The organism is Aeromonas sp. ASNIH7 (genome assembly GCF_002903485.1).
GTDB lineage: Bacteria > Pseudomonadota > Gammaproteobacteria > Enterobacterales > Aeromonadaceae > Aeromonas > Aeromonas caviae.
This window is the reverse complement of record NZ_CP026226.1, coordinates 1770001-1823820: the sequence shown is the minus strand read 5'-3', so window position 1 is coordinate 1823820 and position 53820 is coordinate 1770001. Positions and strand designations below refer to the sequence as shown.

Genomic DNA, 53820 nt, shown 5'->3' with positions numbered 1-53820 from the left:
TTCCCCCTTCCTTGCCGGTGATCATGGGGTAGAAGAGGGTGTCGCGAATGGCGTCGGGAATGCCGGGGCCGTTGTCGATGATCTTGATTTCGGCCGCCAGGCGATAGCGCTGGCCATGGATGGTGATCTGGAAGGCGGTGCGCGTCTTGATGCGGATGAGGCCGTCCTGATCCCCAAGGGCTTCGGCGGCGTTGCGCACTATGTTCAGGAACGCCTGTTGCAGCTGGTCCGATTCCATCTCGAATTCGGGGATGCTGGGGTCGTAGTCCCGCTCGATGCGGATCTGCGGCGGCAGCTCCAGGTCCACCAGACGGCGCACCTGCTCCAGCACGGAGTGAACGTTGTGCATCTGGTGACGGCCGGGACGCTGGGGACCGAGCAACCTGTCGACCAGCACCCGTAGGCGATCGGCCTGCTCGATGATGATGCCGGTGTATTCACGCAAGGCCGGGTCGGGCAACTCCTTTTGCAGCAGTTGGGCCGCGCCGCGCAATCCCCCCAGGGGGTTCTTGATCTCGTGCGCCAGGCCGCGCACCAGCTCCTTGGCGGCCTGCTGCTGGGCGTGTTGCTGCAGCTCCTGGCTGATCTTCTTCTGCTGATCGATCTTGCGCAGTTCTACCACCATCAGTCGCTGTTCATGATCGGCCATGGGGCTGACGCTGATCTCTACCAGCCTGGGCTCCCCCTCCACCACCAGGGTGACTTCGCTGTCGGTGAAGCCCTGCCCCGAAATGAGGCACTGTTTGAAACGCTGCAGATCGAGAGAGATGTGCTCCAGCAGGTGGGGCAGTTCGATGCCGATCAGTCGTCGTTCGCTGAGGGAAAGCAGCTGCTCTGCCGCCGGGTTGACGAATTGAATGCAGAGACGTTCATCCATGAGAATGACGGCGGTCAGCAGATTGTCCAAGAGTGTCTTGGCGTTGTCCGAGCGGGTTGGCACAGGTTTCTCCCTAAAACGGTGCTGTACACCTGGAATGCACCAATATAGTGCATCAAGTTTACCCGCATCGGTGCGTCACATCACCCCTAATTGGCCTTGGGGGCGGCTCTGGGAGCCTGATTCACCGACGCCCTGTGCAGGTAAAAGGTGGTTGGCTTAGATTTAGCAAGGATCGTACCGTCTTTGGCGAGCAACTCGAGCCGTGCCTCGTAAGCGCCCCTATCGAGGTTTTCCACCCGTATGGCCAGGCTGTTGTGAACCAGGGGCACCGCCTTGCCGTTCAGGATCAGGCGCACATCGTATTGCACCGGGACCTGGGGAGAGATCTCGCCCTGGAAGACGATGTTGCCGGTATTGTCGCGCAATGTGCTGCCCGGTTCCGGAGAGATGAGGTCGATCTCCAGGGGAGCCGCTTCCAGGGCTTTCCTGGCATCGACACCGGTCAGGCTGTTGAAGTTGTCCACCTGGACCGAGTGGGGGGCGGTGCCGATGAGCGGCGAGACCCGCAGGTCCACCTCTTTTGCGCTCTTGCCGGGAGGAGGGGCATCGGTGTAGTGGGTCACCCCCTGGGGATCGACCCAGGAGTAGACGCGGGCGGCCTGTGCGGAACAGGAGGCCATCAGCAGGAGGCTCAGCAGCCAGGGTACAGTGTTCATCCATCTCTCCTTGACGGGGTTCACCTTAATCCTATCAGAGAAAAACCACGGGGTCGGGGTGTGAACAGCCGAGGGTGGTACGGCTCCGTGAACGGGATCATCTTTCTGCACGATCGTGCCCGTTTGGCGGTATTTCCGTTGCCAGAATGAAAAAAAACCCGCCAGATGGCGGGTTTGTCATGGGAAAGCGGATTAGACGGAGTAGTACAGCTCGAACTCCAGCGGGTGCGGAGTCATGCGCACGCGGTCAACATCCTGCTGTTTCAGTTCCAGGTAGGAGTTGATGAAGTCATCGCTGAACACGCCACCACGGGTCAGGAACTCACGGTCTGCATCCAGTGCGGACAGCGCTTCGTCCAGGGAACCGGCAACGGTCGGCACTTCAGCGGCTTCTTCCGGCGGCAGATCGTACAGGTTCTTGTCCATGGCATCGCCCGGATGGATCTTGTTGATGATGCCGTCCAGACCGGCCATCAGCTGGGCAGCGAAGGCCAGGTACGGGTTGGCAGCCGGATCCGGGAAGCGTACTTCGATGCGGCGGGCTTTCGGGCTCGGCACGACCGGGATACGGATGGAGGCAGAACGGTTGCGGGCGGAGTAGGCCAGCATGACCGGTGCTTCATAGCCCGGCACCAGACGCTTGTAGGAGTTGGTGGTTGGGTTGGCGAAGGCGTTGATGGCCTTGGCGTGCTTGATGATGCCGCCGATGTAGTGCAGTGCCATCTCGGACAGACCGCCGTACAGGTCGCCTGCGAACAGGTTGACGCCGTCTTTGGCCAGGGACTGGTGGCAGTGCATGCCGGAGCCGTTGTCACCGAACATGGGTTTCGGCATGAAGGTGACGGTCTTGTTGTAGGCGTGGGCCACGTTGTGGATCACGTACTTCAGGACCTGTACTTCGTCAGCCTTCAGGGTGAGGGTGTTGAAGCGGGTTGCGATCTCGTTCTGACCGGCGGTCGCCACTTCGTGGTGGTGAGCTTCGACGACCTGGCCCATCTCTTCCAGCACCAGGCACATGGCGGCACGGATGTCCTGGGAGGAGTCAACCGGGGCAACCGGGAAGTAACCACCCTTGACGAATGGACGGTGACCCTTGTTGCCGTGCTCGTAGTCGGTACCGGAGTTCCAGGCAGCTTCTTCGGATTCGATCTTCACGAAGCTGTGGCCCATGGTGTTGGAGAAGGTGATGTTGTCGAACATGAAGAATTCCGGCTCCGGCCCGAACAGCACGGTGTCAGCGATGCCGCTGGACTTCAGGAAATCTTCGGCACGCTTGGCGATGGAGCGCGGATCGCGGTCATAGCCTTGCATGGTGGCGGGTTCAAGCACGTCACAGACGATGTTCAGAGTGGTCTCTTCGGTGAACGGGTCCAGTTTGGCGGAAGCCGGGTCCGGCATCAGCACCATGTCAGACTCGTTGATGCCCTTCCAGCCGCCGATGGAGGAACCATCGAACATCTTGCCGTCTTCGAAGAAGTCTTCGTCAACCTGGTGGGAAGGGATGGATACGTGCTGCTCTTTACCCTTGGTGTCGGTAAAACGCAGATCAACAAACTTGACTTCGTGTTCCTGGATCAGGGCCAAAACGTTCTGGGCTGACATGCTAAGTAACCTCCGGTGTTAAAACTCTTTGGGTGAATGCGTCGTCACATTCACATAAGCCAGTATCGTGCCAAGTTTGTGACAGCTTGATTTCAGGGCACTTGCACCGTTTCAGGCTGTCGAGAAACCCGTTCTCATGCCGGTTGCTGCATTAAAGTGGTGCAACCTTGGATCGTTTTGGTGCACCGAGATGGTGCGCCAGCGTATCCAGGCCATCTAAGCAGCCTTTTGCTGCGGGGTCCATGATCCTGATCCTTTGTTGTGCGTGAATGTGTTGCAATTCTGCTAGGCAGATCACAAAGGCGAGAGTACAATTAGCGCCCAATTTTACCCGGTGATTTGAGGCGAGAATGTTAGAGAATTTACGCAATATTGCGATTATTGCGCACGTTGACCACGGCAAAACGACTCTGGTTGATAAGCTGCTGCAGCAATCCGGCACTCTGGATCGCACCAGCGAAGGTCAGGAACGGATCATGGACTCCAATGATCTGGAACGGGAACGTGGCATCACCATTCTCGCCAAGAACACTGCGATCCGCTGGAACGACTACCGCATCAACATCGTGGATACTCCGGGTCACGCCGACTTCGGTGGTGAAGTTGAGCGCGTACTCTCCATGGTTGACTCCGTGCTGCTGCTGGTCGACGCCGTTGACGGCCCGATGCCGCAGACCCGTTTCGTGACCCAGAAGGCGTTCGCCCAGGGTCTGAAGCCCATCGTGGTCATCAACAAGATCGACCGTCCGGGTGCTCGTCCTGACTGGGTAATGGATCAGGTCTTCGATCTGTTCGACAACCTGGGTGCCACCGATGAGCAACTGGACTTCAAGGTTGTTTACGCCTCTGCACTGAACGGTTGGGCCACCCTGGATCAGGACGTCCCGTCCGAGAACATGGAACCCCTGTTCCAGGCCATCGTCGACAACGTGGAAGCCCCGAAGGGCGACGTTGACGGTGCCTTCCAGATGCAGATCTCCCAGCTGGACTACAACTCCTACGTGGGCGTCATCGGTATCGGCCGCATCACTCGTGGTCGCGTCAAGACCAACCAGCAGGTCACCATCGTCGGTGCCAACGGCAAACCGCGTACCGGCAAGGTAGGTCAGGTGCTGGGCTACCTGGGCCTGTCCCGTACCGAAGTGACCGACGCGCAAGCGGGCGACATCATCGCCATCACCGGTCTGGGCGAGCTGAAGATCTCCGACACCATCTGTGACAACAGTGCCGTCGAAGCCCTGCCGCCGCTCTCCGTTGACGAGCCGACCGTGAACATGACCTTCCAGGTCAACACCTCGCCGTTCGCCGGTAAAGAAGGCAAGTTCGTCACCTCCCGCAACATTCTGGAGCGTCTGAACCAGGAGCTGGTCCACAACGTGGCCCTGCGCGTGGAAGAGACCGAAGATCCGGACAAGTTCCGCGTCTCCGGCCGTGGTGAACTGCACCTCTCCATCCTGATCGAAAACATGCGTCGCGAAGGTTACGAACTGGCGGTATCCCGCCCGGAAGTAATCCTGCGTACCGTGAATGGCGAACTGCAAGAACCGTTCGAAACCGTCACTGTGGACGTGGAAGAAGCGCATCAGGGTTCCGTGATGGAGCAGCTCGGCCTGCGTAAAGGCGAGATGACCAACATGACCCCGGATGGCAAGGGTCGCGTCCGTCTGGACTTCATCATCCCGAGCCGTGGTCTGATCGGCTTCCAGACCGAGTTCCTGACCATGACCTCTGGTACCGGTCTGCTGTACCACACCTTCGACCACTACGGTCCGCACAAGGGTGGCAGCATCGGTGAGCGTCAGAACGGCGTGCTGATCTCCAACGCCACCGGCAAGGCCCTGACCTTCGCCCTGTTCGGTCTGCAAGATCGTGGTCGTCTGTTCATCGGTCACGCGACCGAAGTGTACGAAGGCCAGGTGATCGGGATCCACTCCCGCTCCAACGACCTGACCGTCAACTGCCTGAAAGGCAAGCAGCTGACCAACATGCGTGCCTCCGGTACCGACGAAGCCCAGGTGCTGACTCCGCCGATCCGCATGACCCTGGAGCAGGCTCTCGAGTTCATCGACAACGACGAGCTGGTGGAGATCACCCCCAAGGCCATCCGTATCCGTAAAAAGCTGCTGACCGAACTGGATCGCAAGCGCGCCGGTCGTGCTTGATCGATAGCTGTTCATCGACAGACCAAAGAGAGGCCTTAAGGCCTCTTTTTTTATGGGCTCGACATGAGGGCGCATGGGGTTTGAGCTCGATGGCGGCGCATCCGGCCGGTCTGCGGGTGGCCAAATGACCACCCTATCTGACACAATGTCTGCATGATCACGCTTACGAGAAACAAGATGCAGCAGCAGATCCGCGGCCGTCTGGCCCATGCACTCTCCTTCTTGCGCCACGATGGTGCCCACTTCGCCCAGTTTGTCTGGGGCCGCTTCCAGCAGGACAGATTGACGGTGACCGCCGGTTACCTGGCCTATGTCACCCTGCTCTCCCTGGTGCCCATGATAGCCGTGGTGTTCGGCATGATGTCGGCCTTTCCGGTGTTCCAGAGCCTGAAGCAGGCGATGGAGCAGTTCGTCTATCACAACTTCGTCCCCACCGCCGGCGAGATGCTCAAGGAGTACATCGACGGCTTCGTGGCCAACGCCACCAACACCACGGCCGTCGGTATCGGTGCCCTGATCGTGGTGGCCCTGATGCTCATCTCGGCCATCGACAAGAATCTCAACTACATCTGGCGGTCCACCCGAAGCCGGCCCTTGGCCCAGGCATTCGCCATGTATTGGATGATCCTGACCCTGGGCCCCGTGCTCATCGGTGCCAGCATCGCCATCTCCTCCTACATTCTCTCGCTCAGGTTGTTCGCGGCTGACAGCCTGTTCGGTATCGGCTATCTGCTGCTGCGCAGCCTGCCGTTCCTCTTCTCCGTGCTCACCTTCCTGCTGATCTATACCGTGGTGCCCAACTGCCGCGTGCGGCTGACCCACGCCTTCATCGGAGCCCTGGTGGCGGCCACCCTGTTCGAGCTGGCCAAGCGTGGCTTTGCCATCTACATCACCAACTTCCCCTCCTACCAGGCCATCTATGGCGCCCTGGCGACCATTCCCATCCTGTTCGTCTGGGTGTATCTGAGCTGGCTGGTGGTGTTGCTGGGGGCCGAGACCACCGCCTGCCTCGGGGAGTACGAGAAGCCCGGTGCAGAGGAGCTGGCCTGACGCCGGCCGGCCATCACACCGGATCCCGACACAAAGGCGTTGGCCCGGGCAGGGCATTTATTGGTAGCATCGACGACCGCTCATCCCGCAGGATGGGCGGTCGTGCTGTTTTGAGAGGAGAGGGATGTGATTGCACTGATTCAGCGGGTCAGCGAGGCCAGCGTAACGGTAGAGGGAGAGGTGACCGGGGCCATCGGCCAGGGGTTGCTGGTGCTGCTCGGGGTGGAGCAGGGGGATGACGAGGCCAAGGCCGACAAGCTGCTGCACAAGGTGAGCGGCTATCGCATCTTCTCTGACGAGAACGGCAAGATGAACCTCAACGTGAGTCAGGTGGGTGGCAGCCTGCTGGTGGTCTCCCAGTTCACCCTGGCGGCGGATACCGGCAAGGGGATGAGACCCAGCTTCTCCGGTGGCGCCCATCCCGCAGATGCCGAGCGACTCTATGAGTACTTCGTGGCCCGCGCCAGGGAGAGCGGCGTGCCGACCGAAACCGGCCGTTTTGCCGCCGACATGAAGGTCAGGCTGCTCAACGACGGCCCCGTCACCTTCTGGCTGCAGGTATAAGGGTGGCAGGCAGGGCAGGCCTCACCGGAGGGGCAGGACGCGATGCCTGCATACTTCGCAGGTTCTTCACCCTGCCGGTGCTCGCCCGCCCTGGCCATGCTGACGGGTCGCGTGCAGGATGACGTTGCGGTAGCCGGGCACGTCGTGGACGTGGGTCGGGCCTATCCACTCCTCTGCCAGTCGCAGAGCCTGTGCCTGTTCGAGCCGGGTGCGGGGCAGCAGATTGATGATTAGGGTTCCGCTCAGGCGGCTGGCCAGTGCCTGATAGAGCGGAGCCTGGAACAGCAGAAGGGGGTTGCCGTCCTGGCTGAACAAATCCAGCAGCACCAGATCGTAGATCTCCTGGCTCTGGTGCAGGAAGTGCAGCGCATCGGCGTGATGCAGCCGAGGCGAGCCCCCTGACGAGGGGAGGAAGAACTGCTGGAACAGGGTGAGGATCTCGGCATCCAGATCCACGCAGTCGTGGTGGGCATCGGGCCAGCGTGCCGCCAGGTGACGGGTGAGATCCCCTCCGCCCAACCCCAGCTCCAGGATCCGGTTTGCCTGCTTTGGCAACTGCTCCGCGATGCTCCGTTGATGAGGCAGACAGAGGCGTGCCGGCTGGTGGAGGCTCATGGCGGATTGCACCACGCCGTCCATTTCCAGCCAGCGATGACGGGCATTTTCAAGCACCGAAACGCGGCGTTCGGGTTTGGCACTGAGGTGCAATAAGTGATCGGCTTGGTACGCTTGCAGATTGAAGTCCATGAATTTGCACGGCAAGATGGCTTTCGACCAGTGTAACTCAAGGATGTTGTTATGTACCGGGTGGTCACCCCCCAAACGGCAGCCGAGCTGGATACCTACTACAGGCTGCGCCGGGAGAAATGGTTGCGTCAGTCCTTCCATCTGCCAGTCGGCGCACACTCAAGGATCGCTTTATGTACCGGGTAGTCACCCCAGAAACACCAGCGGAGCTGGATGCTTACTATCAGTTGCGCTGGGAACTACTGCGCAAACCCTTCAATCTGCCCCTTGGCTCCGAGCGTGACGAGTACGATACCGTTGCCATTCACCGGCTGATGCTCTCACCCGACGGAACGCCCATCGCCGTGGGTCGCCTCTTTGTGGGCGGCGATGAAGCCCAGATCCGCTTTATGGCGCTGCGACCCGAATTTCGCGGCCAGGGGCTGGGCGCCCGCATGGTGGAAGATCTCGAGCAGCTTGCCCGCGACGAGAAGGTGAAACGGCTGGTGATGAACGCCCGCCAGGAGGCGGTGGAGTTCTATCGCCGCTGCGGCTTCCTCGAGGTAGGGGAAGGCCCCGTCTCCTTCGGCCGCATCCCTCACCGCCAGATGATCAAGTCCCTGAGTCCCATGCAGACCATCCAGTACCGTCCGGAGTGGTGCCAGGATCTCACCACCCGCTGGTCGCGGGGTATTCCAATCAGCGAGAAGATGGGGGTGCACATCACCCACTACGATGGCCAGACCTTCCACCTCAAGGCCAACCTGGCGGCCAATCTCAACGTCCACGACACCATGTTCGCCGGCAGCATTTACAGCCAGTGCGTGCTGGCGGGCTGGGGTCTCATCTGGTTGCAGCTCAAGGAGGCAGGGCTGGGAGGGGATACCGTGCTGGCCGAGGGCAACATCAAGTATTACCGGCCGGTGAGCGAAGAGCCGGAGGCGCGGGTGGCCCGGGAGGGCATGCCCGCCGTGCTCGAGCCGCTGAGGGGCGGAGAGTCCGCCAAATTCAGCCTGCGGGTGCAGTTGTTCAGCGGCCGCAAGCTGGCGGTGGAGTTTGTCGGTCAGTATGTGGTGCTGCCCATCAAGCGCGGCGCACGCTGATCCCTGATGTTCACAGCAACAAGGCCTCTTCGCGAGGCCTTGTTCGTTATTGGGCGGCCGGTGGCCGTGGGCGCCAGAGCGGGCCGCTTCGTCCCTGGGCGGGGTAGTGCACACCCGCCTCCCAGCCACAGGCGTCCTGTCCCGTGGGGAAACTCCAGCCCAGGTCGGGCGCATTGAGGGGGCCGCGCCAGCGGGCGAGCAGCTCGGCGCAGCGTCCCTTGTTCAGGACCCCGAGGTCGAGCTGCCACTGATCTGCGGCCAGGTCGACACCCCCTTGCAGTGCCAGCAGGTGGGTGATGGTGGAGGCACCGCCTTGCTCGATCCGCACCTTGCCCTGCTCCGCCCTGGCATCCAGCCTGATCTGATAGAAGGGGGTGTCTCCGCGTTGCATCGCCTGCCACAGCGTCTGCGGTGTCAGATCGGGGGGGGTCTGCTCCCTGAACCAGTCATCCAGCAGGGGGTCGATGCCGACCTTGTCCCAGAAGGGATCCTTGCTCTCCAGGCTCAGGCTGCCCTGAAGGGTCCGGCGCCAGTTGGCCGTCTGCTCGCCGGGTTGCCCGTTGAGGTCGGCCTGCAGATCTGCCGCCAGATCCACCTTGCCCGCGAAGGAGACGGGGGAGTGCAGCAACTTGCCCCACTGCTCCAGATCCAGCTGCTTGCCCTGCAACTGCATACGGCTCTCCTGCCCGGGCGTTCTGCCCCACTGGCCGCTCAGGTTGAGGGAGCCCTCGTCGGGCAGGGAGGTGGCGAGGGTATTGAGCTGCCAGGAGCTGGGGGTCAGCTCGCCATCCAGGGTGCCGTTGCGGGCACTGAGACCGTCCCACACCAGCTCGAACCACTTGCTCTCGATGCGGGCTCGCCCCAGCAGGGGGCCTGGCTGGTTGCCCCGCAGGGCGAGATCGTTCAGGTAGAGTTGCCAGCCGGTCAGGGAGAGGGGCAGGGTGTCGTCGAAAGAGAGCACCTTGAGCTTGTCGAAGGCCAGTTTGCGGATGTCGATCTGTTGCGGGCGCCAGCCCTGCCAATCCTGCCACCACCCCTGGGGCAAACTGATGTCCATGCCGCTCAGGGCCAGATCCTTCAGGGTGAGCTTCTGCTGCTGGGTGTCGAGAGCCAGCTCGACGTTGAACTCCCCTTCGTATGCCTTGCCTCGCAGCTCGGCATCCAGCTGCCGGGGGGAGAAGGCGAGCTTGCCCTCGACGGCCTCAAGCTGGAACAAGCCGCGGCCCATGTCGCCCAGGGTGCCCGCCAGATAGCCGCTGGGCTGGCTGCCCGCCTGCCAGTCGAAGGCGGTGAGCTGGCCGTTGAAGTTGTTGAGGGAGAGCTCCTGATCGATGGCATTGATGCTCACCTGGGCAAGCTGACCCCTGTCCAGGGTGATGCGGCGCAGGGGGAACTCGCCAGTGGGGATGTCACCAAGCTCGAGGCGCATGGCGCGGGCCTTGAGATCGTGCAGTTGCAGGCTGCGCTCTGGCCAGTTCAGCACCATGCCGGTCTCGAGCAGGCCGTCGAACAGGTTGGTGGCCAGTCTGTCGGTGCTGAGCACCTGCCCCTCCAGCCGCCCCTTGAGGCTGAGACGGGCCAGGGTGAACATGGGGGTCTCCAGCTGGTTGATGCCCAGGGTGAGGTTGGCCTGGGGCTGGCGTCTTGGGTCGATCAGTTCCCAGTCACTCAGGGACGCACTGAGGCCGCGCAGGGTCAGGGCCTCGCTCTGCAGGCTCAGGTTGTCGATGGTGCTGTCGCTGATGGTGAGGGAGTGAACCGGCAGGCTTGGCAACTGGTTGGGCAGCGGCAGCTTGATGGCCGGGCGGATGAGGTCGAGATGGGCGATGCGCACGTCCCGGTTCAGCCAGTCGATGCTCTCTATCTCGAGATAGATCTTGTCGAGGGTCACGGCGTTGCCGTAACTCACCTGCTCCGCCAGCAGGGTGTAGGGGTGGAGCGGGTTGAACACCAGCCGGCCTATGGTGACAGGCACGCCGGTCTGCTGGCTGAGCCAGCCGGCGATGGGCCCCTTGGCCCGCTCGGCATCGAACAGGCCGAGCCCGACCCAGACAAAGAGTAACAGGAAGGCAAGGGTGTAGAGCAGGCCGCGCAGCCAGGAATTCATCAGTGCTTTCCTCCTGTTTCTGTTGCTTGGTCAGGCATTGGAGTAGTGATCCCGCAGACCGAGCCAGCGCCGTATCAAGGGTTCGACATGGTTTGGGTGCCTATCCATCAGGCAATGTGACCATCTTCTGCATCTGCCTTGGTCAAGCATTCGAGTAGTGATCCCGCAGGCCGAGCCAGCGCCGTATCAAGGGTTCGACATGGTTTGGGTGGCGGTCCATCAAGAAGCGCGCCATCTTCTGCACCTGCGGGATGAGCGGCTGATCCCGCACCAGATCGGCGATCTTGAGATCGGCCAGGCCGGTCTGGCGGGTGCCGAGCAGCTCGCCCGGGCCGCGCAGCTCCAGATCCCGCTGGGCGATGAGGAAGCCGTCGTTGGTCTCCCGCAGCACCCCGAGCCGGCTCTGGGCCGTCTTGGACAAGGGGGCATGATAGAGCAGCACGCAGTGGGAGGCCACCGACCCCCGCCCGACCCGGCCGCGCAGCTGGTGCAACTGGGCCAGCCCCAGTCGCTCCGGGTTTTCGATGATCATCAGGCTGGCATTGGGCACATCCACCCCCACCTCGATGACGGTGGTGGCGACCAGCAGTTGCAGTATGCCCGCCTTGAACTCCTCCATCACCCGTTGTTTCTCGACGGGGCGCATCCGGCCGTGTACCAGGCCGATGTGCAGGCCGGGCAGCAGGGTTTGCAGCTCGGCGGCAGTGTCTTCGGCGGCCTGGCACTCCAGCACCTCCGACTCCTCGATCAGGGTGCAGACCCAGTAGGCCTGCTTGCCCTCCTCGCAGGCGAGCCTCACCCGCTCGATCACGTCCTGGCGGCGACTGTCCGGCAGGGCGACCGTGGTAATGGGAGTGCGGCCCGGCGGCAGCTCGTCGATGATGGAGGTGTCGAGGTCGGCATAGGCGGTCATCGCCAGGGTGCGGGGGATGGGGGTGGCGGTCATGATGAGCTGGTGGGGATGCACCCCTTCCCGCTCTCCTTTTTCTCGCAGGGCGAGGCGCTGATGCACGCCGAATCTGTGCTGTTCGTCGATGATGACCAGGGCTAGGCGCTGGAACACCACCTGCTCCTGGAAGATGGCGTGGGTGCCCACCACCATCTTGACGCTGCCGTCCGCGATGGCGGCCAGCGCCTCTTCCCGCGCCTTGCCCTTCTGCTTGCCCGCCAGCCAGCCCACCTTGATGCCGAGCGGCTCCAGCCACCTGGCGAAGTTGATGGCGTGCTGTTCGGCCAGCAGCTCGGTCGGGGCCATCAGCCCCACCTGGCAGCCGTTGCCGATGGCCTGCAGGGCGGCCAGCGCCGCGACCAGCGTTTTACCTGAGCCCACGTCCCCCTGGACCAGCCGCATCATGGGGTGGCTCTGCTGCAGATCCCGGCCGATCTCCGCCACCACCCGGCTCTGGGCGCCGGTGGGGGTGAACGGCAGGGCGCCGAGCAGCTGCCGGACCAGCTCGGGAGCTGGTTTGAGGGCACGGGCCAGCTGGGTCTGTGCCTGGGCGCGCACCTCCAAGACCGAGAGGTTGTGGGCCAGCAGCTCTTCCAGTACCAGCCGCTGCTGTGCCGGGTGCTGGCCGCTCTCGAGCAGGGCCAGCGCCACCGAGGGGGGCGGGCGGTGCAGCAGCTTCAGGGCGGCGGCAAGATCGATCTGCTGGGGATAGAGGCCGGCAGGCAGCAGCTCCTCGACCCCGTAGAGGTCGAGCTGGGCCAGGGCCTGATCGGTGAGGCTGCGCAGGGTGAGCTGGCGCAGCCCCTCTGTGGTGGGGTAGACGGGGGTGAGGGCCTCTTCGGTCTGGCCGGCCTGCTCCTCGCCGAGCAGCTTGTACTCGGGGTGGGCCATCTCCAGGCCGTACTTGCCGGGACGGGTCTCGCCGAAGCAGCGGATAAGGCGGCCCTGGGCCAGGCTGTTTTTCTGGGCAGCGGTGAAATTGAAGAAGCGCAGGGTCAGGCTGCCGGTGCCGTCGCTGATACGGCACACCAGCATGCGGCGGCGCCCCATCACCAGCTGGGTGTCCTGGATCTCGCCCTCGACGGCACCGTGCAGGCCGGGCGGCAGATCGCCGATGGGCCACACCTGGGTGCGGTCCTCGTAGCGCAGGGGGAGGTGGAACAGCAGGTCCTGTACCGTGGCCAGCCCCAGCCGCTCGAGTTTCTCCAGCATCTTGCTGCCGACACCCTTGAGGCTGTCGAGGGAGATTTTATCCAATTTCATCAATTAGATGCCCGAAAACACTGTAAATATGTCCAGATGATAGGGGTTGTTGCGGCCTCGATGCAAGCCGCGTTGTGCCGTTCCGGGCTGGTGGGCAAGGGAGCGGGGGGAGGGTCATCCATGAAAAAGGCCTGCCGGAAACGGCAGGCCTTTTCACTGACGGGGCGCCCTGGCGGTCAGAGGATGCGCTTGAGCAGGAGGTGAGCCTTGACCCTGTGGATCCGGGCCAGCAGCTTGCGCACCTGATCCGGGTAATCCTTGATCTGCTCTATCTGGTCGAAGTGACTGATGCGGCGGGTGTGGGCCAGGATGTTCTCCCGCTCCGCACTGAACTGCTCGCGCAGGTGATGGTGCTGGTCGTGTACCAGCAGGCCGTTCTCCAGATCCAGCGCCCAGGCTCGGGGATTGAGGTTGTTGCCGGTGAGCAGGGCCCACTCCTCATCCACGAAGATCCCCTTGAGGTGATAGGAGTTCTTCTCGCAGCACCAGAGCATGAGGTTGAGCCGGCCGTTGTCGATGTGGTGCTGGTTGCGCTCGGCAAACTTGCGCAGGTTGGTCTCGTAGAGATAGGGCAGACCGCCGATGGTGGAGAACTTCTCCTCCGGGGGGATGAAGAAGTCGTTGGCGGTCTTGTCGCCCACGACGATGGTCACCTTGCAGCCGCGTTTGAGCAGCGCCTCCACGTCCTTGTTCAACTCCTTGGGGGGGTTGAAGTAGGGGGTGCAGATGAAGATCTCCCGCTCGGTGGCCCGCACCAGGTTGCGGATCATCCGGTTGAGCTGGTTGCCCCGCTTGCCCAGGCCCACCATGGGGGTCACGGCGATCTCCCGATCGTTGGGCTGGATGCTCTCGAAGCGGTACTGGCAGAGGCGCAGGCGCTGCTTGAAGCGGCGGATCGGTCCCTTGAGCTGCTTGGCGCCGGGGATGCCGGTGCGATCCAGTCGCTGGACGGCCTCGCTGCCGAGGAAGACGTCATCCACGTAGTTGACCATGCTGCGGGTCAGTGCCGGGCTGTGGATCTGGTGATAGCGATCGAAGCGGTAGCGCTCCTGCTGGTGCAGGTAGATGTCGTTGAGGCTGGCGCCGGAGTAAAGCAGGGTGTCGTCGAAGATGAAGCCCTTGAGGTGCAGCACCCCGAGCAGCTCGCGGCCCTTGACCGGCACGCCGTAGATCTCGATCTGGTGTTGGTGGCTGGCGGCCATGGCCTGGTACATCAGGTGGTTGCCCCCCTGCTTGCCCTTGCCGATCAGGCCGCGCTGGGCGCGGTGGAAGTCGACGAACACCTTGATGTCGAGAGAGGGATTGCGCTGCTTGGCGGCATAGAGGGCGGAGAGGATCTCCCGTCCCGCCTCGTCATCCTGCAGATAGAGCGCGATCAGATAGATGCGCTGGGTCGCATGGGCGATGAGCGACAGGATCCGGCTCTTGAAGTCCTTGGCGCTGTTGAGCACTTCAAACTGGTCTGCGGCGACGGCGATCTGGGGTAAGCGGGTCAGCAACTGTCGATAATGTGCCGATGAATGCATAGAGAAGCCTGAAATCACGGGATGAAGCGTTCCACTCGGGGCGAAGAATAGGCAATTCTAGCAATCTGTGGCGATGGGCCCAAGCAAGAATCCGTAAAAAGTCGGTGCAATATCACATCGGGGCCGACGGATGCGGCCCCGATGTGTTTCCGTCAGAGGATGGCGCTGGCCGTGGCCACGATGAGGAAGGCGATGGTGCCGAGCAGGGTCTCCATCACGGTCCAGGTCTTGAGGGTGGTCTTCTCGTCCATGTTGAGGAAGCGGCTGACCAGCCAGAAGCCGGAGTCATTGAAGTGGGAGAGCACGGTGGCGCCCCCGGCGATGGCGATGACGATGAAGGTCAGGTCCAGCTCGCTCAGGCCGGTGGTGGCGGCCACGGTCGGCGCCATCAGGGCGGCGGTGGTGGTCAGGGCCACGGTGGCGGAACCCTGGGCAACCCGCAGCGCGGCGGATACCAGGAAGGCCGCGAGGATCACCGGCATGCCGGTATCGGAGAGCACGTCGGCCAGCGCGGTGCCGATGCCGCTCGCCCGCAATACGCCGCCGAACATGCCGCCAGCACCGGTGACCAGGATGACGGCGCAGACCGGGGCCAGGGCGTCGTTGCAGAACTTCTCGAGCTGCACCTTGCCCTGGCTCTGGCGGAACATCCAGAGGGCGTACAGCACAGTGATGAGCAGGGCGACCGGGGTCTTGCCGACCATGCGCAGCACGTTGACCCAGTCCGCACCCTTGTCGATGACGCCCATGACGCCCAGGGTATTGAGGCCGGTATCCATGAAGATGAGCACCAGCGGCAGCAGCAGGATGGAGATCACCTGGCCGAAGCTCGGCGCCTTGTCGGAGAGCTGCTCGGCGCTGGCAGTGAAGCTCGGGGGCAGGGGCAGCTCAAACTTCTTGCCGGACCAGAGCCCGAACAGGTAGGCACCCAGATACCAGGTGGGCAGCGCGACCAGCAGGCCCACGATGGTGAGCAGACCGATGTTGGCACCCAGCAGCTCGCTGGCGGCCACCGGGCCCGGGTGGGGCGGCAGGAAGGCGTGCATCACCGCAAAGGCGCCGGCGGAGGGCAGGGCATACTTGAGGACGGAGCCGCCGAACTGCTTCGCCACGCTGAAGATGATGGGCAGCATGACGATGAGGCCGGCGTCGAAGAAGATCGGGAAGCCGAACAGCAGGGAGGCCACACCCAGTGCGAAGGGGGCGCGGTGGGAGCCGAAGCGGTTGATCAGGGTATCGGCCAGTACCTTGGCGCCCCCCGTCATCTCCAGGATCCGGCCTATCATGGCACCGAGGCCGACCAGCAGCGCGACCGAGGCCAGGGTGCCGCCGAAACCGGTCAGCATGGTGGGGATCACCTGGTCATAGGTGACCCCGGTGGCCAGGGCCGTCAGCATGCTGACCAGGGTCAATGCCACGAAGGCATGTACCTTGAATCGCATGATCAGCACCAGCAACATGACAATGGCTCCGCCCGCTACCGAGAGCAGATAGGCGACATCGGGTGTGTTCATTGCTCCGTCCATAAAATTGTCCTCAAATGGTTCTAGTTGTTGTTCTGCACATTTCTGTGCTGCACTTCACATTGCGAAACGTTACCGGTAACATGTTACCGGTAACGTGGTAGCTTAGAACCCATCAGGCGAACGTTTTTTGAAAAGTGAGAGAGAGGTCAAATAATGGCGGGCAAGTGCATTATCGTGATGGGTGTGTGTGGCAGCGGCAAGTCCAGCATCGGCCTCAAGGTGGCCAATGCCCTGGGGGCCAAGTTCATCGACGGCGATGATCTGCATCCTCGCGCGAACATCCAGAAGATGGCGGCGGGCAACCCGCTCAACGACGAAGACAGGGCCCCCTGGCTGGAGCGGATCCGCGATGCGGCCTACAGCCTGGAGCGCAAGAACGAGCTCGGCGTCATCGTCTGCTCGGCCCTCAAGAAGCAGTACCGCGACCAGATCCGCGAGGGCAACGACTCGGTGAGTTTCCTGTTTCTGGATGGCAGCCAGTCCCTCATTCTCGAACGGATGCGGGCACGGCAGGGCCACTTCATGCGCGAAGCCATGGTACAAAGCCAGTTTGATACCCTGGAGCGACCGGATGGCGAGCCCGGCGTGTTTCGCATCGATATCGACGGGACCTTCGAACAGGTGGTCGACCGTGCCGTCACCGCGCTGACGCAGGCGCAATGAGCCATGTCGCGCGCCCGGCTGCGGCCGACCGCGCCCGTATATAGAGTTGGAGAGAAAGCTATGACCCATCCCGTGATCACCCAGGTGACCAACCGAATCCGCGAGCGCAGCACCGCCCGCCGTGCCCGCTTCCTGGCCCGCATCCAGCGCCAGGCCGATCAGGGCAAGACCCGCGCCTCCCTCTCCTGCGGCAACCTGGCCCACGCCGTGGCCGCCTCGAGCTGTGACGAGAAGGGGCGGATCCTCGACATGACCCGCGCCAACGTGGCCATCGTCACCGCCTACAACGACATGCTGAGTGCCCATCAGCCCTATCAGGGCTATCCGGACATCATCAAAGGCGCCTTGGCCGAGCTCGGCCACAGCGCCCAGGTCGCCGGCGGCGTGCCCGCCATGTGCGACGGCGTGACCCAGGGTCAGCCGGGGATGGACATGTCCCTCTTCTCCCGGGACCTCATCGCCCAGGCCACCGCGGTCTCCCTCTCCCATAACACCTTCGACGCCACCCTGCTGCTCGGCATCTGCGACAAGATTGCCCCGGGCCAGATCATGGGGGCGCTTTCCCACGCCCACCTGCCCACCGCCTTCGTGCCTGCCGGCCCGATGGCGAGCGGCATCAGCAACGACGAGAAGGTGAAGGTGCGCCAGCAGTACGCTGCCGGTGAAGTGGGCCGCGACGCCCTGCTCAAGATGGAGTGCGGCGCCTACCACGCGGCGGGCACCTGCACCTTCTACGGCACCGCCAACACCAACCAGCTGGTGTTCGAGGCCATGGGCCTGATGCTGCCGGGCTCCGCCTTCGTGCATCCGCACAGCGAGCTGCGCCACGCCCTCACCGAGGAAGCGGCCCGCCGCATCAGCGCCATGATCCCGGGCTCCCCGGCCTATCGCCCCCTGAGTGCGGTGATCGACGAGCGCGCCCTGGTCAACGGCCTGGTGGCCCTGCTCGCCTCCGGCGGCAGCACCAACCACAGCATCCACATGGTGGCGCTGGCCCGCGCCACCGGGCTGGAGCTGACCTGGGACGACTTGAGCGATCTCTCCGACGTGGTGCCGCTCCTGGTGCGCATGTACCCGAACGGCCCGGCGGACGTCAACGCCTTCGAGCAGGCGGGGGGCGTGCCCGGCCTGATGCGTCGTCTGGCCGAAGAAGGGCTGATCCACATGGATGCCACCCCGGTCTTCGGCGAGATGCAGGACTACCTCAGCCGTCCGGCACTGGTGGATGGCAAGCTGGTGTGGCAACCGGTGGGCGAGAGCGGGGATCCGAGCGTGCTCTCCCCCTCTGGCAGCGAGTTCCAGGCCACCGGCGGCACCAAGCTGCTGGCGGGCAACCTGGGCCGCGCCGTGGTCAAGGTTTCCGCCGTCGCGCCCGAGTATCGGGTCATCGAGGCCCCGGCCCGGGTCTTCTCCTCCCAGCATGCGGTGGAGGCGGCCTACAAGGCTGGTGAGTTGAACCAGGACGCCGTCATCGTGGTGCGCCACAACGGCCCGGCCGCCAACGGCATGCCGGAGCTGCACAAGCTGATGCCGGTGCTTGGCAACCTGCAGAAGGCGGGTCACAAGGTGGCCCTGGTCACCGACGGCCGCCTCTCCGGCGCCTCCGGCAAGATCCCGGCCGCCATCCACGTCACCCCGGAAGCCCTGCACGGCGGGGCCATCGGCCTGCTCGCCGATGGCGACCTGCTGCGGGTGGATGCCGAGTCCGGCCGCCTCGACTGCCTGACCGATTTGAGTGGCCGTACCCAGGCCGAGATCGACCTCACCCTGGAACAAGAGGGGTGGGGCCGTGAACTGTTCAGCGTGATGCGTCGCGCGGTATCGAGCGCCGAGTGCGGCGCCACCATCTTTGACTAAGGAAGAGCTATGCAGAACTGGAAAGTGACCCCTGCCGAGGTGTTTGCCGCCTCCCCCCTGGTACCCGTAATGGTCATCAACGACCTGGAGCAGGCCCTGCCGATGGCCAAGGCCCTGCTGGATGGCGGCATCTCGGTGTTCGAGATCACCCTGCGCACCCCGGTGGCGCTGGACGCCATCGCCCTCATCGCCAAGGCGATGCCGGATGCCATGGTCGGTGCCGGTACCGTGCTCAACTGCGCGCAGTTTGATGCCGCCGTCGCTGCCGGTGCCCGCTTCGTCATCTCCCCGGGCATGACCCCGGCCCTGCTGGCCCACGCGGCCAAGAGCACGGCGCCGCTGATCCCGGGGGTGGCCACCCCGTCCGAGGTGATGCAGGCGCTGGAAGCAGGCTACGACCACCTCAAATTCTTCCCGGCCGAGGCGAACGGCGGCACCAAGGCACTCTCCGCCATCGCGGCGCCCCTGCCCCAGGTGAAATTCTGCCCCACCGGCGGCATCGGCCCGAAAAACGTGGCCGACTACCTGGCGCTGAAATGTGTGGCCACCGTCGGCGGCTCCTGGATGCTGCCGGCAGACGCCGTCAAGAGCGGCAACTGGGAGGAGGTGACCCGCCTCTCCCGGGAAGCGGTTGAATTGGTTAAACGCTAAGCAAATATCGTTTAGAAAAATTAAACAGGCCACCCCCGGGTGGCCTGCTGTTTTTCCGCCCCCGGAGGGGGTGGGCCGTTTGCTTCCGGCCTCGCCCTGGCTTAAGGTCGGGGGCCGCCCCTCTCCCCTGGAGCCTTCATGTCCTGTCTGCATCCATCCTACCCGCAAGGGCACTTCACCGCGCTGCACTGCCACCCCCATGCCCAATACTGCTATCTGCACGACGGGGGCGGCATCATCACGGGGCGAGGGGAGGGAGAACTGCTGGTGGCGGGCCAGATCTGCTTTATTCCGGCGGGGTGGGAGCACGAGTTTCGCGTGCTGCGCCGCTCCCGGCTCTCCCTCCTCTATGTGCCGACGTCGGCCCGTACCGCCTTCGGCCCCTTGCAGGCCAGCCCACTGCTGGCGGGCCTCTTCGCCCGCCTGTCCGAGCTGGCCGAGGAGGAGGTGAAAGGGGCCTATCTGACGGTGCTTGGCCAGGAGCTGGAGCGCGCCGACCCGCTCGCGGCGCGCATTCCCCTCGCCGGGGCGCTGGACCCGCGCCTGCTGCGGGTGCTGGACAGGGTGTGCCAGGCACCCGCCATCCATCTGACGCTGACGGCGCTGGCGGCAGATTGCGGCGCCTCGGTGCGTACCCTCAACCGGCTCTTCCTCCAGCAGCTGGGGTGCAGCTTTCGCCAGTGGCGGGAGCTGGTGGTGCTGGGACGGGCGCGCCAGTTGCAGCACCGGGGGCTCACGCTGGCCCAGATCGCCGATCGGCTCGGCTACGAGGATCCCGGCGCCTTGTCCCGCGCCCTCCAGCGCCTTGCCCGGCGCGAACCGGCGGCCTGAGGGCGCATTGTCTGCCTTCCTACCTGCCATGGCGGTGTCTGCGGGTTGCCGGCAGTCAGCGTCGCGAGCCGATATCTGCATCCTCCTTGCTGCCTGCCAGCAGGCAGGTCACCTCGTCGGTGTGGCAGATCCGATCGCCGCGAAAGGTGAAGAGGCCGCTCACCTTGCAGACCAGGGTGCCACCGTCCTGGCGGGTGGCCCGTACCACATGGGTCGAGTGCACCCGCTCCCCCTGCGCCAGGGTGGTGACAAACTCGATGCTCGCCCCGGCCAGATGGCGGCGCAGTGTGGCGATGTGCTGGTGAAACGCCGGGTAGTCGAGCCGCTCGCCGTTCACCTCCTGGCAGTAGTCGGGGGTGAACCAGGCGTCGAGCTCCGCCAGGGGGAAGGCGGGATCGCAGATGACGCGCTGCAGGCAGGCTTTCAATCGTTCGGTGTGGTGCATGGTCTGCTCCTGACAGGGTGGATGGAGGAGCCAGCATAGGCCAGAGGGCGGCGAGGGGAGAGGGGAGAAGGCGCCATCATGGAGGTCGAACGCGCCATGATGGACGGGGATCAGCCGAGGCTTTCCCCCTCATAGAGGGAGAAACCGATGTCCTTGCACCTGGTCGCCAGCGGCTGGCCGCCGAGGCGGGCCAGCAGCATGATGGCGGCTTCGCGACCTATGGTCTCGCGGGGGGTGACGATGCTGGCGAGCTTGGGGGTCATGGCGTGGCCGATGTCGAGGGCGTTGCTGCCGGCAATGGCCACCTGCTGGGGTACCGGGATCCACCTGGCCTGGCATTGCAGCAGGGCCCCCACTGCGAGGTCGTCGTTGGTGCAGAACAGGCCGTCGAGATCGGGGAAGCGCGCCATGGCCTGGGCCAGCAGCTCTCCCCCCAGGGTGAAGCTGGAAGATTGCTCCGTCAGCAGGTGCTGGCCGGTCAGACCGAAATCGGCCATCGCCTGGTAGTAGCCTTCCATTCGCAGCTGGGTGCGCACGTCGAGCCGGGCGCCGAGGTAGATCACCTTGCGCCGTCCCCGGCGCAGCATCTCTGTTACCATGGCCCGGGCGGCGGCCCGGTGATCCATGCCCACCACCATGTCGATGGGGGAGAGGGGCAGATCCATGGTCTCCACCACCGGGATGCCGGCGGTGGCGATCATCTTGCGGGTGCGCTCGGTGTGCTGGGTGTCCGAGAGGATGAGCCCGTCCACGTTGTAGGAGAGGAGCGAGGCGACCTGCTCCTCCTCCCGCTCCGGGCTGTAGCCGTAGTGGGCGAGCAGGGTCTGGTAGCCGGCGGGCCGGGTCACCGCCTCGATGCCGTGGATCACCGCCGAGAAGACCTGGTTGGAGAGGGAGGGGATCAGGATGCCTATCGCCTTGCTGGTGGCGTTCGACAGCATGTCCGGCGCCCGGTTCGGGATGTAGCCGAGCTCCTCCACCGCGGCGGCGATGCGCTCGCGGGTCCCTTCGGCCACGGCGGACGGGTCGCGCAGGTAGCGGCTGACGGTCATCTTGGTGACACCGGTCAGGTCGGCAATGTCCTGCAGGGTAGGGCGGCGCTTGCGGGTGTCGTTCATCTGGGGATCCGGCAAAAAATGTTACACGTAACATTACCGTTTTTGCACGGCAATGTCAGCATATGACGCCATCAACAGGGGGCAGGGGATGATCAAGGGCAGGTGTTTCGAGGGGATCCACTTCGAGCAGCAGGAGGTGGAGGGGGAGCAGTTCCAGGGGTGCCGCTTCATCGGCTGTCACTTCTCCTGGCTCGATCTCGGGGAGTGCCGCTTCGTCGACTGCAGCTTCTATGACAGGGAACGGGAATTGGGATGCCTGTTTCAGGGCTGCGATCTGCGGGAGGCGAGCTTCCTGCGCTGCGATCTCACCCTGGCGGACTTCGGCCGCAGCCAGTGTCTTGGGCTGGAGATGCGCGACTGCCAGGCCATGGGGATCAACTTCGCCCACGCCAGCTTCGCCAACCGGATCACCGCCAAAAGCTACTTCTGCGAGGCCCACCTCACCGGCAACAACTTCAGCTACGCCAACTTCGAAAGCTGCCTGCTGGAGCGGTGCGAGCTTGCCGGCAACCGCTGGCAGGGGGCCAACCTGCTTGGCGCCTCCCTGGCGGGCTCGGATCTCAGCGGCTCCGAGTTCGGGCAAATCGACTGGACCAGCTTCAACCTGCAAGGCTGCGATCTGCGCCAGTGCGATCTGCCCGGTCTGGATCTGCGCCGGGTCAACCTCGCCGGGGTGCAGATCACTGAAGATCAGCAGCAGGGGCTGCTGGAGCAGATCGGGCTGGTGGTCTTCCCCTGAGCGGGGTGGAAAAGAGGTAAGTTTTCATCATCGGGGCGGGCGGTGTGGTGCCCCCCCTGGCAAGCAAAAAGCCTGCGCGATGCAGACTTTTTGTCGGGTGAAGTGGTAAACGACGCGGTGTTGCTGTCTTTTGCTCCCTGCTCCCCTCGCGGGAGAAGGGCTGGGGATGAGGTAGCGGACTCCGATCGGGCACCGCCAAGGCGGGCTTAGCGTCTGGCCAGCCACTTGGTCGGGTTGATGGCCTCGCCCTGATAGCGGATCTCGAAGTAGAGGCCGGAGCGCTCCTGTCCGCCGCTGTCGCCGACCAGAGCCACGGGCTCACCCTGCTCCACCTTTTGTCCCACCTGGCGCAGCAGCGACTGGTTGTGGCCGTAGAGGCTCATGTAGCCCTTGCCGTGGTCGATGACCAGCAGCATGCCGAAGCCGTCGAGCCAGTCGGCGTAGACCACCTGGCCCGGTGCCACCGCCTTGACCTGGGTCCCTTCGCTGGCGCCGATTAGGGTGCCCTTCCACTTCAGCTCGGCGGTACGCGGCGAGCCGTAGGAGATGAGGATGGGGCCCTGCACCGGCCAGCGCAGGTTGCCACCCGTGCTCAGACCGCCGTAGCCGTTGCTGCTTGCCTTGGCGCTGTTGCGGGCAGCAGCTTGCTGCTGCGCCACCTTGGCCTGCTGTTCGGCGACGCGCTGCTGCTGGGCCGCTAGCCGCTGCTGTTCGCCGACCTGGCGCTGCTGGGCCGCGATCCGCTGCTGCTCCTCGATGCGCTTCTGCTCGGCTGCCAGGCGCTGGGCCTCCAGACGGCGCTGGCGCTCCTGCTCGGCCTTGATCTTGGCGAGGCGCTCCCGCTCGGCCCGTTCGCGGCGTTCCTTTTCTTCCTGCTGACGACGCAGCTCTTCCAGCCGCGCCTTGAGCGCCTTCTCCGCCTTGACCAGCTTGTCGAGCTTCTGCTCGTCGGCCTGCACCGACTGCTGCAACTGGTTGCGCACCTTGGCACGGCTCTGCTGGCTGGCCAGCAGGCTCTGGTGATGCTCCTGCTGCTCGCCGAGCAGGGTCTGGAGGCGGTTCTCAGTCTCCCTGGTGGCCTGCTGGTTCTTGGCCAGCTTGTCACGGGTGGCGCGCAGGGCTTCAATGGCCTCGATACGGGCCTTGTTGAGGTAGTCGAAATAGTCGAGGGCGCGGCTCAGTTTGGCCGGATCCTGCTGGTTGAGCAGCAGTTTGAGGTAATCGTGGTTGCCCGCCTGGAAGGCGCTTTCCGCCTGCTTGGCCAGCAACTGCTTCTGGTGTTTGGCTTGCTGCTCCAGTGCCAGCTTGTCCTGCTGCAGGGACGCCAGCTTCTGCTGGTTCTGCCGGAGTTGCTGTCTGGTCTGCTCGAGTTTGGCGGCGGCAGCCGAAATGGCCTGCTCGTCAGCCTTGAGCTGGGTGTTGAGCTTGGCAAGCTCCTGCTTGCTGAGCTTGAGGGTCTGTTGCTGTTCCTTGATCTGGGACTGCATGGCCCCCAGCTGCTGGTTCGCAGCCTGGGCTGTGCCGGTACCGCCGATCAGGCAAAAAAACAGCGCGCCGGCCAACAGGCCGACGCGACTGGTTTTCTGTGAAATAATTTCGCATCCCCGCATGGGGCAGGATTATTTCAGAATCATCAGGGGCTTGCCAGTCATTTCCGGCGGCACCGGCAGACCCATCAGGGTCAGCATGGTGGGGGCCAGATCGGACAGTTTGCCACCTTCGGCGACCTCGGCTTTACGACCGAAGTAGATGAGGGGAACCGGCAGATTGGTGTGGGCGGTGTGGGCCTGACCAGTCTCTTCGTCCATCATCTTCTCGGCGTTGCCATGGTCGGCGGTGATGAGGCACTCGCCGCCCACTTCCGCCAGGGCGTCGGTGACGCGACCGATGCAGTGGTCGACCGCTTCACAGGCTTTGACGGCCGCATCGAACACGCCGGTGTGGCCGACCATGTCGCCGTTCGGGTAGTTGCAGATGATGACGTCGTACTTGCCGCTCTTGATGGCCGCAACCAGCTTGTCGGTCAGCTCTTCGGAGCTCATCTCCGGCTGCAGGTCATAGGTAGCCACTTTCGGGCTCGCTACGATTTCGCGATCTTCGCCGCTGAAGCAGGCCTCTTCGCCACCGTTGAAGAAGAAGGTGACGTGGGCGTACTTCTCGGTCTCGGAGATGCGCAGCTGGGTCTTGCCCTGCTTGGCCAGCCACTCACCCAGGGTATTGACCAGGGCGGTGGGCGGATAGGCGCAGGCGGTTTTGATGTCGGCCGCGTATTCGGTCAGCATCACGAAGTGCAGGGCCGGGGTGGCGGTGCGGGCGAAGCCGGTGAAGTCGGTATCGACGAAGGCGCGGGTGATTTCGCGGGCGCGGTCGGCACGGAAGTTCATGAAGATCAGCGCATCGCCGTCGATCATCGGTACAGCGTCGCCGATGCGGGTGGCTTTGACGAACTCGTCGTTCTCGTCGCGGGCATAGGCAGCGGCCAGCGCGTCGGTGGCGTTGTCGGCGGTGAATTCGCCCTTGCCCTGGGTCATCAGGTCATAGGCCTGCTGCACGCGATCCCAGCGGTTGTCGCGGTCCATGGCGTAGTAACGACCGATCATGGAGGCGAAACGACCCTTGCCCAGTCGGGCAAACAGGGCGTCGAACAGCTCGATGGAGGACTGGGCACTGCGCGGCGGGACGTCGCGGCCATCCAGGAAGGCGTGGAAGTAGATCTGCTCGGCGCCACGCTTGGCGGCCATCTCGATCATGCCCATGATGTGCTCTTCGTGGCTGTGTACGCCACCCGGGGACATCAGCCCCATGATGTGCACGGCCTTGCCCTTGGTCACGGCAGCGTCGACAGCCTTGGCCAGCTCGACGTTCTGGAAGAAGTCGCCGTCCTGGATGTCCTTGGAGATGCGGGTCAGCTCCTGATAGACGACGCGACCGGCACCGATGTTGGTGTGGCCCACTTCGGAGTTGCCCATCTGGCCGTCAGGCAGACCCACGTCCAGGCCGGAGCCGGAGATCAGGGTGCTGGTGTAGTCACGGGCCAGGCGATCCAGATTGGGGGTCTTGGCAGCAGCAACGGCGTTGTACTCTTGCTTGGTGCTGTAGCCCCAACCGTCCATGATGACCAGAACCAGCGGTTTCTTAGCTGTTGACATAAGGCTATGTCCTCTCGGATAGGAATGAATTGCGGGAAGTGAAACTAGCGTAATATTACTACATCTGCCGAAATAGTCACCTGATAGCCAAGTCCCTCTCCAGCCTCGCTTTTTAACTGTTATCCCGCTGTTTTAGGCATGTTGCCGGCTTGTCTGCCTCGGCGGGTTTTCCTCTGTTTCCCCCCTCTTTTCGGCATGGCGCATCCTCTCGTTCGGCCCGGTTGGAGGAGGAAGAATCGGCAGCCATCCCTGATGGGAGCTTGCTCTCGCTTTGCCGCCAAGATGGCTGATCTTATGCAGGGCCCCATGTATACTCGGGCCCTTGTCTTGGTCCCTGGATAGTAGAAGATGCAAGAGTATTTGGATTTCGCGGCCCGCAATCCGCTGCTGACCGCAGCCTGGTTGGGCCTGGCAGGCACCCTGGTGTACACCACTGTGCGTGCTCGTTTTTCTCCGGTGAAGGCGGTCAACAACCACGCCGCTACCCTGCTTATCAACCGTGAAAATGCCACCGTCGTGGACATTCGCAGTCAGGATGAATTTGCCAAGGGTCATCTGGCCGGGGCCCATCACCTGCCGCTCGCCCAGATCCAGGCGAATAATCTGGGCCCGGTTGAAAAGCACAAGGATGCCCCCATCATAGTGGTGTGCGAGTCGGGGATGACCGCTGGTGGCGCGGGTCGCCAACTGAGCAAGGCCGGTTTCAAGCAGGTGTATGTGCTCAGCGGTGGCATGGCCCAATGGCGTGCAGACAATCTGCCGGTGACCAAAAAACGCTGATTTAAGGGCCTGCGCCCACTCATTATCTTAAAAAGGAATCAAACGAAATGGCTGACGAAATCAACAACCAGGAAGTGCAACCGGAATTCCACATCCAGCGTGTCTACACCAAGGATGTCTCCTTCGAAGCCCCGAATACCCCGCACATCTTCCAGAAAGAGTGGCAGCCGGACGTCAAGCTGGACATGGACACCAAGACCAATGTCCTGGCCGACAGCGTCTATGAAGTGGTGCTGACCCTGACTGTCACCTGCAAGCTGGAAACCGAGACCGCCTTCCTGTGCGAAGTGCAGCAAGCCGGCATCTTCACCATCGGCAACCTGCCGGAGCCGCAACTGGCCCACTGCCTGGCGGCCTTCTGCCCGAACATCCTGTTCCCGTATGCCCGCGAAGCGGTGTCCAACCTGGTGAGCAAGGGTTCCTTCCCGCAACTGAACCTGGCTCCGGTCAACTTCGACGCCCTGTTCGCCCAGCACATGGCGCAGGTACAGGCCCAGCAGGCGACTGCGGAAGCCTGATAATGGCCGACCAGATCACAATCTCGGTCCTGGGGGCGGGGTCTTATGGCTCCGCCCTTGCCATTTCTCTGGCGCGCAATGGTCATCCGACCCTGCTGTGGGGTCACGACCCTGCCCATGTCGCCGAGCTGGAACAGGATCGCTGCAACAAGGCATTCTTGCCGGATGTCCCCTTCCCGGCCGATCTGCAACTGACGTCGGATCTACAGGCGGCGGTGCAAGCCGCTCCCGTGCTGCTGCTGGTGGTGCCGAGCCATGTGTTCGGCCAGGTACTGGCCCGGGTCAAACCCTTCCTGCGCCCGGATACCCGGATCGCCTGGGCCACCAAGGGGCTGGAGCCGGACAGCGGCCGTCTGCTGCAAGAGGTGGCGCGGGAGGTGCTGGGGGATGCCATTCCACTGGCGGTCATCTCGGGCCCGACCTTCGCCCGCGAGCTGGCTGCCGGTCTGCCGACCGCCATCTCGGTGGCCTCGACCCACGACGACTTTGCCGACGATCTCTCCCACCTGCTGCACTGCGGCCGCTCGTTCCGGGTCTATACCAATCCGGACTTCATCGGTCTGCAGCTGGGCGGGGCGGTGAAGAACGTCATCGCCATCGGTGCCGGTCTCTCTGACGGACTCGGCTTTGGCGCCAACGCCAGAACCGCGCTCATCACTCGGGGTCTGGTGGAGATGCAGCGCCTCGGCGCCGCCCTCGGGGCCGATGCCAAGACCTTCATGGGGATGGCGGGGCTCGGGGATCTGGTGTTGACCTGTACCGACAACCAGTCGCGCAACCGCCGTTTCGGTCTGGCGCTGGGAGCGGGCAAGTCGGTTGACACCGCCATGGCCGAGATAGGCCAGGTGGTGGAAGGCTATCGCAACACCAAGGAAGTACATCTGCTGGCGGCCCGCTGTGGCGTCGAGATGCCCATCTGCGAACAGATCTTCAAGGTGCTCTACGAGGGCAAGAATCCGAAAGAGGCGGCCATCGCCCTGCTGTCGCGAGACAAGAAGGACGAGTGATCTGCCAGCCGCAGAATGCAAAAGGCCCCGCCAGCTGGCGGGGCCTTTTCTTTGCCGCAAGGGGGCAAATCAGTAGTAGGAGTGGTCGCCGCGCTGGTGCTCGGTGGCATCCTTGACGCCGTTGAGCTCGCCCGGGAATTTCTCCAGCAACTGCTTCTCGATCCCCTCTTTCAGGGTGTAGTCGACCATGGAGCAACCGTTGCAACCGCCGCCAAACTGCAGGATGGCCAGTTTGTCGTCGGTCAGCTCGACCAGGGTGACCTTGCCGCCGTGACCGGCCAGCATGGGGTTCACCTCGGACATCAACACGTACTCGATACGGTCGATCAGCGGGGCGTCATCGGCCACTTTGCGCATCTTGGCGTTCGGGGCTTTCAGGGTGAGCTGGGAGCCCATCTGATCGGTGACGAAATCGATGGTGGCATCCACCAGGAAGGGGGCGCTCAGGGGATCGACCAGGCAGTCGAAGCCGCTGAACGGCAGGTGCTGATCTTCCGGATCGACCGCGTCGGGTGGGCAATAGGATACGCCGCACTCGGCATTCTGGGTTCCCGGATTGACCACAAACACCCGGATGTTGGTGCCATCAGGCTGCTTCTCCAGCAACTTGCGGAAGTGGGCCTGGGCGGTGTCGGAAATGCTGATCATCACTATCCTCATAAACCTGAGTGTACGACTAGGGTATTCATGATAACTCGCTTGGCGGGGCTTGGGTAGCGTGCCGATGGCGAGCCTGTGAGCCCGGGCGTATCGGAATCATGCCGCCAGCGGACTCCCGGGCCGGATCCCTGCCCGGTTATTTCAGGTGTCGGAGGGTACGGCAGATGGCCCACACCTCTACCGTGGTGACGCCGTGCTCATGAAGCAACCGGGTGAGCTGACCTGCGGTGGCGCCCGTGGTGACCACATCATCAAGCAGTGCCACATGCCGGTAGTGGTGAGGTTCTATTTCGAAGGCGCCACGCAGATTGCGTCGCCGCTGGCCGGCACTGAGCCGGGTCTGTTGCGGGGTCGACCTTGTCCGGCGCAGTACGCGGGTGTCGCAAGGAATGCCGGTGAGTGCGCTCAGGGCATGGCCGATTTCTTCTGCCTGATTGAAGCCGCGCCACCACTGGCGCCACCAGTGCAGGGGAACCGGGATGATGACCTGCGGTGGGTTGGCGAGGTCCAGATGGTCTGCCAGCAGGCGGGCAAGCAGCGGCGCTAGCAGGATCTGACCGGAATACTTCAGCCGGGGGATGAGTTGGGCATAAGGAGCCTGATAATCGCCGATCACCTGCAAACGCTCCCAGGGGGCGGGTCTGCGCTGGCATCGTCCGCACAGCAGTTCGCTCTCGCGATGTTGCTCCGGCAGCGGTGCTGCACACATCAGGCATCGTCTGTCGTGCTGGCGCTGGGCGTGGCGGCACCAGGAGCACAACAAGGGCGTCTCGTCACAGGGTTGGCGACAGAGCAGGCACAGACCGAGCCAGTCGGACTGGGTGCCAAGGATCGGACTTGCTTTGGCGAGCAGCCGCTTTAACATGCAGGCTCCAAGCAGATAAACAGGGATCTTGAGTCTAGATGAGCGTATCGGTTGAGCGGTTTGGCCAGGGCCCGGACCTGGTGTTGTTGCATGGCTGGGGCATGAACGGGGCCGTCTGGCACGGTATTGCCCAAGAACTGGCTGCCCACTATCGGCTGCATCTGGTGGACCTACCCGGCTTTGGCAACAGCCCCCTGCAAGCAGGGACAGACTACACCCTGCCCTGGCTGGCAGAGCAGGTGGCGGCCATATTGCCTGAAAAATGCCATCTGCTCGGCTGGTCCCTCGGTGGTCTGGTGGCGAGTCAGTTGGCGCTGACCATGCCTGAACGCCTTCACTCTCTCATTACCGTAGCCAGTTCTCCCTGCTTCATGGGCCGCGACGAGTGGCCCGGGATTGCCCCCAAGGTGCTGGCGGGGTTCAACCAGATGCTGGCCGGCGACTTCATGCAGACCATAGAGCGCTTCCTCGCGATCCAGGCCATGGGCAGCGAGCACGCCAGAAACGACATTCGCCAGTTGCGTCACTGGCTGGCGGAGCGACCCGCTCCCCGGCTTGCGGCCCTGGAGGCGGGTCTGGGCCTGCTGGCCGAGGTCGATCTGCGGGATGAACTGATCGGCCTGGATCTGCCCTGGCTGCGTCTTTACGGCAGGCTAGATACCCTGGTGCCGAAGGCCGCCATTCCCTTGCTGGATGCGCGTTATCCTGCCAGCCACAGTCTGGTGCTGGAGAAGGCATCCCATGCTCCCTTCATCTCCCATCCAGAGCAGTTCATCACCCTCCTGCGGCGGTTCATTGACTGAGATTTGAGCGGCAGGCTTCAATAACTCGTCAGGTTGGTGGATAATTAGCCAACCCTACAGAGGAGTGTGCCAATGCGTATCGAATCAGCCATGACGGCGGGCGTGCAGGGGTTCCAACGGGCCGAGCAGTTGGCCGGACAGGCGTCCAGCCAGATCGCCCGTCTCAATACGCCAGCGGGTGATCAGGTGCAGTTGCCGGATGAACTGGTGAATCTCAAGGTGGCCGAGCTGCATGCCGGGGCATCCGCCAAGGTGATCCAGACGGCCAGCGACATGCTGGGCACCCTGATCGATATCCGGGTGTGACATGAACATCAACGTCAGTCTGCCGACCATCATTCCGAATCAACTGCAGCCGCAGACGGAATCGGCACAGACTGACAACCGCCGTGCAGAACTGGTGCCCCCCAGCCGCCAGAGCGAAGCGTCCAACGCCGAGTCCGGCGTCGGTTCCCAGAAAGAGAGATCCCGGGCCGCCCAGGCCAATCCCGCCACCCCATCCTCGTCCACGAAAGAGAACGGCCAGACCGGCCCCGTGATGGTGGCGCACCGTTTTGTCGAGGCAACGGGGGAGGAGGGGGAGCGTCGACAACGTCAGGAGGGTGAACAGCAGGAGCAGCAAAAGCAGCAGCGTCAGGTGGCTGCGCTGGTCGAACGGGATCTCGAAGTTCGCAAGCACGAGCAGGCTCACCAGGCAGCCGGCGGCGAGCATGCGGGGAGCCCTACCTACCAGTTTTCCCGTGGGCCGGATGGCAAGCGTTATGCCACCGGGGGGGAGGTGGTCATCGACATGGGGACCATTCCCGGGGATCCCGCCGCGACCATCGCCAAGATGCAGCAGGTGCGTGCCGCTGCACTCGCGCCCGATGAACCATCGTCACAAGACATGAGTGTGGCCCGTGCCGCCTCTGGCAAGGAGGCACAGGCCCGCAAGGATCTGATGACTCTCAGGCAGGAAACCACAGGCCCGCTCGGTGCTTATATGGACAATCGAAACCAGGTGATTGCCAGGCACTATCAGCAAGCGGTGAGGCCAGCCTCCCCGCATAGCCTGAGTCAGGACGTTTGATCCCGCTCCGTGCAGGCATGAAAAAGCCCCTTTCGGGGCTTTTTTGCATTCTGGTGGCTTATTTCTTCAGTTTCGACAGGGCGGCCGCGAAGGCGTTGCCCATGGCTCCCTCGGTCGGAGCGCTCTGACGGGGCGCCTGTTTCGGTCGGGCGTTGCCGGTGTGACGCGGCTCGGTCGGTTTGCGTGCAGGTTGGCCGGCTTTTTCATCCAGACGCATGGTCAGACTGATGCGTTTGCGCGGTACGTCGACTTCCAGCACCTTGACCCGGACGATGTCACCGGCCTTGACCACCTCGCGGGGATCCTTGACGAAGCGATCGGTGAGGGAAGAAATGTGCACCAGCCCGTCCTGATGGACGCCGATGTCGACGAAGGCGCCGAAGTTGGTGACGTTGGTGACCACACCCTCCAGCACCATCTCGGGCACCAGATCGCTGATTTTCTCCACCCCTTCCTTGAAGGCGGCGGTCTTGAACTCGGGACGAGGGTCGCGGCCTGGCTTGTCCAGCTCGCCGATGATGTCGGTGACGGTAGGCACCCCGAACTGCTCGTCGGTGTAGTCGGTGGGCTTGAGGGTGCGCAGCAGGCTGCTGTTGCCGAGCAGGCTGCCCACGGTCTGCTCCAGCTTGGCGAGGATCCGCTCCACCACAGGGTAGGATTCCGGGTGCACCGCCGAGCCGTCCAGCGGGTTGCTGCCGCCCCGAATGCGCAGGAAGCCGGCGCATTGCTCGAATGCCTTGGGCCCGAGTCGGCTTACTTTCAGCAGCTGCTGACGATGCTGGAAGGCGCCGTTCTCATCCCGGTAGGCGACGATGTTCTGGGCCAGGGTCTGGGAGAGGCCGGAAACCCGGTTGAGCAGGGCGACCGAGGCGGTATTCACATCCACCCCCACCGCGTTCACGCAATCCTCGACCACCGCGTCGAGGCGGCGGGCCAGCTGGCTCTGGCCGACGTCGTGCTGGTACTGGCCCACACCTATGCTCTTGGGGTCGATCTTGACCAGCTCGGCCAGGGGATCCTGCAACCGGCGGGCGATGGAGACGGCGCCGCGAATGGAGACGTCGAGATCCGGGAATTCCTGGGAGGCGAGCTCGGAGGCGGAGTAGACCGATGCCCCCGCTTCACTGACCACGATTTTCTGCGCCTTGGCGGCCGGGTAGCGCTCGAACAGATCGCTCACCAGGCGGTCGGTTTCCCGGGATGCGGTGCCGTTGCCGATGCTGATGAGCTCGACCTTGTGCTTCTGGCACAGCTCGCTCAGAGTCTTGAGACTCTGGTCAACCTGGCGCTTGGGTTCGAACGGATAGATGGTCGCGTGATCGACCAGCTTGCCGGTGGCATCCACCACCGCCACCTTGACCCCGGTGCGGATGCCGGGATCCAGCCCCATGGTGCAGCGCATGCCGGCCGGTGCCGCCATCAGCAGATCCTTGAGATTCATGGCGAACACCTTGATCGCCTCCTCCTCTGCTGACTCGCGGATGCGGCCGATCAGCTCGGTTTCCATCTGCAGGGAGAGCTTGATCTTCCAGGTCCAGCTCACCACCCCTTGCAGCCACTTGTCGGCCGGGCGATTTTGCAGGTTGAGCTTGAGGTGATGGGCAATAATCCCCTCGCAAGGGCTGGTACCCTCATCCTCGCCGGTGACCAGCGCCAGGTTGAGGATCCCCTCGTTGCGGCCGCGCAACATGGCCAGCACCCGGTGGGAGGGGGCCTTGTGCAGGGGTTCGTTATGTTCGAAGTAGTCCTTGAACTTGGCCCCTTCCTGCTCCTTGCCGGCCACCACGCGGGCACACAGGGTGGCGTTCTGCCACAGGTAGTCCCGCAACTTCTCAAGGAGATCGGCCTGCTCGGCGAAACGCTCCATCAGGATGTAACGGGCACCGTCGAGGGCGGCCTTGCCGTCGGTGATCCCCTGCTCGGCATTGAGGAAGCGAACCGCCTCCTGTTCGGGATCCTTCATGGGGTCACCCAGCAGCAAATCCGCCAGTGGCTCCAGCCCCGCCTCGATGGCCATCTGTCCCTTGGTGCGGCGCTTGGGCTTGTAGGGGAGGTAGAGGTCTTCCAGACGGGTCTTGCTGTCGGCCTCGTTCAGCTCGCGGGCCAGCTCGGGGGTCAGTTTGCCCTGCTCTTCGATGGAGCGCAGGATCACCTGGCGGCGATCCGCCAGTTCACGCAGGTAGCCGAGGCGGCTCTCCAGGGTACGCAGCTGGCTGTCGTCCAGACCGCCGGTCACCTCTTTGCGGTAACGGGCGATGAAGGGAACGGTCGCGCCTTCGTCCAGCAGGCGAACGGCTGCCTGCACCTGTTCCGGGCGGGCATTCAGCTCACCGGCGATCTGATGTTCTATTACGTGGCTTTGCATCGAGGGTCTCTTGGTCGGGTCCTGTCTAACTGGCCAGCGTGGGGCTATGTCGCCGAACAGGGGGTCTGTCCTGGCGATACTTTAGATACCTGCCAGGCCACTGCCGCGCGGGCCGGTTGGCGCCGCAAGGCGCCGGGTGTGAGCACTATATGGGGTCGGGCAGCGGGATGCCACCCTGGCAGAAATGACGTTTCTCATACCCAGTGGGCGGACATGCTCGGTCTCTCCTGGCCTTGTCAGCCGATTTGGCAGTGAGGGTCGGCCTGGCTTATTTGGGATAGCTGATCTCATTGATGTACCAGCAGGCGTCACCCACTGGCGTTCGCACCATGGCTTCATCGCCCACCTCTTTCTTGAGCAGGGCGCGGGCCATGGGGGAGTCGATGGAGATGTAATCCTTGCGGCCGAAGATCTCGTCATAGCCGACGATGCGAAAGCGCTTGGTCTCACCCTCGTCGTTTTCCACCTCGACCCAGGCACCGAAGAAGACCTTGCCCTCCTGGGAGGGGAGTAGTCGACTATGGTCAGCTCTTCCAGGCACTTGCGCAGGTAGCGCACGCGGCGGTCGATCTCCCGCAGGCGTTTCTTGTTGTACTGGTAATCGGCATTCTCGCTGCGATCACCCAGGCTCGCCGCCCAGGCCACTTTTTTGGTGACATCGGGCCTCTCCTCCCGCCAGAGCATGTCGTGCTCCTGCCGGAGCCTGGTGTAGCCTTCACGGGTAATGAGTTTGGTTTTCATGGGGTTATCACTCCCTCGCCAATTGCATCCGGTAGCCCGGGATCTTAGTCATTGTCGCCGCCCTGTCGAGCAAAAAGCAGAGCTGGCCATCCATCCTTCCCGGCTCTGGGGCCGAATGAGGGCAATAACCGGTAACATATTTATGCTTTGTGGTTGCAGGGGGCGGCTCTAGTATGAGGGGAGACAGAGAAGAGAGGTGGCAATGAGTCAGCAATACAAGGTCCTGGTGGTGGACGACGATCTGAAACTGCGTTCCTTGCTGGAGCGCTACCTCACCGAGCAGGGGTTTGTAGTGCGGGGTGTTGCCAACGGGGAGCAGGCCGATCGCCTGCTGACGCGTGAAAACTTCAGCCTGATGGTGCTTGATCTGATGCTGCCGGGGGAAGATGGCCTCTCCATCTGCCGCCGCCTGCGCGAGGCCGGCAACCAGATCCCCGTCTTGATGCTCACCGCCAAGGGAGACGAGGTGGATCGCATCGTCGGTCTGGAGATGGGGGCCGACGATTATCTGCCCAAGCCGTTCAACCCCCGTGAGCTGCTGGCCCGGATCCGCGCCGTGCTGCGCCGCCATACCGTGGAGCTGCCCGGCGCCCCTTCCGCGGCGGAGAAGATGGTGAGTTTCGGGGCCTACCAGCTCAATCTGGCGACCCGTGAACTGAGCCGTGATGGCGAACCGGTTGCCCTGACCAGCGGGGAGTTCGCCGTGCTCAAGGTGCTGGTGAGTCATCCTCGCGAACCGCTCTCCCGTGACAAGCTGATGAACCTGGCCCGTGGTCGCGAGTACACGGCCACCGAGCGTAGCATCGATGTGCAGGTCTCCCGCCTGCGCCGCCTGCTGGAACAGGACCCGGCCCAGCCCCGCTATCTGCAGACCGTCTGGGGTCTGGGGTATGTGTTCGTACCGGACGGTGAGAACGCATGAAGAAAGTGGGCAGCATGTTCTCCCGCATGCTCTGGTTTCTGGCTGCCGTGCTGGTGGTCTATCAAGTCGTCTCCTACGTTACCTTCTACAACTACCTGCTGGCGCCGACCGTCAAGCAGATCAGCCACCTGCTGGCAAACCAGGTCAAACTCATCTTCCCGGTGGACAACAACCAGCTGGCGCTCAGTGAAGATGCCGAGGCGCTGGTCTATGTGACCACTGGCAGCGACATCTATACCCAGAGCGAGGCGGAGCAGCACGGGCTGAATGATTCCAAGCCCTACCCCTATCTGGAGCAGAGCATCAGCCGCGAATTGAAAGGGGATACCAGGGTCAGGGTTGAAATCCAGGATCACTACATCATCTGGATCCAGCCTCCCCAGGCCAGCCAGATGTGGGTGCGCATTCCCCTGACGGAAATTGAAGATGACGACATCGAACCGCTCATCCTCTATATGAGCGTCTTGCTGGTGGTGACCCTGTTTGCAGCCTGGCGTTTTGCCCGTCAGCTGGTGCGGCCGCTGGAGGATCTGGAAGCGGGAGCCGTGGCGGTGGCGCGCGGCAACTTTCCCGATGCCCTGGGGGAGCAGGGCTCGCGGGAGGTGCGCCGTCTGACCCGCACCTTCAACCACATGTCGAGCTCCATCAAGGGGCTGATCGAGGAGCGCAACCTGATGATGGCCGGGGTATCCCACGATTTGCGCACCCCTCTCACCCGCATTCGTCTCGCAACCGAGATGATGTCCTCGGGGGATGAGTACCTCAAGGAGAGCATCAATGCGGACATCGATGAGTCGAACGGTATCATCGATCAGTTCATCGATTACATTCGCCCGAACGAGGGGCTCGATGCCCGGCCCGTCGACCTGACCCAGCTCATTCACGATGCGTTGCTGATGCAGACCGATCAGGGACTGGAAGTGGAGCTGCTCCTGCCGGAGGAGGCGGTGCGTGTGGCCTGCCATCCCATCAGCATTCGCCGTATCCTCAACAATCTGTCGGGCAACTCCCTGCGCTATGGTGCGACTCGGTTGCAGGCCGAGCTCAGGGATGATGGTCACTGGGTGCGGCTGCGACTCTCCGACAATGGCCCGGGGATTGCAGAAGAGGACTACTCCCGGGTGCTCAAGCCCTTCACCCAGGGCAATGTGGCGCGCACCGGTGGCGGGAGTGGGCTGGGGCTGGCCATCGTTGCCAAGATAGTCTCCCAGCATCACGGCACCATCAGGCTGGGGCGCTCCGAACTGGGGGGCTTGCAGGTGGAGATCCGGCTACCCAAGAACCAGCCGCTGGAGTGGATGGATTGAAAGCAGGGCGTATCGAGGGATACGCCCTTTGTCTGTCAGGGGTGGGGGTCGCTCACCTTGCGGTAGCGCTTGCCATATTTGAGTTGCTGGATAAGCAGGGCGGCGACGATGAGAACCAGCCCGATGGGGGTTGCCGGGTGAATGGTTTCGCCGATCAACAGGTTGAGCAGCACCAGAGAGGCAAACGGCGAGATGAAGATAAGGTTGCTGATGGGGGCCGTGTTGGTGGCGTGGCGCAGGGCCATCAGCCAGAGCACGAAACCGAAACCCATCTCGAACAGCCCCACATAGATGGCGCCAGCCCATCCCTGCCAGGCAGTCATGGCAAAGTCCGAGAGCAACCAGGTCGCCACGATGATGAAGGGCAGGCTGATGAGGAAGCCGAGCAGCAGGCTGACGACGGGATCCCCCTGATTGCGGGTGTTGAGGATCCAGTAACCGGCCCAGATCAGGGTCGACACCAGCGCCAGCGTGACGCCGAGGGGGCTGTCGAACTGCAGACCGAACACGTCCCCCCTGGTGGCGATCACCAGGGCGCCGAAATAGCCGAGCACGATGGCGACGCCATCGCGGCGGCGCAGCTTTTGACCGAGGAAGGGAACGGCCAGCAGGCTGAGGGTGATGGCCCAGGTGTAGTTGAGAGTCTGCGCCTGCTGGGCGGGCAGCAGATCATATGCCTTGAACAGCAGCAGGTAATAGAGAAAGGGGTTCAGGACCCCGAGAGCGAGGTAGTAGAGGGGGCGACTCTTGATGTAGTCGAGCAGTAGTGGCAGTTTGCCCTGACAGGCCACGATGCACCCCAGGGTCAGGGTCGAGGTGCAGGCCGCGACCAGCAGCAGCTGTACCGGTTCAAAGTAGGCGAGGGAGATCTTGAAGGCGCTGGCCACCGTGGACCAGAGGGCGACGGCACAGAGCCCGTACTGGTAGGCTTTCTTCTGATTCTTGAGCATGGGATGGGTTCCGCAGACAGGGGCGAGGGCGCAGTCTATCAGCCTGTTTGCAACATTGTCGTTACCCCTGCCAGGCAAGGGCTTGCCCAGCCGTTGGCGAGATCCATCTGTCACATAAAATTGCGCACAATCTGTCCGCCTTCACTTGCGTGAGTGGAAAAAATCCGTATAATCCCCTCCGCTTGCCCATGAGGCAGCCAGACGATATGTCTGCTTGCTGAGCTTCCCGTTTACGAGTTGCCAGCCATACAGTCCTCCCGATATGGGAGGAAACGTGAAAAATCACACCTCTGGCGGGAGTAGTCCCGGTCGGGCGGTGTTGGTTTATGTTCTTTTATCTATTGGAGCTCTGTCAATGCAGAACCAAAGAATCCGTATCCGCCTGAAGGCTTTTGATCATCGCCTGATCGATCAATCCACTGCGGAAATCGTTGAAACTGCTAAGCGCACTGGCGCGCAGGTTCGCGGTCCTATCCCGCTGCCGACTCGCAAAGAGCGTTTCACCGTTCTGATCTCCCCGCACGTCAACAAAGACGCGCGTGATCAGTACGAGATCCGCACTCACAAGCGTCTGGTAGACATCGTTGAGCCGACTGACAAGACCGTAGACGCTCTGATGCGTCTGGATCTGGCAGCTGGTGTAGACGTCCAGATCAGCCTGGGTTAATTACGGAAAGAGGTTGATAACAATGACAATCGGTCTTGTAGGTCGCAAAGTGGGTATGACTCGCATCTTCACTGAAGATGGCGTTTCTATCCCGGTGACTGTTATCGAAGTTGAAGCTAACCGTGTAACTCAGGTCAAATCTGTAGAAACCGACGGCTACAACGCTATTCAGGTTACCACTGGCGCCAAGAAAGCCAGCCGCGTAACCAAGCCGGAAGCTGGCCACTTCGCCAAAGCTGGTGTAGAAGCCGGTCGCGGTCTGTGGGAATTCCGCCTGAACAACGGTGAAACTTTCACTGTTGGTAGCGAGCTGAAAGTAGATCTTCTCGCTGACGTTAAGCTGGTAGACGTTACCGGCACATCCAAGGGTAAAGGTTTTGCCGGTACTGTTAAGCGCTGGAACTTCCGTACCCAGGATATGACCCACGGTAACTCCCTGTCCCACCGTGTACCTGGCTCCATCGGTCAAAACCAGACCCCGGGCCGTGTATTCAAGGGCAAGAAGATGGCTGGTCACATGGGTGCTGAGCGTGTAACGACTCAGAACCTGGAACTGGTTCGTGTTGACGCTGAACGCAACCTGCTGCTCATCAAAGGCGCAGTACCGGGTGCAACCAACGGCAACGTGATCGTCAAACCTGCCGTCAAAGCGTAACGTCTGAGGAGATAGTAATGGAATTGGTAATGAAAGACGCCAAGAGCGCTCTTGAAGTTTCCGAGACTACCTTCGGGCGCGAATTCAACGAAGCTCTGGTTCACCAGGTTGTCGTTGCATATGCCGCTGGTGCCCGTCAGGGTACTCGTGCGCAGCTGACTCGCTCTGAAGTGTCTGGTGGCGGCAAAAAGCCGTGGCGTCAGAAGGGTACTGGTCGTGCCCGTGCTGGCTCCATCCGTTCGCCCATCTGGCGTTCCGGTGGTGTGACCTTTGCTGCTAAGCCGCAAGATCACAGCCAGAAAGTAAACAAGAAGATGTACCGCGGCGCTATCCGTAGCATCCTGTCCGAGCTGGTACGTCAAGAGCGCCTGATCGTTGTTGAGAAGTTCGGCATCGAAGCGCCGAAGACCAAAGAACTGATCGCCAAGCTGAAAGAAATGGAACTGACTGACGTTCTGATCGTGACTGCTGAAGTCGATGAGAACCTGTTCCTGGCTGCTCGTAACCTGTACAAAGTTGACGTGCGTGACGTTGCCGGTATCGACCCGGTCAGCCTGATCGCTTTCGACAAGGTTCTGATGACTGCTGACGCAGTTAAGCAAATCGAGGAGATGCTGGCATGATCCGTGAAGAGCGTCTGCTGAAAGTTCTGAAGGCTCCGCACATCTCTGAAAAGAGCACCATGGTCGCAGAAAAGCAGAACACTATCGTGTTCAAAGTTGCTGTTGATGCCACCAAGGCGGAAGTCAAAGCTGCAGTTGCGAAACTGTTCGAGGTCGAAGTTGAGACCGTCCGTACCCTGAACATGAAGGGTAAGACCAAGCGCGCAGGTGCACGCGTAGGCCGTCGTTCCGATTGGAAAAAGGCTTATGTGACCCTGAAAGCTGGTCAGGACATCGACTTCATGGGCGCAGCCGAGTAAGAGGAGTTCTGAAAAATGGCAATCGTTAAGTGCAAGCCTACTTCTCCGGGCCGCCGCCACGTCGTCAAGATCGTCAACCAAGAGCTGTACAAGGGCAAGCCCTTCGCCGCTCTGCTGGACAGCAAAAGCAAGTCCGGTGGCCGTAACAACAACGGTCGTATCACCACTCGTCATATCGGTGGTGGTCACAAGCAACACTACCGTCTGATCGACTTCAAGCGCGACAAAGACGGCATTCCGGCCAAAGTTGAGCGTCTGGAATACGATCCTAACCGTACCGCAAACATCGCCCTGGTGCTGTATGCAGACGGTGAGCGTCGTTACATCCTGGCTCCGAAAGGCCTGAAAGCTGGTGATGCAATCGCCTCTGGTGCTGATGCTGCCATCAAGGTAGGTAACACCCTGCCGATGCGCAACATCCCGGTCGGTTCTACCGTTCACGCCGTTGAGATGAAGCCTGGTAAAGGTGCCCAGCTGGCTCGTTCCGCTGGTACTTTTATCCAGATCCTGGCTCGTGAAGGTAACTATGTAACTCTGCGTCTGCGTTCCGGCGAAGTACGTAAAGTTCTGGCCGAGTGCCGCGCTACCATCGGTGAAGTGGGTAACTCCGAGCACATGCTGCGTCAACTGGGTAAAGCCGGTGCTAACCGCTGGCGTGGTATTCGTCCGACCGTTCGCGGTATGGCGATGAACCCGGTTGATCACCCGCACGGTGGTGGTGAGGGTCGTAACAAGGGCATGCAGCCTGTGTCCCCATGGGGCCAGAAGGCTAAGGGCTTCAAGACCCGTAAGAACAAGCGTACCGACAAGTACATCGTACGTCGTCGTAACAAGTAATTGTTAACATAGAGGAATCACCATGCCACGTTCTCTCAAGAAGGGTCCATTTATCGACCTGCACTTGCTGAAGAAGGTAGAGAAAGCGGTGGAAAGCGGGGATAAAAAGCCGGTTAAGACCTGGTCCCGTCGTTCAATGATCATCCCGAACATGATCGGTTTGACCATCGCTGTCCATAATGGTCGTCAGCACGTTCCGGTTTTCGTTACCGAAGAAATGATCGGTCACAAACTGGGTGAATTCGCACCGACTCGTACTTATCGCGGCCATGCTGCTGATAAGAAGGCTAAGAAGCGCTAAGGGATAAATGATGGAAGCTATCGCTAAACACCGTTATGCCCGTACTTCTGCCCAGAAAGCTCGTCTGGTAGCCGATCAAGTACGTGGTCTGTCCGTAGACAAGGCTCTGAACATCCTGACCTTCAGCCCGAAAAAGGCTGCTGTTCTGGTGAAGAAAGTGCTGGAATCTGCCATTGCCAACGCTGAGCACAACGAAGGTGCCGATATCGACACCCTGCGTGTTGCCACCATCATGGTAGACGAAGGTCCCTCCATGAAGCGCATCCGCCCGCGTGCCAAAGGTCGCGCGGATCGTATCCTCAAGCGTACCGCTCACATCACTGTAGTGGTATCCGACGCTAAGGCTGGGAGATAAGCAATGGGTCAGAAAGTACATCCTAATGGCATTCGCCTGGGTATTACCAAGCCTTGGAATTCTACCTGGTTCGCGAACACCAAAGACTTCGCTGACAACCTGTACAGCGATTTCCAAGTACGCCAGTTCCTGACCAAGGAGCTGAAAAACGCTTCCTTGTCCAAGATCACTATCGAGCGTCCGGCCAAGAGCATTCGTGTGACCATTCACACCGCTCGTCCGGGTGTCGTGATCGGCAAGAAAGGCGAAGACGTTGAAAAACTGCGCAAAGCTGTAGCCGCAATCGCTGGCGTGCCTGCTCAGATCAACATTTCCGAAGTCCGCAAGCCGGAGCTGGATGGCAAACTGGTTGCCGACAGCATCACTTCCCAGCTGGAGCGTCGCGTAATGTTCCGTCGTGCTATGAAGCGCGCCGTACAGAACGCCATGCGCCTGGGTGCCAAGGGCATCAAAGTGGAAGTTTCCGGTCGTCTGGGCGGTGCTGAAATCGCGCGTACCGAATGGTACCGTGAAGGTCGTGTGCCCCTGCACACCCTGCGCGCCGACATCGACTACGCAACTTCTGAAGCCCACACCACTTACGGTGTGATCGGCGTTAAAGTTTGGATCTTCAAGGGCGAAGTTCTGGGCGGTCTGGCTGCAGTCAATGCTGCCGCTGCTCAAGAGCAGGCTCCTGCGAAGCCCAAGCGTGACAACAAGCGCCGCGCTGCCAAGTAAGGAGATTCGGTAAATGTTGCAACCTAAGCGTACTAAATTCCGCAAGACCCACAAGGGTCGTAACCGCGGTCTGGCCAATGCCGGTAACGAAGTATCCTTCGGTACCTTTGGCCTGAAGGCGACATCTCGTGGTCAACTGACTGCTCGTCAAATCGAAGCAGCCCGTCGTGCCATGACCCGTCACGTTAAGCGTCAAGGCAAGATCTGGATCCGTGTGTTCCCGGACAAGCCCATCACCGAAAAGCCCCTCGAAGTTCGTATGGGTAAAGGTAAGGGTAACGTGGAATACTGGGTTTGCCCGATCCAGCCTGGCAAGGTTCTGTACGAGATGGATGGTGTACCTGAGGCTCTGGCGCGTGAAGCGTTTGCCCTGGCCGCAGCTAAGCTGTCTGTTCAGACCACTTTCGTAATTAAGACGGTGATGTGATGAAAGCCCAAGATCTGCGTCAAAAGAGCGTCGAAGAACTGAACCAGGAGCTGCTGGGTCTGCTGCGTGAGCAATTCAACATGCGCATGCAAGCTTCCACCGGCCAGCTGGCTCAGACTCACACTCTGAAACAAGTGCGTCGTGACGTCGCACGTATCAAGACTGTACTGACTGAGAAGGCAGGTGCGTAATGACTGACAAGATCCGTACTCTGCAAGGTCGTGTAATTAGCGACAAGATGGACAAGTCCATCACCGTCGCTATCGAGCGCAAGGTAAAGCACCCGATCTACGGTAAGATCATCAAGCGCACTACCAAGCTGCACGTGCATGACGAGAACAACGAGTGCAAGGCTGGCGATCTCGTGGAAATCCGCGAGTGCCGCCCGCTGTCCAAGACCAAGTCCTGGACCCTGGTTGCTGTCGTAGAAAAGGCCTAATTCGGTACTTTTTAGCCCAAACGGCCCCCCATCGGGGCCGTTTGTTTTTTAGGCTACCTTTTCAAAAATAGCTGTGTTATAGTTTCGCGCCTTTTGAAGGCAGCCAGATCCCATCAGGGATAAGAAGTAAACAAAGCGGAGCACTAAGATGATCCAGATGCAAAGTATGCTGGGTGTTGCCGACAACTCCGGCGCTCGCAGTGTAATGTGTATTAAGGTTCTGGGTGGTTCGCACCGCCGTTATGCCGGCATCGGCGACATCATCAAGGTTTCCATCAAGGAAGCCATTCCTCGCGGTAAAGTGAAGAAAGGTGATGTGTATAACGCGGTGGTCGTACGCACCCGTAAAGGCGTTCGTCGTCCGGACGGCTCTGTCATCCGTTTCGACAACAATGCGGCTGTGTTGCTTAACAACAACCAACAGCCAATCGGTACTCGTATTTTTGGCCCGGTGACCCGTGAACTCCGTAACGAGAAGTTCATGAAGATTGTGTCCCTGGCACCCGAAGTACTGTAAGGAGTCGAACGATGGCAGCTAAAATCCGTCGCGAAGACGAAGTAATTGTTCTTACCGGCAAAGACAAGGGCAAGCGTGGCAAAGTCACTCAAGTCCTGATTGCAAAAGGTAAGGTAATCGTGGAAGGCATCAACCAGGTGAAGAAACACCAAAAGCCGGTACCCGCACTGGGTCAGGCTGGCGGCATCGTCACCAAAGAAGCCCCCATCGATGTATCTAACGTCGCGCTGTTCAACTCTGCCACTGGCAAGGCTGACCGCGTTGGTTTCCGGATTGAAGACGGCAAGAAAGTCCGTTTCTTCAAATCCACCGGCGAACTTGTGAAGTAATTGGAGTTTAACGATGGCGAAACTGCATGATTACTACAAATCCGATGTAGTAAATGAACTGTCCAAGCAGTTCGGTTACAAGACTATCATGCAAGTCCCTCGGATCGAGAAAATCACCCTGAACATGGGTGTTGGTGAAGCGATCTCTGACAAGAAATTGCTGGAAAATGCTGCTGCCGATATGGCTGCCATTTCCGGTCAGAAGCCGCTGATCACCAAAGCACGCAAATCTGTTGCGGGCTTCAAGATTCGTGAAGGCTACCCGATAGGTTGTAAAGTAACCCTGCGTGGCGAGCGTATGTGGGAGTTCCTGGAACGGCTGATTTGCATCTCCGTACCGCGTATCCGTGACTTCCGTGGTCTGAACGCCAAGGCGTTCGATGGCCGTGGTAACTACTCCATGGGCGTGCGTGAGCAAATCATCTTCCCGGAAATCGACTATGACAAGGTCGATCGCGTCCGTGGTCTGGATATCACCATCACCACTTCCGCGAATACCGACGAAGAAGGCCGTGCTCTGCTGGCTGCCTTTAACTTCCCATTCCGCAAGTAAGGTTAGGGTTATGGCTAAAACATCCATGAAAGCACGTGAAGCAAAGCGTGCGAAGCTGGCAGCCAAGTTCGCGACCAAGCGTACCGAGCTGAAAGCTATCATCGTTGATATGAACGCTTCTGAAGAAGCGCGTTGGGATGCTGTCTTGCAACTGCAACAGCTGCCCCGTGATTCCAGTCCGTCCCGCCAGCGTAACCGTTGCAACATCACTGGTCGTCCGCACGGTTTCCTGCGGAAGTTTGGCCTCTCTCGCATCAAGGTGCGTGAGCATGCCATGAAGGGCGAAATTCCGGGCCTCAAAAAGGCCTCTTGGTAAGAATCTCGGGAGTTAGACTATGAGCATGCAAGATCCGATCGCGGATATGCTGACCCGCATCCGTAACGGTCAGGCGGCGAGCAAAGTTGCGGTTTCCATGCCTTCTTCCAAGCTGAAAGTGGCTATCGCCAAAGTGCTGAAAGAAGAAGGTTACATCGCTGGCTACAACGTAGCTGGTGACGTGAAACCGGAACTGGAAATCGAACTGAAGTATTTCCAGGGCAAGCCGGTTGTAGAACTGATCCAACGCGTGAGCCGTCCCGGCCTGCGTATTTACAAGCGCACTACTGATCTGCCGAAAGTAATGGGCGGTCTCGGTGTTGCTATCGTGTCCACGTCTAAAGGTGTGATGACCGACCGTGCTGCCCGCAAGGCAAGCATGGGTGGTGAGATCATCTGCTACGTCGCTTAATAGGAGGTCGGAAATGTCTCGCGTTGCTAAGGCACCCGTCACTATTCCTGCTGGCGTAGAGGTGACTCTGAACGGCCAAGAACTGTCCATCAAAGGTGGCAAGGGTTCCCTGGTTCGTTCCATCCACGCCGGTGTAGAAGTGACCAAAGAAGACAATGTACTGAAGTTCGCCCCGCGCGACGGCATCGCTGGTGCTGACGCTCAGGCCGGTACTGCCCGTGCATTGGTCAACAACATGGTAGTCGGTGTTACCCAAGGCTTCGAGCGCAAGCTGCAGCTGGTTGGTGTAGGTTACAAAGCCTCCATCAAGGGCAATGCTGTTGCGCTGGCACTGGGCTTCTCTCACCCGGTAGAGCATGCGCTGCCGGCTGGTGTCACCGCTGAATGTCCGTCCGCCACCGAGATCGTTCTGCGTGGTGTGGACAAGCAGCTGGTTGGCCAAGTCGCCGCCGATATCCGTGCTTACCGCGCTCCGGAGCCCTACAAGGGCAAGGGTGTACGCTATGCCAACGAGCAAGTGCGTACTAAAGAAGCTAAGAAGAAGTAAGGTAACACTATGGACAAGAAAGCAGCTCGTCTCCGTCGTGCTACTCGTGCTCGGAAAAAGATGCAGGAACTGGGAGCTACCCGTCTGGTTGTTCACCGTACCCCGCGTCATATCTATGCGCAGGTTATTGCAGCCAACGGTTCCGAAGTTCTGGCCTCTGCTTCCACAGTAGAGAAAGCCATCAGTGAAGCTCTGAAATACACCGGTAACGCAGATGCTGCTACCGCTGTAGGTAAGGCTATCGCTGAGCGTGCTATTGCCAAAGGCGTTCAGAACGTATCTTTCGATCGTTCCGGTTTCAAGTATCACGGTCGTGTAGCCGCTCTGGCTGCCGCTGCTCGTGACGCTGGTCTTCAGTTCTAAGCTAGGAGTCGAAGATGGCTAAAGTCGAATCTCAAGCCGGCGAACTGCAAGAAAAGCTCATTGCAGTAAACCGTGTTTCGAAAACTGTTAAAGGTGGTCGTATCATGTCCTTCACCGCGTTGACCGTGGTGGGTGATGGTAACGGCCGTGTAGGTTACGGTTACGGTAAGGCCCGTGAAGTTCCGGCCGCCATTCAAAAGGCGATGGAACAGGCTAAGCGTAACCTGAACAAGGTTGAGCTGAACAACGGCACCCTGCACCACCCGGTGCGTGGCGTTCACTCTGGTTCCACCGTGTTCATGAAGCCGGCCTCCCAAGGTACTGGTATCATTGCAGGCGGCGCCATGCGTGCCGTACTGGAAGTTGCTGGTATCCACAACGTGCTGGCCAAGACCTACGGTTCCACCAACCCAATCAACGTTGTTCGCGCAACTGTCGACGCTCTGGTTCACGGTCAATCACCGGAACAGATCGCGGCCAAGCGTGGTCTGCGCGTTGAAGAAATTCTGGGGTAATGCGACATGGCTAACACTGTAAAAGTAACTCAAACTCGCAGCTCTATCGGCCGTCTGCCAAAGCACAAGGCGACTCTGCGTGGTCTGGGTCTGCGTCGCATTGGTCACACCGTTGAGCTGGAAGATACTCCCTGCGTACGCGGCATGATCAACCAGGTTTATTACATGGTTAAGGTGGAGGGCTAAGCATGCGTCTGAATACTCTGTCTCCGGCCGCTGGCTCCAAGCGCGTCAAGCACCGTCCGGGCCGTGGTATCGGTTCTGGTCTGGGCAAGACCGGTGGTCGTGGTGTTAAAGGTCAGACCTCTCGTTCCGGTGGCGGCAAGGTCCGCAACGGTTTCGAAGGCGGCCAGATGCCTTTGAAAATCCGTCTGCCGAAGTTCGGTTTCTTCTCTCGCAAATCTTTGGTTTCTGCCGAAGTGCGCCTGAACGAAATCGCCCTGGTAGAAGGTGATGTGGTCGACGTGAGCACTCTGAAGCAAGCCGGTGTTATTACCAAAAACATCGTGTTCGCTAAAGTTGTTCTGTCTGGCAACATTGACCGTGCTGTGACCGTTCGTGGTCTGTCCGTCACCAAGGGTGCACGTGCAGCCATCGAGGCCGCTGGCGGTAAAATCGAGGAATAATCAGTACAATGGCTAAGAAACCAGGATTGGATGTTAAAGCACAAGGTGGTCTGAGCGAACTGAAGAGCCGTCTGCTCTTCGTTCTCGGGGCAATTATCGTGTTCCGTGCAGGCTCTTATGTGCCGATCCCTGGTATTGACGCCGCCGTACTGGCCGAGTTGTTCCAACAACAGAAGGGCACCATCATTGAGATGTTCAACATGTTCAGTGGTGGTGCACTCTCGCGTGCTTCTATTCTTGCACTGGGGATCATGCCGTACATTTCGGCGTCGATTATTATCCAGCTGCTGACTGTGGTTCACCCTGCTCTTGCTGAACTCAAGAAAGAAGGTGAATCCGGCCGTCGCAAGATTAGCCAATATACCCGTTGGGGCACGCTGGTTTTGGGAACGTTCCAGGCCATTGGTATTGCAACAGGTCTGCCGAATATGATGCAAGGACTCGTGACTCATCCGGGTTTGGGCTTCTATTTCACAGCCGTTGTGAGTCTGGTCACCGGTACCATGTTCTTGATGTGGTTGGGTGAACAGATTACCGAGCGTGGGATTGGTAATGGTATCTCGTTGATTATCTTCACAGGTATCGTCGCCGGTCTGCCTCATGCCATTGGCGCTACGGCCGAACAGGCACGTCAAGGGGAATTGCACATCCTGCTGTTGTTGTTGCTGGGCTTGATTGTTTTCGCTGTGACTTACTTTGTGGTGTTCGTGGAGCGTGGTCAGCGTCGTATCGTCGTTAACTATGCCAAGCGTCAACAAGGCCGCCAGGTATTCGCTGCGCAAAGCACACACCTGCCGTTGAAAGTGAATATGGCCGGTGTGATTCCTGCGATTTTCGCATCCAGCATCATCCTCTTCCCGGGGACCATCACCTCCTGGTTTGGTCAGGGCGAGGGCAAGATCGCTGACATTCTGCAACAGGTCTCTATGGTCCTGCAGCCGGGTCAGCCCTTGTACGAGATGCTCTATGCAGCAGCCATTATCTTCTTCTGCTTCTTCTATACCGCGCTGGTGTTCAACCCCCGCGAGACAGCAGATAACCTGAAGAAGAGTGGAGCCTTTATCCCGGGGATCCGCCCGGGCGAGCAGACAGCACGTTACATCGATAAGGTTATGACTCGCCTGACATTGGCAGGTGCGCTCTATATTACCTTTATCTGTCTGGTACCCCAGTTCCTGATGACTGCCTGGAACGTACAGTTCTACTTCGGTGGCACCTCGCTGCTGATTATCGTGGTAGTTATCATGGACTTCATGGCTCAGGTTCAGACCCATATGATGTCTCATCAATATGGCGACGTCCTGAGGAAGGCCAACCTGAAGGGCTACGGCCGCTAAAGGTCGGCGTAGTTACGGAGTTAAGCAATGAAAGTTCGTGCTTCCGTTAAGGCAATCTGCCGTAACTGCAAAATCATCAAGCGTCACGGTGTGGTGCGTGTGATTTGCAGCGAGCCAAAGCATAAACAGCGCCAAGGCTAATTTTTTACGGTTAGTACTTGCAACAAATAGTTGTGCTGGCTAATATAGCCAGCCAACTTTTGTTGTGTATTGGTTGACCGCCACGTATCCGCTCACGGGCTTTGTGGTGGTCGTTATCTACTATATGTAGGAGTGAATAGTGGCCCGTATCGCTGGCATTAACATTCCTGACCATAAACATGCAGTCATTGCGTTGACTGCTATTTATGGCGTCGGTCGTACCCGCTCCAAGGCCATCTGTGCCGCAGCCGGTATCGCTGAGAATGTGAAAATTAAAGACCTGGACGAAGCTCAGATCGAGAGTCTGCGTGAACAAGTAGGTAAATTCACCGTCGAAGGTGACCTGCGTCGTCAGATTTCCATGAACATCAAGCGATTGATGGATCTGGGTTGCTACCGTGGTTTGCGTCACCGTCGTAGCCTGCCTGTTCGTGGTCAACGTACCAAGACCAACGCTCGTACCCGTAAGGGTCCGCGCAAGGCTATCAAGAAGTAACGGGAAGGTAGAAAATGGCTAAAACTCCGACTCGTGCTCGCAAGCGCGTTAAAAAGCAAGTGAGCGACGGTATTGCGCACGTTCATGCATCTTTCAACAACACAATCGTGACCATTACTGACCGTCAGGGCAATGCTCTGTCTTGGGCTACCTCTGGTGGTTCCGGTTTCCGTGGTTCCCGTAAGTCCACTCCGTTTGCTGCCCAGGTAGCTGCTGAGCGTGCTGGTGAGATCGCCAAAGAATACGGCGTGAAGAACCTGGAAGTCATGGTCAAAGGTCCGGGTCCCGGTCGTGAGTCTTCCATCCGCGCTCTGAACGCGGCTGGTTTCCGCATCACTAACATTACTGATGTGACTCCGATCCCGCACAACGGTTGTCGTCCTCCCAAGAAGCGCCGCGTGTAACGCTGTAGCTACTTGGTCTAGGATTGTTGGAGAAAGAAGATGGCAAGATATATCGGTCCTAAGCTTAAGCTTAGCCGTCGTGAGGGCACCGACCTCTTCCTGAAGTCTGGTGTTCGTGCGATTGATTCTAAGTGCAAGATTGACACCGTTCCTGGTCAACACGGTGCGCGTAAAGCGCGTCTGTCCGACTACGGTGTGCAACTGCGCGAGAAACAAAAAGTACGTCGTATCTACGGCGTATTGGAAAAACAGTTCCGCAACTACTACCGCGACGCTGCCCGTCAAAAGGGTAACACCGGTGAAAACCTGTTGCAGCTGCTGGAAGGTCGTCTGGACAACGTCGTCTACCGCATGGGCTTCGGCGCCACTCGTGCTGAATCTCGTCAGCTGGTGAGCCACAAAGCCATCATGGTAAACGGCCGCGTTGTGAATGTTCCTTCTTTCCAGGTATCCCCTGAGGACGTGATCTGCGTTCGCGAGAAGGCTAAGAAGCAAGCGCGTATCAAAGCTTCCCTGGAAGTTGCTGGTCAGCGCGAGAAGCCGACTTGGGTAGAGGTTGACGCTGCTAAGATGGAAGGTGCCTTCAAGCGCCTGCCGGAGCGTTCCGACCTGTCTGCCGACATTAACGAACAGCTGATCGTCGAGCTTTACTCCAAGTAAAGCTAGCTTCTAAAGAGAGGACACAATGCTGGGTTCTGTAACAGATTTTCTTAAACCGCGGCTAGTTGACATCGAGCAAGTTAGCCCGACTCACGCGAAAGTGACTCTCGAGCCGCTTGAGCGTGGCTTTGGCCACACGCTGGGCAATGCCCTGCGTCGTATTTTGCTGTCATCTATGCCCGGTTGTGCGGTTACTGAAGTCGAGATCGACGGAGTACTGCACGAGTACAGCAGCAAAGAAGGTGTACAGGAAGACATTCTTGAAATCCTGCTCAACCTGAAAGGTATCGCTGTGAAGCTGGAAGGCAAGGACGAGGTAACTCTGTCCCTGACCAAGTCTGGAACAGGCCCCGTTACCGCTGGTGATATCACTCACGGTGATGAAGTCGAGATCGTAAACCCGGAGCACGTAATCTGCCACCTGACTGGTGCAAATGCTGAGATCAGCATGCGCCTGAAAGTTCAGCGCGGTCGTGGTTATGTGCCTGCTTCTGCTCGTGTTCACAACGATGATGAAGAGCGTCCTATCGGTCGCCTGCTGCTGGACTCCGCGTTCAGCCCCATCGTTCGCATCGCCTACAATGTCGAGGCGGCACGTGTGGAACAGCGCACCGACTTGGACAAGCTGGTTATCGACATGGAGACCAATGGTACTCTGGATCCGGAAGAAGCCATCCGTCGTTCCGCCACTATTCTGGCAGAGCAACTGGAAGCCTTCGTGGATCTGCGCGATGTCAGCGTGCCCGAGAAGAAAGAAGAGAAACCCGAGTTTGATCCGATTCTGCTGCGTCCTGTCGATGATTTGGAGCTGACAGTTCGTTCAGCGAACTGTCTGAAGGCAGAAGCTATCCACTATATTGGTGATCTGGTACAGCGTACCGAAGTTGAGTTGCTTAAGACTCCTAACCTCGGTAAGAAGTCCCTGACTGAGATCAAGGACGTGTTGGCCTCCCGTGGTCTGTCTCTTGGCATGCGCCTTGAGAACTGGCCGCCCGCCAGCATCGCTGACGAGTAATCCAGATTACGGGTTTCACAGATTTAGTTAGAAGGATAAGGTCATGCGCCATCGTTTGAGTGGTCGTCAACTGAACCGGAACAGCAGCCATCGTCAGGCTATGTTCCGCAACATGGCCAGCTCCCTGGTTCGTCATGAGATCATCAAGACGACTCTGCCTAAGGCAAAAGAGCTGCGTCGTGTAGTTGAACCGCTGATCACCCTTGCCAAGACTGATAGCGTTGCTAATCGTCGCTTGGCATTTGCCCGTACTCGCGATAACGCGATCGTGGCTAAGCTGTTCAATGAACTGGGCCCGCGCTACCTGGAGCGCGCCGGCGGTTATACTCGCATTCTGAAATGCGGTTTCCGTGCTGGCGACAACGCTCCTATGGCTTACATTGAGCTGGTAGACCGCCCGGCCGCTGCTGAAGCAGCTGCTGAGTGATAAAAGAAAAAGCCGGGCTTGTCCCGGCTTTTCTTTTGGTGGATTCTGATACTGCCTCTACTGCCTCTACTGCCTCTACTGCCTCTACTGCCTCTACTGCCTCTACTGCCTCTACTGCCTCTACTGCCTCTACTGCCTCTACTGCCTCTACTGCCTCTACTGCCTCTACTGCCTCTACTGCCTCTACTGCCTCTACTGCCTCTACTGCCTCTACTGCCTCTACTGCCTCTACTGCCTCTACTGCCTCTACTGCCTCTACTGCCTCTACTGCCTCTACTGCCTCTACTGCCTCTACTGCCTCTACTGCCTCTACTGCCTCTACTGCCTCTAGGCTGTGTTCTCAAAATGCTGGTTTTCTGTCCACACATAACTCGCGCAAGTAGCGAAGGCAGAAAGCCAGTTTGATAAAGGCTGCAAAACTCTTGGCTAGCTTTTCATATCTCGTTGAAAACCGGCGAAACTTCTTCAACCAACCGAAGCACCGCTCCACGACATTGCGCCTGCGGTAATGCACCTTGTCCAGTACCAATGGACGCCCCTTATGGCGCCGTTGCTGGTCGCTGCGTTGCGGAATGACCGCTTTTATCCTTCTCCGCCGTAGCTCGGCTCGAAAGGCTTTGCTGCTATAGGCCTTGTCTGCGGCAAGATGCGCTGGCCGTGTTCGGTAGCGACCTGATGACGTTGGTATCCTCGCCATGGCCAACGCGCTTGTTGCATAGCTGATTTCTGCTGATTGCCCCGGTGACAGGCAGAAGCTCAGTGGTAAGCCATGACCGTCCGTGACCAAGTGAATTTTGCTGCCGAAACCTCCCCGCGAACGGCCAAGGGCTTGATTCATTGAGGTGTTTTTTTACGTGCACCGGCAGCATCTTTGGATGCTCTGACATTGGAGCCGTCCAGGCACCACAGGTCGAAATCGATGAGCCCTTCTTCATTGAGCTTGAGTTGCAGCGCTTCCAGAATGGCATCAATCCGGCCTGCATCCTGCCAACGCCGGAAGGTGTTGTAGACCGAATTCCATGGTCCGAAACGTTCTGGAAGGTCTCGCCAAGGAGCTCCGGTGTGGAGTATCCAGAGAATGCCATCGAGCACTTGGCGCGGTTCACGGGTAGGGCGCCCGATCAGGCTTCGAGAAGGAAACTGGGGCTCGATAAGCCCCCATTGTGCATCAGTCAGCTGATAACGGCGGGACACGGAATGGATCTTAAGCTGTTGAGAAGATGTGAGATTATATCTTCATCACTTTAAGAACACAGCCTACTGCCTCTACTGCCTCTACTGCCTCTACTGCCTCTACTGCCTCTACTGCCTTGCTTTGTAAGTGAGCGATGATTCTTCAATAGTCTCTATGATTAAGTCTTTATCTCTGCCTGAGCGACAGAGGTTCGTGTGAATCGCCCCGGCTTCTCTAGACACTTTCGAGCCTCTCGAAATATTGCTTCTCACACTCTACTGGCGATAGCCCATGGTTGAAACTGTGACGGCGCTTGGGGTTGTAAAACATTTCAATGTAATCGAACACATCCTGTCGGGCTTCCTCGCGATCCGCATAGGTTTTACGTCGGATCCGCTCGCGTTTTAGGAGCTGGAAGAAACTCTCCGCCACCGCGTTATCATGACTATTGCCACGTCTGCTCATGCTGGCCTTAAGCCGATGATCCCGCAAAAAATCCTGCCAGTCATAGCTGCCAAACTGGCTCCCTTGGTCGGAATGAACCAGCACTTCCTGCTCCGGTCGCCGTCGCCACACCGCCATCAGTAACGCGCTGATAGCCAGCTCTCGGTCGATCCGTGGCCCCATTGACCAACCAATGACTTGTCGTGAGAACAAATCCAATACCGCGGCCAGATAGAGCCAACCTTCATGGGTTCGGATATAAGTGATGTCTGTTACCCAGACCTTATTTGGCTCAGTCACATCGAACTGGCGTTCAAGATGGTTCGGTGCAACCACCGTTGGCCGGCCACCATAATGACCGGGACGGCGGCGATAACCGGTTTGTGAACGTAAACCTTCATGACGCATTAATCGCGCCACCCGGTGTTTCCCACAGGTCTCGCCCATTTCTCGCAGGTCATCCCGGATCTTGCGATAACCATAGATGCCCCCGCTTTCTAGCCAACATTGCTTGATCTGGCCAAGAAGGCGTTGGTCTTCCAGGGCTCGGGCAGATAAAGGCTGGTGCAGCCAGGCGTAATAACCGCTCGGGTGGACATTCATCATCCGA

63 protein-coding genes and 1 pseudogene (2 of these 64 cut by a window edge) are annotated in these 53820 nt (G+C 60.4%); 45 read left to right on the top strand and 19 right to left on the bottom strand.

Annotated features, from left to right (window positions below; genetic code table 11):
• The 3 genes from glnL to glnA all read right to left on the bottom strand — a co-directional run.
• A protein-coding gene (gene glnL, locus C2U47_RS08640) for a nitrogen regulation protein NR(II) (RefSeq protein ID WP_010672524.1) crosses the window boundary here: on the bottom strand, positions 1-940 show its 5' portion. The gene continues 116 nt to the left of window position 1, outside the view; only the first 940 of its 1056 coding nucleotides appear in the window; its start codon is at positions 938-940; its stop codon lies beyond the left edge, outside the window.
• Positions 941-1026: 86 nt separating this feature from the next.
• Entirely contained in the window at positions 1027-1596 is a 570-nt protein-coding gene (locus C2U47_RS08635; protein ID WP_010672525.1) for a DUF4124 domain-containing protein, read from the bottom strand.
• A 192-nt stretch (positions 1597-1788) separates the two neighbouring features.
• Positions 1789-3198: a glutamate--ammonia ligase gene (gene glnA, locus C2U47_RS08630; RefSeq protein ID WP_010672526.1), complete on the bottom strand. Its 1410-nt coding sequence runs from the start codon at positions 3196-3198 to the stop codon at positions 1789-1791.
• A 350-nt stretch (positions 3199-3548) separates the two neighbouring features.
• Between glnA and typA the strand changes: the two genes are divergently transcribed.
• From typA to dtd, 3 genes are all read left to right on the top strand, one after another.
• On the top strand, positions 3549-5360 hold the full coding sequence (gene typA / locus C2U47_RS08625; protein WP_042882265.1) for a translational GTPase TypA: 1812 nt from the start codon (positions 3549-3551) through the stop codon (positions 5358-5360).
• A 177-nt stretch (positions 5361-5537) separates the two neighbouring features.
• Positions 5538-6410 carry a virulence factor BrkB family protein gene (locus tag C2U47_RS08620; RefSeq protein WP_039039511.1) on the top strand — a complete coding sequence of 291 codons (873 nt, stop codon included), beginning with the start codon at positions 5538-5540 and terminating at the stop codon, positions 6408-6410.
• Between the two features lie 126 nt (positions 6411-6536).
• A complete protein-coding gene (dtd, locus tag C2U47_RS08615; RefSeq protein ID WP_039039510.1) occupies positions 6537-6974 on the top strand; it encodes a D-aminoacyl-tRNA deacylase in 438 nt (145 codons plus the stop codon).
• 66 nt (positions 6975-7040) lie between these two features.
• Here the strand turns inward: dtd and C2U47_RS08610 are convergent, their stop codons facing one another.
• A complete protein-coding gene (locus C2U47_RS08610) occupies positions 7041-7721 on the bottom strand; it encodes a methyltransferase domain-containing protein (RefSeq protein ID WP_049636730.1) in 681 nt (226 codons plus the stop codon).
• A 173-nt stretch (positions 7722-7894) separates the two neighbouring features.
• Here C2U47_RS08610 and C2U47_RS08605 point away from each other — a divergent pair, with 173 nt between their 5' ends.
• Positions 7895-8803, top strand: a complete 909-nt coding sequence (locus C2U47_RS08605; protein ID WP_010672532.1) for a bifunctional GNAT family N-acetyltransferase/hotdog fold thioesterase — start codon at positions 7895-7897, stop codon at positions 8801-8803.
• Positions 8804-8849: 46 nt separating this feature from the next.
• On the opposite strand, the gene C2U47_RS08600 is transcribed toward C2U47_RS08605, so the two are convergent.
• The 4 genes from C2U47_RS08600 to C2U47_RS08585 form a co-directional block, all read right to left on the bottom strand.
• On the bottom strand, positions 8850-10910 hold the full coding sequence (locus tag C2U47_RS08600; protein WP_049636710.1) for an AsmA-like C-terminal region-containing protein: 2061 nt from the start codon (positions 10908-10910) through the stop codon (positions 8850-8852).
• A 142-nt stretch (positions 10911-11052) separates the two neighbouring features.
• The gene (gene recG / locus C2U47_RS08595; protein ID WP_199766844.1) at positions 11053-13122 is read right to left on the bottom strand and encodes an ATP-dependent DNA helicase RecG; all 2070 of its coding nucleotides are present in this window, start codon (positions 13120-13122) and stop codon (positions 11053-11055) included.
• Positions 13123-13298: 176 nt separating this feature from the next.
• A complete protein-coding gene (pssA, locus tag C2U47_RS08590) occupies positions 13299-14648 on the bottom strand; it encodes a CDP-diacylglycerol--serine O-phosphatidyltransferase (protein WP_049636708.1) in 1350 nt (449 codons plus the stop codon).
• A gap of 152 nt (positions 14649-14800) precedes the next feature.
• On the bottom strand, positions 14801-16162 hold the full coding sequence (locus tag C2U47_RS08585) for a GntP family permease (RefSeq protein ID WP_223931884.1): 1362 nt from the start codon (positions 16160-16162) through the stop codon (positions 14801-14803).
• A 165-nt stretch (positions 16163-16327) separates the two neighbouring features.
• Here C2U47_RS08585 and C2U47_RS08580 point away from each other — a divergent pair, with 165 nt between their 5' ends.
• From C2U47_RS08580 to C2U47_RS08565, 4 genes are all read left to right on the top strand, one after another.
• Positions 16328-16837 carry a gluconokinase gene (locus C2U47_RS08580; protein WP_039039504.1) on the top strand — a complete coding sequence of 170 codons (510 nt, stop codon included), beginning with the start codon at positions 16328-16330 and terminating at the stop codon, positions 16835-16837.
• Between the two features lie 60 nt (positions 16838-16897).
• Positions 16898-18694: a phosphogluconate dehydratase gene (gene edd, locus C2U47_RS08575; RefSeq protein ID WP_049636707.1), complete on the top strand. Its 1797-nt coding sequence runs from the start codon at positions 16898-16900 to the stop codon at positions 18692-18694.
• Between the two features lie 9 nt (positions 18695-18703).
• Positions 18704-19345 carry a bifunctional 4-hydroxy-2-oxoglutarate aldolase/2-dehydro-3-deoxy-phosphogluconate aldolase gene (locus C2U47_RS08570; protein ID WP_039039502.1) on the top strand — a complete coding sequence of 214 codons (642 nt, stop codon included), beginning with the start codon at positions 18704-18706 and terminating at the stop codon, positions 19343-19345.
• Between the two features lie 138 nt (positions 19346-19483).
• Positions 19484-20176: an AraC family transcriptional regulator gene (locus tag C2U47_RS08565; protein WP_103261586.1), complete on the top strand. Its 693-nt coding sequence runs from the start codon at positions 19484-19486 to the stop codon at positions 20174-20176.
• 55 nt (positions 20177-20231) lie between these two features.
• On the opposite strand, the gene C2U47_RS08560 is transcribed toward C2U47_RS08565, so the two are convergent.
• Together C2U47_RS08560 and C2U47_RS08555 are read right to left on the bottom strand one after the other, a co-directional pair.
• Entirely contained in the window at positions 20232-20621 is a 390-nt protein-coding gene (locus tag C2U47_RS08560) for a nuclear transport factor 2 family protein (protein ID WP_049636706.1), read from the bottom strand.
• 110 nt (positions 20622-20731) lie between these two features.
• Positions 20732-21739 carry a substrate-binding domain-containing protein gene (locus C2U47_RS08555; protein WP_039039499.1) on the bottom strand — a complete coding sequence of 336 codons (1008 nt, stop codon included), beginning with the start codon at positions 21737-21739 and terminating at the stop codon, positions 20732-20734.
• A gap of 88 nt (positions 21740-21827) precedes the next feature.
• Between C2U47_RS08555 and C2U47_RS08550 the strand changes: the two genes are divergently transcribed.
• Positions 21828-22478, top strand: a complete 651-nt coding sequence (locus tag C2U47_RS08550) for a Qnr family pentapeptide repeat protein (protein ID WP_041214078.1) — start codon at positions 21828-21830, stop codon at positions 22476-22478.
• Positions 22479-22684: 206 nt separating this feature from the next.
• On the opposite strand, the gene C2U47_RS08545 is transcribed toward C2U47_RS08550, so the two are convergent.
• Positions 22685-24088 (bottom strand): peptidoglycan DD-metalloendopeptidase family protein, encoded by a 1404-nt coding sequence (locus C2U47_RS08545; RefSeq protein ID WP_039039497.1) that lies wholly within the window; start codon positions 24086-24088, stop codon positions 22685-22687.
• A 9-nt stretch (positions 24089-24097) separates the two neighbouring features.
• A complete protein-coding gene (gene gpmM / locus C2U47_RS08540; protein ID WP_039039496.1) occupies positions 24098-25627 on the bottom strand; it encodes a 2,3-bisphosphoglycerate-independent phosphoglycerate mutase in 1530 nt (509 codons plus the stop codon).
• A 348-nt stretch (positions 25628-25975) separates the two neighbouring features.
• On the opposite strand from gpmM, the gene C2U47_RS08535 reads away from it, so the two are divergent.
• From C2U47_RS08535 to gpsA, 3 genes are read left to right on the top strand one after another with little or no spacing between them, the layout of a single operon-like run.
• The gene (locus C2U47_RS08535) at positions 25976-26407 is read left to right on the top strand and encodes a rhodanese-like domain-containing protein (RefSeq protein ID WP_010672546.1); all 432 of its coding nucleotides are present in this window, start codon (positions 25976-25978) and stop codon (positions 26405-26407) included.
• Positions 26408-26454: 47 nt separating this feature from the next.
• On the top strand, positions 26455-26925 hold the full coding sequence (gene secB / locus C2U47_RS08530; protein WP_010672547.1) for a protein-export chaperone SecB: 471 nt from the start codon (positions 26455-26457) through the stop codon (positions 26923-26925).
• Positions 26926-26927: 2 nt separating this feature from the next.
• Positions 26928-27932: an NAD(P)H-dependent glycerol-3-phosphate dehydrogenase gene (gpsA, locus tag C2U47_RS08525; protein ID WP_069784166.1), complete on the top strand. Its 1005-nt coding sequence runs from the start codon at positions 26928-26930 to the stop codon at positions 27930-27932.
• Between the two features lie 69 nt (positions 27933-28001).
• Here gpsA and nfuA read toward each other — a convergent pair whose 3' ends face one another.
• Positions 28002-28580 carry a Fe-S biogenesis protein NfuA gene (nfuA, locus tag C2U47_RS08520; protein ID WP_010672549.1) on the bottom strand — a complete coding sequence of 193 codons (579 nt, stop codon included), beginning with the start codon at positions 28578-28580 and terminating at the stop codon, positions 28002-28004.
• A 148-nt stretch (positions 28581-28728) separates the two neighbouring features.
• Positions 28729-29457 carry a ComF family protein gene (locus tag C2U47_RS08515; RefSeq protein WP_029313494.1) on the bottom strand — a complete coding sequence of 243 codons (729 nt, stop codon included), beginning with the start codon at positions 29455-29457 and terminating at the stop codon, positions 28729-28731.
• Positions 29458-29495: 38 nt separating this feature from the next.
• Between C2U47_RS08515 and bioH the strand changes: the two genes are divergently transcribed.
• The 3 genes from bioH (at position 29496) to C2U47_RS08500 (ending at position 31329) form a co-directional block, all read left to right on the top strand.
• The gene (gene bioH / locus C2U47_RS08510) at positions 29496-30260 is read left to right on the top strand and encodes a pimeloyl-ACP methyl ester esterase BioH (protein WP_069784165.1); all 765 of its coding nucleotides are present in this window, start codon (positions 29496-29498) and stop codon (positions 30258-30260) included.
• A gap of 72 nt (positions 30261-30332) precedes the next feature.
• A complete protein-coding gene (locus C2U47_RS08505; RefSeq protein WP_010672552.1) occupies positions 30333-30566 on the top strand; it encodes a hypothetical protein in 234 nt (77 codons plus the stop codon).
• Position 30567: 1 nt separating this feature from the next.
• Positions 30568-31329, top strand: a complete 762-nt coding sequence (locus C2U47_RS08500; protein ID WP_042015263.1) for a putative metalloprotease CJM1_0395 family protein — start codon at positions 30568-30570, stop codon at positions 31327-31329.
• 58 nt (positions 31330-31387) lie between these two features.
• Here the strand turns inward: C2U47_RS08500 and C2U47_RS08495 are convergent, their stop codons facing one another.
• Positions 31388-33694, bottom strand: coding sequence for a Tex family protein (locus C2U47_RS08495; RefSeq protein WP_103261585.1), 2307 nt, complete (start codon positions 33692-33694; stop codon positions 31388-31390).
• A 268-nt stretch (positions 33695-33962) separates the two neighbouring features.
• Positions 33963-34435, bottom strand: a pseudogene (greB, locus tag C2U47_RS08490) (transcription elongation factor GreB).
• A 202-nt stretch (positions 34436-34637) separates the two neighbouring features.
• Between greB and ompR the strand changes: the two are divergent.
• Both ompR and envZ read left to right on the top strand, forming a co-directional pair.
• A complete protein-coding gene (gene ompR, locus C2U47_RS08485) occupies positions 34638-35357 on the top strand; it encodes an osmolarity response regulator transcription factor OmpR (RefSeq protein ID WP_010672556.1) in 720 nt (239 codons plus the stop codon).
• Entirely contained in the window at positions 35354-36664 is a 1311-nt protein-coding gene (gene envZ / locus C2U47_RS08480; RefSeq protein WP_010672557.1) for a two-component system sensor histidine kinase EnvZ, read from the top strand. The genes ompR and envZ overlap by 4 nt, the downstream gene beginning before the upstream one ends.
• Positions 36665-36699: 35 nt before the next feature.
• Here envZ and C2U47_RS08475 read toward each other — a convergent pair whose 3' ends face one another.
• Positions 36700-37614 carry a DMT family transporter gene (locus tag C2U47_RS08475; protein ID WP_041214072.1) on the bottom strand — a complete coding sequence of 305 codons (915 nt, stop codon included), beginning with the start codon at positions 37612-37614 and terminating at the stop codon, positions 36700-36702.
• Between the two features lie 355 nt (positions 37615-37969).
• Between C2U47_RS08475 and rpsJ the strand changes: the two genes are divergently transcribed.
• The 28 genes from rpsJ to rplQ all read left to right on the top strand — a co-directional run bounded on the left by rpsJ (position 37970) and on the right by rplQ (position 51592).
• Positions 37970-38281 carry a 30S ribosomal protein S10 gene (rpsJ, locus tag C2U47_RS08470; RefSeq protein WP_005307944.1) on the top strand — a complete coding sequence of 104 codons (312 nt, stop codon included), beginning with the start codon at positions 37970-37972 and terminating at the stop codon, positions 38279-38281.
• Positions 38282-38303: 22 nt separating this feature from the next.
• Complete coding sequence (gene rplC, locus C2U47_RS08465) at positions 38304-38936, top strand: 50S ribosomal protein L3 (protein WP_010672559.1); 633 nt, start codon at positions 38304-38306, stop codon at positions 38934-38936.
• Positions 38937-38953: 17 nt separating this feature from the next.
• The gene (gene rplD, locus C2U47_RS08460) at positions 38954-39559 is read left to right on the top strand and encodes a 50S ribosomal protein L4 (RefSeq protein WP_005340616.1); all 606 of its coding nucleotides are present in this window, start codon (positions 38954-38956) and stop codon (positions 39557-39559) included.
• Positions 39556-39858, top strand: coding sequence for a 50S ribosomal protein L23 (gene rplW, locus C2U47_RS08455; protein ID WP_005307955.1), 303 nt, complete (start codon positions 39556-39558; stop codon positions 39856-39858). The genes rplD and rplW overlap by 4 nt, the downstream gene beginning before the upstream one ends.
• Positions 39859-39873: 15 nt before the next feature.
• A complete protein-coding gene (gene rplB / locus C2U47_RS08450; RefSeq protein ID WP_010672560.1) occupies positions 39874-40695 on the top strand; it encodes a 50S ribosomal protein L2 in 822 nt (273 codons plus the stop codon).
• 22 nt (positions 40696-40717) lie between these two features.
• Positions 40718-40996 (top strand): 30S ribosomal protein S19, encoded by a 279-nt coding sequence (gene rpsS, locus C2U47_RS08445; RefSeq protein ID WP_005307960.1) that lies wholly within the window; start codon positions 40718-40720, stop codon positions 40994-40996.
• A gap of 10 nt (positions 40997-41006) precedes the next feature.
• Positions 41007-41351 carry a 50S ribosomal protein L22 gene (gene rplV, locus C2U47_RS08440; RefSeq protein ID WP_010672561.1) on the top strand — a complete coding sequence of 115 codons (345 nt, stop codon included), beginning with the start codon at positions 41007-41009 and terminating at the stop codon, positions 41349-41351.
• Positions 41352-41354: 3 nt separating this feature from the next.
• Positions 41355-42068, top strand: coding sequence for a 30S ribosomal protein S3 (gene rpsC / locus C2U47_RS08435; protein WP_005331168.1), 714 nt, complete (start codon positions 41355-41357; stop codon positions 42066-42068).
• Between the two features lie 13 nt (positions 42069-42081).
• Positions 42082-42495, top strand: a complete 414-nt coding sequence (gene rplP, locus C2U47_RS08430) for a 50S ribosomal protein L16 (protein WP_010672562.1) — start codon at positions 42082-42084, stop codon at positions 42493-42495.
• A complete protein-coding gene (gene rpmC / locus C2U47_RS08425) occupies positions 42495-42686 on the top strand; it encodes a 50S ribosomal protein L29 (RefSeq protein WP_005307965.1) in 192 nt (63 codons plus the stop codon). The genes rplP and rpmC overlap by 1 nt, the downstream gene beginning before the upstream one ends.
• A complete protein-coding gene (gene rpsQ / locus C2U47_RS08420; RefSeq protein WP_005307966.1) occupies positions 42686-42934 on the top strand; it encodes a 30S ribosomal protein S17 in 249 nt (82 codons plus the stop codon). The genes rpmC and rpsQ overlap by 1 nt, the downstream gene beginning before the upstream one ends.
• Before the next feature lie 148 nt (positions 42935-43082).
• On the top strand, positions 43083-43451 hold the full coding sequence (gene rplN / locus C2U47_RS08415; protein WP_005307975.1) for a 50S ribosomal protein L14: 369 nt from the start codon (positions 43083-43085) through the stop codon (positions 43449-43451).
• A gap of 11 nt (positions 43452-43462) precedes the next feature.
• Positions 43463-43780, top strand: a complete 318-nt coding sequence (gene rplX, locus C2U47_RS08410) for a 50S ribosomal protein L24 (protein ID WP_005307977.1) — start codon at positions 43463-43465, stop codon at positions 43778-43780.
• Positions 43781-43793: 13 nt separating this feature from the next.
• Positions 43794-44333, top strand: coding sequence for a 50S ribosomal protein L5 (gene rplE / locus C2U47_RS08405; protein ID WP_005331162.1), 540 nt, complete (start codon positions 43794-43796; stop codon positions 44331-44333).
• 10 nt (positions 44334-44343) lie between these two features.
• Positions 44344-44649, top strand: coding sequence for a 30S ribosomal protein S14 (gene rpsN / locus C2U47_RS08400; protein WP_005331161.1), 306 nt, complete (start codon positions 44344-44346; stop codon positions 44647-44649).
• Positions 44650-44668: 19 nt separating this feature from the next.
• Positions 44669-45061 (top strand): 30S ribosomal protein S8, encoded by a 393-nt coding sequence (gene rpsH / locus C2U47_RS08395; RefSeq protein ID WP_010672564.1) that lies wholly within the window; start codon positions 44669-44671, stop codon positions 45059-45061.
• A gap of 13 nt (positions 45062-45074) precedes the next feature.
• The gene (gene rplF / locus C2U47_RS08390; protein WP_010672565.1) at positions 45075-45608 is read left to right on the top strand and encodes a 50S ribosomal protein L6; all 534 of its coding nucleotides are present in this window, start codon (positions 45075-45077) and stop codon (positions 45606-45608) included.
• 9 nt (positions 45609-45617) lie between these two features.
• Complete coding sequence (rplR, locus tag C2U47_RS08385; protein ID WP_010672566.1) at positions 45618-45971, top strand: 50S ribosomal protein L18; 354 nt, start codon at positions 45618-45620, stop codon at positions 45969-45971.
• Positions 45972-45985: 14 nt separating this feature from the next.
• Positions 45986-46486 (top strand): 30S ribosomal protein S5, encoded by a 501-nt coding sequence (gene rpsE, locus C2U47_RS08380; RefSeq protein ID WP_005340605.1) that lies wholly within the window; start codon positions 45986-45988, stop codon positions 46484-46486.
• A 6-nt stretch (positions 46487-46492) separates the two neighbouring features.
• The gene (rpmD, locus tag C2U47_RS08375; RefSeq protein ID WP_005307985.1) at positions 46493-46672 is read left to right on the top strand and encodes a 50S ribosomal protein L30; all 180 of its coding nucleotides are present in this window, start codon (positions 46493-46495) and stop codon (positions 46670-46672) included.
• A gap of 2 nt (positions 46673-46674) precedes the next feature.
• Positions 46675-47112 (top strand): 50S ribosomal protein L15, encoded by a 438-nt coding sequence (gene rplO / locus C2U47_RS08370; RefSeq protein WP_005307987.1) that lies wholly within the window; start codon positions 46675-46677, stop codon positions 47110-47112.
• An 8-nt stretch (positions 47113-47120) separates the two neighbouring features.
• Positions 47121-48449 carry a preprotein translocase subunit SecY gene (secY, locus tag C2U47_RS08365; RefSeq protein ID WP_010672567.1) on the top strand — a complete coding sequence of 443 codons (1329 nt, stop codon included), beginning with the start codon at positions 47121-47123 and terminating at the stop codon, positions 48447-48449.
• A 27-nt stretch (positions 48450-48476) separates the two neighbouring features.
• Positions 48477-48590: a 50S ribosomal protein L36 gene (rpmJ, locus tag C2U47_RS08360; protein ID WP_005319705.1), complete on the top strand. Its 114-nt coding sequence runs from the start codon at positions 48477-48479 to the stop codon at positions 48588-48590.
• A gap of 139 nt (positions 48591-48729) precedes the next feature.
• Complete coding sequence (gene rpsM, locus C2U47_RS08355) at positions 48730-49086, top strand: 30S ribosomal protein S13 (RefSeq protein WP_005307991.1); 357 nt, start codon at positions 48730-48732, stop codon at positions 49084-49086.
• Positions 49087-49100: 14 nt separating this feature from the next.
• The gene (gene rpsK, locus C2U47_RS08350; protein WP_005319702.1) at positions 49101-49490 is read left to right on the top strand and encodes a 30S ribosomal protein S11; all 390 of its coding nucleotides are present in this window, start codon (positions 49101-49103) and stop codon (positions 49488-49490) included.
• Between the two features lie 39 nt (positions 49491-49529).
• The gene (rpsD, locus tag C2U47_RS08345) at positions 49530-50150 is read left to right on the top strand and encodes a 30S ribosomal protein S4 (protein ID WP_010672568.1); all 621 of its coding nucleotides are present in this window, start codon (positions 49530-49532) and stop codon (positions 50148-50150) included.
• A 25-nt stretch (positions 50151-50175) separates the two neighbouring features.
• Positions 50176-51165: a DNA-directed RNA polymerase subunit alpha gene (locus tag C2U47_RS08340; RefSeq protein ID WP_005307997.1), complete on the top strand. Its 990-nt coding sequence runs from the start codon at positions 50176-50178 to the stop codon at positions 51163-51165.
• A 43-nt stretch (positions 51166-51208) separates the two neighbouring features.
• Positions 51209-51592: a 50S ribosomal protein L17 gene (rplQ, locus tag C2U47_RS08335; protein ID WP_005307999.1), complete on the top strand. Its 384-nt coding sequence runs from the start codon at positions 51209-51211 to the stop codon at positions 51590-51592.
• A gap of 340 nt (positions 51593-51932) precedes the next feature.
• On the opposite strand, the gene C2U47_RS08325 is transcribed toward rplQ, so the two are convergent.
• Both C2U47_RS08325 and C2U47_RS08320 read right to left on the bottom strand, forming a co-directional pair.
• A protein-coding gene (locus tag C2U47_RS08325) for an IS5 family transposase (protein WP_103261584.1) occupies positions 51933-52786 on the bottom strand; the annotation gives its coding sequence in 2 pieces (ribosomal slippage) (positions 51933-52444 and positions 52444-52786; 855 coding nt in all).
• A gap of 214 nt (positions 52787-53000) precedes the next feature.
• The gene (locus tag C2U47_RS08320) for an IS3 family transposase (protein ID WP_103261583.1) occupies positions 53001-53820 on the bottom strand (it continues 334 nt past the right edge of the window). Within the gene, positions 53001-53820 belong to an annotated coding region that runs on past the window's edge; the region does not span the whole gene.

Bases quoted from the DNA above. Each gene is read 5' to 3' on its own strand.
- rpsS (WP_005307960.1), top strand. From the start codon at position 40,718: ATGCCACGTTCTCTCAAGAAGGGTCCATTTATCGACCTGCACTTGCTG.
- rplW (WP_005307955.1), top strand. From the start codon at position 39,556: ATGATCCGTGAAGAGCGTCTGCTGAAAGTTCTGAAGGCTCCGCACATC.
- ompR (WP_010672556.1), top strand. From the start codon at position 34,638: ATGAGTCAGCAATACAAGGTCCTGGTGGTGGACGACGATCTGAAACTG.
- C2U47_RS08505 (WP_010672552.1), top strand. From the start codon at position 30,333: ATGCGTATCGAATCAGCCATGACGGCGGGCGTGCAGGGGTTCCAACGG.
- glnA (WP_010672526.1), bottom strand. From the start codon at position 3,198: ATGTCAGCCCAGAACGTTTTGGCCCTGATCCAGGAACACGAAGTCAAG.
- C2U47_RS08605 (WP_010672532.1), top strand. From the start codon at position 7,895: ATGTACCGGGTAGTCACCCCAGAAACACCAGCGGAGCTGGATGCTTAC.
- rplR (WP_010672566.1), top strand. From the start codon at position 45,618: ATGGACAAGAAAGCAGCTCGTCTCCGTCGTGCTACTCGTGCTCGGAAA.
- C2U47_RS08495 (WP_103261585.1), bottom strand. From the start codon at position 33,694: ATGCAAAGCCACGTAATAGAACATCAGATCGCCGGTGAGCTGAATGCC.
- C2U47_RS08635 (WP_010672525.1), bottom strand. From the start codon at position 1,596: ATGAACACTGTACCCTGGCTGCTGAGCCTCCTGCTGATGGCCTCCTGT.
- rpsC (WP_005331168.1), top strand. From the start codon at position 41,355: ATGGGTCAGAAAGTACATCCTAATGGCATTCGCCTGGGTATTACCAAG.
- C2U47_RS08610 (WP_049636730.1), bottom strand. From the start codon at position 7,721: ATGGACTTCAATCTGCAAGCGTACCAAGCCGATCACTTATTGCACCTC.
- C2U47_RS08555 (WP_039039499.1), bottom strand. From the start codon at position 21,739: ATGAACGACACCCGCAAGCGCCGCCCTACCCTGCAGGACATTGCCGAC.
- rplB (WP_010672560.1), top strand. From the start codon at position 39,874: ATGGCAATCGTTAAGTGCAAGCCTACTTCTCCGGGCCGCCGCCACGTC.
- rpmD (WP_005307985.1), top strand. From the start codon at position 46,493: ATGGCTAACACTGTAAAAGTAACTCAAACTCGCAGCTCTATCGGCCGT.
- C2U47_RS08585 (WP_223931884.1), bottom strand. From the start codon at position 16,162: ATGAACACACCCGATGTCGCCTATCTGCTCTCGGTAGCGGGCGGAGCC.
- rplV (WP_010672561.1), top strand. From the start codon at position 41,007: ATGGAAGCTATCGCTAAACACCGTTATGCCCGTACTTCTGCCCAGAAA.
- rpmJ (WP_005319705.1), top strand. From the start codon at position 48,477: ATGAAAGTTCGTGCTTCCGTTAAGGCAATCTGCCGTAACTGCAAAATC.
- C2U47_RS08545 (WP_039039497.1), bottom strand. From the start codon at position 24,088: ATGCGGGGATGCGAAATTATTTCACAGAAAACCAGTCGCGTCGGCCTG.
- rpmC (WP_005307965.1), top strand. From the start codon at position 42,495: ATGAAAGCCCAAGATCTGCGTCAAAAGAGCGTCGAAGAACTGAACCAG.
- pssA (WP_049636708.1), bottom strand. From the start codon at position 14,648: ATGCATTCATCGGCACATTATCGACAGTTGCTGACCCGCTTACCCCAG.
- rplX (WP_005307977.1), top strand. From the start codon at position 43,463: ATGGCAGCTAAAATCCGTCGCGAAGACGAAGTAATTGTTCTTACCGGC.
- rpsN (WP_005331161.1), top strand. From the start codon at position 44,344: ATGGCTAAAACATCCATGAAAGCACGTGAAGCAAAGCGTGCGAAGCTG.
- C2U47_RS08600 (WP_049636710.1), bottom strand. From the start codon at position 10,910: ATGAATTCCTGGCTGCGCGGCCTGCTCTACACCCTTGCCTTCCTGTTA.
- envZ (WP_010672557.1), top strand. From the start codon at position 35,354: ATGAAGAAAGTGGGCAGCATGTTCTCCCGCATGCTCTGGTTTCTGGCT.
- gpsA (WP_069784166.1), top strand. From the start codon at position 26,928: ATGGCCGACCAGATCACAATCTCGGTCCTGGGGGCGGGGTCTTATGGC.
- gpmM (WP_039039496.1), bottom strand. From the start codon at position 25,627: ATGTCAACAGCTAAGAAACCGCTGGTTCTGGTCATCATGGACGGTTGG.
- C2U47_RS08560 (WP_049636706.1), bottom strand. From the start codon at position 20,621: ATGCACCACACCGAACGATTGAAAGCCTGCCTGCAGCGCGTCATCTGC.
- rplC (WP_010672559.1), top strand. From the start codon at position 38,304: ATGACAATCGGTCTTGTAGGTCGCAAAGTGGGTATGACTCGCATCTTC.
- C2U47_RS08565 (WP_103261586.1), top strand. From the start codon at position 19,484: ATGTCCTGTCTGCATCCATCCTACCCGCAAGGGCACTTCACCGCGCTG.
- C2U47_RS08515 (WP_029313494.1), bottom strand. From the start codon at position 29,457: ATGTTAAAGCGGCTGCTCGCCAAAGCAAGTCCGATCCTTGGCACCCAG.
- rpsE (WP_005340605.1), top strand. From the start codon at position 45,986: ATGGCTAAAGTCGAATCTCAAGCCGGCGAACTGCAAGAAAAGCTCATT.
- C2U47_RS08500 (WP_042015263.1), top strand. From the start codon at position 30,568: ATGAACATCAACGTCAGTCTGCCGACCATCATTCCGAATCAACTGCAG.
- C2U47_RS08580 (WP_039039504.1), top strand. From the start codon at position 16,328: ATGGCGGGCAAGTGCATTATCGTGATGGGTGTGTGTGGCAGCGGCAAG.
- C2U47_RS08620 (WP_039039511.1), top strand. From the start codon at position 5,538: ATGCAGCAGCAGATCCGCGGCCGTCTGGCCCATGCACTCTCCTTCTTG.
- C2U47_RS08340 (WP_005307997.1), top strand. From the start codon at position 50,176: ATGCTGGGTTCTGTAACAGATTTTCTTAAACCGCGGCTAGTTGACATC.
- edd (WP_049636707.1), top strand. From the start codon at position 16,898: ATGACCCATCCCGTGATCACCCAGGTGACCAACCGAATCCGCGAGCGC.
- C2U47_RS08535 (WP_010672546.1), top strand. From the start codon at position 25,976: ATGCAAGAGTATTTGGATTTCGCGGCCCGCAATCCGCTGCTGACCGCA.
- C2U47_RS08475 (WP_041214072.1), bottom strand. From the start codon at position 37,614: ATGCTCAAGAATCAGAAGAAAGCCTACCAGTACGGGCTCTGTGCCGTC.
- recG (WP_199766844.1), bottom strand. From the start codon at position 13,122: ATGAAATTGGATAAAATCTCCCTCGACAGCCTCAAGGGTGTCGGCAGC.
- C2U47_RS08550 (WP_041214078.1), top strand. From the start codon at position 21,828: ATGATCAAGGGCAGGTGTTTCGAGGGGATCCACTTCGAGCAGCAGGAG.
- rplF (WP_010672565.1), top strand. From the start codon at position 45,075: ATGTCTCGCGTTGCTAAGGCACCCGTCACTATTCCTGCTGGCGTAGAG.
- rplQ (WP_005307999.1), top strand. From the start codon at position 51,209: ATGCGCCATCGTTTGAGTGGTCGTCAACTGAACCGGAACAGCAGCCAT.
- rpsJ (WP_005307944.1), top strand. From the start codon at position 37,970: ATGCAGAACCAAAGAATCCGTATCCGCCTGAAGGCTTTTGATCATCGC.
- rplO (WP_005307987.1), top strand. From the start codon at position 46,675: ATGCGTCTGAATACTCTGTCTCCGGCCGCTGGCTCCAAGCGCGTCAAG.
- nfuA (WP_010672549.1), bottom strand. From the start codon at position 28,580: ATGATCAGCATTTCCGACACCGCCCAGGCCCACTTCCGCAAGTTGCTG.
- C2U47_RS08570 (WP_039039502.1), top strand. From the start codon at position 18,704: ATGCAGAACTGGAAAGTGACCCCTGCCGAGGTGTTTGCCGCCTCCCCC.
- typA (WP_042882265.1), top strand. From the start codon at position 3,549: ATGTTAGAGAATTTACGCAATATTGCGATTATTGCGCACGTTGACCAC.
- rplD (WP_005340616.1), top strand. From the start codon at position 38,954: ATGGAATTGGTAATGAAAGACGCCAAGAGCGCTCTTGAAGTTTCCGAG.
- secY (WP_010672567.1), top strand. From the start codon at position 47,121: ATGGCTAAGAAACCAGGATTGGATGTTAAAGCACAAGGTGGTCTGAGC.
- rpsQ (WP_005307966.1), top strand. From the start codon at position 42,686: ATGACTGACAAGATCCGTACTCTGCAAGGTCGTGTAATTAGCGACAAG.
- rpsD (WP_010672568.1), top strand. From the start codon at position 49,530: ATGGCAAGATATATCGGTCCTAAGCTTAAGCTTAGCCGTCGTGAGGGC.
- bioH (WP_069784165.1), top strand. From the start codon at position 29,496: ATGAGCGTATCGGTTGAGCGGTTTGGCCAGGGCCCGGACCTGGTGTTG.
- rpsH (WP_010672564.1), top strand. From the start codon at position 44,669: ATGAGCATGCAAGATCCGATCGCGGATATGCTGACCCGCATCCGTAAC.
- rpsK (WP_005319702.1), top strand. From the start codon at position 49,101: ATGGCTAAAACTCCGACTCGTGCTCGCAAGCGCGTTAAAAAGCAAGTG.
- secB (WP_010672547.1), top strand. From the start codon at position 26,455: ATGGCTGACGAAATCAACAACCAGGAAGTGCAACCGGAATTCCACATC.
- rplP (WP_010672562.1), top strand. From the start codon at position 42,082: ATGTTGCAACCTAAGCGTACTAAATTCCGCAAGACCCACAAGGGTCGT.
- rplN (WP_005307975.1), top strand. From the start codon at position 43,083: ATGATCCAGATGCAAAGTATGCTGGGTGTTGCCGACAACTCCGGCGCT.
- rplE (WP_005331162.1), top strand. From the start codon at position 43,794: ATGGCGAAACTGCATGATTACTACAAATCCGATGTAGTAAATGAACTG.